The organism is Cupriavidus sp. CuC1, assembly GCF_044627735.1.
GTDB lineage: Bacteria > Pseudomonadota > Gammaproteobacteria > Burkholderiales > Burkholderiaceae > Cupriavidus > Cupriavidus ulmosensis.
The window spans coordinates 1-55881 of sequence record NZ_JBIUHC010000011.1 but is presented as its reverse complement, the minus strand read 5'-3'; the positions used below and the strand labels follow the sequence as shown (position 1 = coordinate 55881).

The window sequence follows — 55881 nt, the reverse complement described above, 5'->3', positions numbered from 1 at the left end:
GATTCGCGTACTGGACAGCCGGCGCGGTCGGTTCCGTCCGGAAAAGCGACACCTCGGGCCCTGCGGATCCGGGTTTTCACTGGTTCGCTATTGCCCTGGGTGTGCAATAGCGATCGTCGCGCTCGCCTGGCGCGCTTGCGGCCGCGCGATTGGCCCTTCTCGCGCGGCCGGACGTGGAAATCCGCTACCATTCCCTGCAGGCAACCGGTCCTGCGTTCCGACGGCAAAAGCGACACTCCATGGCTGTGGCACCTGCTTCCCCTCCCTCTTCCCCTCCAGCGACCCCTTCCGCTTCGCTGCTGCGGGCGCGCCGCGCGGGCATCCTGAAGACCGATGAGCTTGGCCAGCGCGCTGGCCGTTCTCCCGACTACGGGGCGGAATGCGTGGCCTTGCGGCGCCTGGCAAGGGCGCTGGTGTCGTCGGACCTGGCGCTATTGCAATCCCTGGCCAATTCGGCGTTGAAGCTCTGCGGCGCGGGCAGCGCCGGCATCAGCCTGCCGGAGGCCAGCGGCGATGGTGCGAAGACGTTGCACTGGACCGCGACGGCCGGCCTGTGCAATGACCTGGTCGGGCACGCCGTGCCTTGCGACGATAGCCCGTCGGGCATTGCACTGGAACTGGGCAGCCCGCAGTTGCTGGCCTACCCGCAGCGGCATTTCAGCTGCCTGCCGCCGCTCTCGCCCGAGGTGGTCGAGGAACTCGTCGTCCCGATCCCCGGCGATGGCGAGCCCTGGGGCACCATCTGGGTCATGACGCATGAGCAAGAGCGCGTGTTTGACGAAGAAGATGCGCGCCTGCTGGAGAGCCTGGCCAGCTTTGCGGGCGCGGTGCTCAACATGTCGCGCAGCAAGGATGCCGCCATCGCCGAAGCCGCGCAGGCCCGGGCCGCGCGGGAAGCGCTGCAATTGTCGGATACGCGCAAGGACGAATTCCTCGCCATGCTGGGGCATGAGCTGCGCAACCCGATCGCTGCCATCGACAGTGCGATCAAGGTCAGCAAGCGGCTCGCGCAGGTGCAGCAGGCCACCTCCGGCATGCTCGATATCGCCGAGCGGCAGATGCGCCAGCTCAAGCGCCTCACCGACGACCTGCTCGATGCCTCCCGCATCAAGCAAGGGAAGGTGCCGATCGTGCGCACCCACGGCAATATGCAGGACATCGTGGGCGATGCCTTGTCCTCGGTGGCATCGGATATCGAATGGCACGGCAACGTGCTGACCACGGACCTGCCCGAGACGCCCGTGATGGTGTACGCGGATACGGCACGGCTGACGCAGGTGGTCACCAACCTGTTGTCCAATGCGATCAAGTACACGCCGCGCGGGGGCACCATGGACCTGTCGGTCCGCGTAGACCCCTCGCCCCATGGCGATGCGCCGGCCGAACCCAACGCAGGCGACGCTTGCAACGCGTCGGCGGCGGAGGTCGATCTCGATCGCATGGACACGTTGGTGATCACCGTCAAGGACGATGGCATCGGCATCGATCCGGCGTTCCTGCCCAATGTGCTGGACATGTTCAGCCAGTACGCAGGCGAATCGCAGGGCGGCGGCCTTGGCGTGGGGCTGGCCATCGTCAAGCGCATGGTGGAACTGCATAACGGCACGGTGACGGTGCACAGCGATGGCAAGGGCCTGGGCACGATGGTGCAGGCGCGCCTGCCCGTGGTGTGCGCGCATCCGGGGACGTCCAGCGCCGGGCAGTCGGGCAAGCTCGCGGCGATGCGCATCCTGCTGGTGGACGACAACACCGAAGGCCTGCGGGCGCTGGGCATGTTACTGGAGCTTGACGGGCACGAGGTCAAGCTTGCCGTCAGCGGCGAAGACGCGCTGGAGATTGCACAAGGGTTCACGCCCGACGTAGCGCTGATCGATATCGGCCTGCCAGGCATCGACGGCTTCGAGCTGGCGCAACACCTGCGCAAGATGCCCGCGTTCGCTTGCACTCGCCTGGTGGCACTGAGCGGCTATGCTTCCGACGCCGACAAGGCCAGGGGCGCGGCAGCCGGCTTCGATTCGCACCTGGCCAAGCCACTGGCGCTGGAAGCCCTGGCGGAGATCTTGTCGCGGCAGTAGAAAACGGGCGGGACGCAGGGCCCTGCATCCCGCCCGCCCTCCCTGTAGGACATCACCCCACCCAAATCAGAGTCTCCCCTACGGCCGTGTCGTGCCAGCCACTCCATACTGGAGGAACGCCAACACCACCTGCCGTCGAATGCTAGCTTTCCTGCTGCTCACTCTCGCCGGCCTCGGGGTCATCGTGATCGTCATCTACCTGGCCAAATAAGCCGGCTGCGAACCAAACTGCGCTAACTATCCCCCAAACCCCTTGCTCAGCACGAGCTGTCACGCTAAGCTTCGTTCTACATTGTATGCAAAACATGAACACAAAATAAATCTGAATCCAATCAGGAGACAAGCGCGATGGATCTGGCGCAACAGTACATTCCCAATCTGCTCAATGGCCTGGAGTGGTCCGGCTGCGCGCTGGCGATGAGCGGCTCTTTGCTGGTGGCCCTGCACAACAAGGCCTCGCGCTGGGGCTGGATCGCCTACCTGTGCTCCAACATCGTCTGGAGCGTGTTCGCCCTGGTGACCGGCACCTACGGCCTGTTCGTGCAGCAACTGGGCTTTACCGCGACCAGCATCTACGGCCTGTACCGCCACACGCAATTTCATCGGCAGCAAGAGAGCGAGCAGGGCGTCGGGCAAGCGCACGCCTGATGCACGCCTGATCTGGCCTGAGGCACTTTCGTTGGCAACCCCGCTGGCAACCCCACCAGCGGCATCTTGCGCGCGGGCAAAACGCCGCGGCTAGCCCATCGTGCGCGCTGAACTGCTCACCGCCCGTGCGCACTGCAACAGCGGCGGCCCGAGCTTGCGCTCGGCTTCCTCGCGGGTCCAGCGGCCGGTGGGCGCAACCAGGTGTATCGCGCCAAGCGGCCGTCCATTGCCCCCGATCACCGGCGCGGCAATGGTCATGTCGCCAAGGAACAGCTCCTCGCTGTTGACCGCGTACCCGCGCTGCCGGGTCTCACGCAGCTTCTCCATGATGTCCGCCACTTCCGTGCAGGTGTGGACCGTATGTGCGGTCCGCGCCGAGCGCTCGATCATGGCGCGCGCTTCGTCCTCCGGCAGCGCGCTCAGGTAGGCGCGGCCGGAGCCGGTGCAGTACATCGGGATACGGCTGCCGATCGGCATATGCACCGGCACGAAGTGGGCGCTGACAAAGCGCGCGACATAGACCATGTCGAGCAGGTCCGGCTCCGTCAGGCAGGACGTCTCGGTGGTGACCTTGGTCAGCTCGGAGAGAAAAGGGTTGGCCACCTCGATCAGCGGGTTGGCGGCCAGGTAGTTGAAGCCGATCTCCATCACGCGGGGTGTCAGCTGGTAGCGCCGCGTCTGCGGATGCTTGCGCAGGTAGCCGAGCTGCTCCAGCGTGAAGACCATGCGCTGGGCCGAGCTCTTGTTGATGCCGGCCGCGTCCGCAACGTCCGCGATCGTCATGGTGCGGCGCTGCGCGCTGAACGCGCGCAACACGGCCAGTCCCTTCTCCAAAGACTGGTTGAACAGGAGGCTGGCGGAATCGTTGGTTTCAGGTTGCGACATTTTATGTGCTTCAAGAAGCATTTAATCAAGTCATAGAATCGCATATCGATTTCAATAAAGCAATTACTGGTTAACGACAATTATTTTTCGAGTACGTGTAATTGAAAATTGGCATGCTCATTGCATAAGTCGGTGGGTCGCCCCCACCCGGGCGCCTTTTGTTCCCTTCCGCTAGGAGTGTCCGCATGTCTCGATTCACCATGTCCCGCCGCGCCGCACTAATCCTGTGCGCCGCCAGCACCGTTTCGTTCGCCTGGGCCCAGGGACCGGCGCCAACCTACAACGTGGGCGCGACGGCCACCGGCGTGCCGTTTACCTTCCTGGACATCAAGACCAACACCATCCAGGGCATGATGGTCGATACGGTCACGGCCGTCGGCAAGGCGGGAGGCTTCAACGTCAATGTGCAGCAGACCGTTTTCTCCGCGCTGATCCCGTCGCTCACCGCCAGCAAGATCGACATCATCTCGGCCGCCATGCTCAAGACGCCGGCGCGCCAGCAAGTGGTGGACTTCAGCGATCCGGTCTATGCCTACGGCGAAGGCCTGATCGTCAAGGGCGACGACAACAGGGCCTATGCCTCGCTCGATGAGCTCAAGGGCGAGATCGTTGGGGCGCAGGTGGGCACGGTCTTTCTCGACATGCTCAACAAGAAAGGCATCTTCAAGGAAGTGCGCAGCTACGACTCGGTGGCGGACATGACGCGCGACCTGACGCTAGGCCGCATCAAGGCCGGCCTGGGCGACCAGCCCATCATTGCCTACCAGATCCGCCAGAATGCCTTCCCGGGCGTGAAGCTGGCCGCCAGCTACAAGCCGGTCAACGTCGGCGACGTCTGCCTGGTCGTGCGCAAGGGCGACACCGAGACGCTGGCCCGCATCAACAAGGCCATCGCCAAGATCAAGGCCGACGGCACGCTGGCCGGCATCATCCAGAAATGGGGCATGTGAGTTCCCATGGACGCTAACTTCTTCCAGCACGCGCGGGAGTTCCTGCCGATCCTGCTGCAGGGCGCGGTGGTCACCGTCGAGGTGACCGTCCTCGCCTTCGCGCTCAGCAGCTTGCTCGGGCTGGCGCTGGCGCTGATGAAGCTGTCGCCTGCGCGCACGCTGTCGTGGGGGGCGTCCGGCGTGATCAACGCGATCCGCGGCCTGCCGATCATCGTGCAGCTGTTCTACATCTACTTTGTGCTGCCGGATGCGGGCATTCACCTGACGGCCTTCCAGGCCGGCGTGATCGGCCTGGGCATCGCTTACTCGGCCTACCAGGCGGAGAATTTCCGCGCCGGCATCGAGGCCGTCGACCCGGGCCAGCGCGAGGCCGCGCAGGCCATGGGCATGCGCCCGGCGCTGGTGATGCGCCGGGTGATCCTGCCGCAGGCGTTCCGCATCTCGCTGCCGCCGTACGGCAACACGCTGGTGATGATGCTCAAGGACTCGTCGCTGGTGTCCACCATCACCGTGGCGGAGATGACGCGCGCGGGACAGCTGATTGCCTCGTCCACGTTCCAGAACATGACGGTCTACACGCTGGTGGCGCTGCTCTACCTGCTGATGAGCTTGCCGCTGGTGTTCGGGCTGCGCCGGCTTGAGCGCCGCCTTGGCGCGGGGAAGAAAAAACCATGATCCGGATCGACAACCTGCAGAAGTATTTCGATGACCACCACGTGCTGCGCGGCGTGAGCCTGCACGTCGATGCGGGCGAGGTGGTCTGCCTGATCGGCCCGTCCGGTTCCGGCAAGTCCACGGTCCTGCGTTGCATCAACGGGCTGGAGTCCTACGAGGGCGGCGAGATCCGCGCCTTTGGCGAGCGGGTCGACCGCAGCGGCAAGGACATCCACCGGCTGCGCAGCCGCATGGGCATGGTGTTCCAGCGCTTCAACCTGTTCCCGCATCGCAGCGTGCTGGAAAACGTGATGGAAGGCCCCGTGTACGTGAAGGGCGAGAGCCGGGACAAGGCGCGCGGCGAAGCCATGGAACTGCTGGAAAAGGTCGGCCTGGCCGCCAAGGCGCAGGCGTATCCGCCGCAGCTTTCCGGCGGGCAGCAGCAGCGTGTGGCGATCGCCCGCGCGCTGGCGATGCAGCCGGAGGCCATGTTGTTCGACGAGCCCACCTCGGCGCTCGATCCGGAGCTGGTTGGCGACGTGCTGGAAGTCATGCGCAACCTGGCACGCGAGGGCATGACGATGATCGTGGTGACGCACGAGATGGGGTTCGCGCGGGAAGTGGCCGACCGTGTGTGCTTCCTGCACAGCGGCACCATCGTAGAGGAAGGGGCGGCCGCGCAGGTGCTGGGCGCGCCCCGGCACGCGCGCACGCAGGACTTCCTGCGCCGCGTGCTGCAAAAGCCGGTGGAAACGGCGGGAGACCTGGCGCCATGACCTCCAGCCAGTTTGCGCCAGGCCGGCCGGCCCCGGCCGTCCCTTTGCCGTCCTCCCTGTGGGCGGCCACGGCCCCACCCGCGCCGCCCACGCCCGCGCTGGGCGAATCGCTCGCCACCGATGTGCTCGTCATCGGCGGCGGTTTCACCGGCCTCTCGACCGCCCTGCACCTGGCCGAGACCGGCGCGCGCGTGTGCGTGCTGGAAGCCAACGAACCTGGCTGGGGTGCGTCCGGGCGCAACGGCGGCCAGGTCAATCCCACGCTCAAGCACGATCCCGACGAACTGGTGCGCCTGTTCGGCGCCGCGCGCGCCGAGCCATTGATCGATGCGGTATCGCGCTCGGCCGACCTGGTGTTCGACCTGATCGCGCGCCACAACATCGATTGCCAGCCCGTGCGCAGCGGCTGGCTGCAACTCTCGTATTCACCGGGCGCGGTACCCGCGATGCATGCCCGCGCCGGGCAATGGGCGCGCCGCGGGGCACCGGTGGAAGTGCTGGACCGCGCCGCGGTAGCGCGGCGCGTGGGCACGCAGGCCTTCGCCGGCGGCTGGCTGGATGGCCGCGCCGGCGCCATCCAGCCGCTGGCCTTTACGCGCGGGCTGGTCAAGGCCGCGCAGCAGGCGGGCGCCGCCGTGCATGGCGGCACGGCGGTGACGGCGCTGGAGCGCCAGGGCGCGCAGTGGGTGGCAACGACGGCCTTGGGCACCACCGTGACCGCCGCGCAGGTCGTGATCGCCACCAACGGCTACACCGGCCCGCTGTGGCCCGGCCTGGCGCAAACGGTGCTGTCGGCCAACAGCTTCATCGTGGCCACGCAACCGCTTAAGGATGCCGAGGCGCAGGGCATCCTCACGCAAGGCGAGACGGCCTCCACCTCGCAGCGGCTGTTGCTGTATTTCCGCAAGGATGCGCAGGGGCGCCTGCTGATGGGGGGGCGCGGGTTCTTTGCCGATCCGCGCGGGCCGCAGGACTTTGCCCACCTGGAGCGCTCGCTGGAATTGCTGTTTCCGCAACTCGGCCCGCTGTCCTACGAATATCGCTGGGCAGGGCGCATCGCCATCACGCGGGACTTCATGCCCCATGTGCATGAGCCCGCGCCGGGCATCGTCATGGCCTTGGGCTGCAACGGGCGGGGCATCGCGCTGTGCACCAGCCTGGGCCAGCATATCGCGGCGCGGCTGGCGGGCAAGGGCGGGGATTTTCCCTATCCGATCACGCCGGTGACCGGGATTCCGCTGCATGGCCTGCAGCGGTTCTACATTGCCGCGGGCGTGGCCTGGTACAGCTTGCTGGACAAGCTGGGCTGAGGCCGGCAGCGCTCAAAGCAGCAGCGAGGCCAGGGCCGGCACCAGCGCTAGCGGCATCACCAGCGCGCCGATGCGCAGGAACTGCAGCGCGCCGACGTGCTGGCCCTCGCGCCGCAGCGCGGTCAGCCATAGCAGGGTCGCCAGCGAGCCGGTGACGGACAGGTTAGGCCCGAGGTCAATGCCGATCAGCACCGCGTCGGTGACCTGCGTGGAGGCATGGCTGGCCGCCAGCGCCGAGGACGCGAACAACCCGGCCGGCAGGTTGTTGACCACGTTGGACACCAGCGCCACCGTGGCGCCGGTCACCCAGACGCCGGCCGCCGGCGAATGTTGCGACAGCGCCTGCACCAGGTGGGCGAGCTTGCCGATCAGGCCGGTCTGCTCCAGGCCCGCCACCAGCACGAACAGGCCTGCCACCAGCGGCAGCACGCCCCAGGAAATCTCGCGCAGCGCCGGCAGGCACAAGCCGGGGCGGCAGGCGCAGACCAGCAGCAGCGTCGCCACGCCGGCCAGGCAGGTCGGCCAGCCCAGGTCGGCGCCCAGCAGCGATGCCGTCAGCAGCACCAGGCCCATGGTTACGATGCCGGCGGCGGTCAGCTTGGCTTCCAGCGTCAGCGGCGGCACTGGCACGTCGGTTGCGATGCGCTCGCGCAGCGCGTCGCGCTGGGTCCAGTAGAGCGCGGCAAGGGTTGCCACGATGGCCACCAGCGACGGCAGCGTGAAGCGCGCCAGCCATCCCATCAGCGAGGGCATGTGCTCGCCGAAGATGACCAGGTTGGCGGGGTTCGAGATCGGCAGCACGAAGCTGGCGGCGTTGGCGATCAACGCACAGCTGTACAGGTAGGGCAGGGGATGCTTGACCTTGGCGGCGCGGGTGGCAGCCAGCACGGCCGGCGTGAGCACCACGGCGGTGGCATCGTTGGACATGAACACGGTGACCAGGGCGCCGAAGCCATAGACCAGCAGGAACAGCCGCCGTGCCGATCCTCCTGCCTGTCGCACCGCCACGGCCGCCACATGGTCGAACAGCCCGGTCTTGCGCGCCAGTTCCGACACCAGCATCATGCCGCCGAGAAAGAGGTAGACGTCATAGCCGCGCGCCACGGCGGCCATGGCATCCGGCACGGCAAGCAGCCCGGTCACGCACAGCAGCAGCGCGCCAGCTACCGCCCAGAAGGCCTCCGGCAGCCGGAACGGCCGCGTGATGACGCCCGCGGTGGTGGTGGCTGCCACCGCCCAGATCAAGGGGCCGCTGTAGGGAGAGAGATTCATCGGAGCCATTCGGGCAGCAGGCGGGGTCAGGTTGTGGGCTGAGATGCGCGGGGCGGCACCCCGGCCGGGACAGGGCTCAACGCTCTGACGGACTCGGCGGCGCCTGTGGTGCCGGTTGTGCCGATTGCGCTGGTTGCGCTGGTCGCGCCGGTAGTGTCGGTGAGTGCCGGGCCTGCCTCCGGATCGGCGTCCGCCGGCGGGGCCGGGAAGCCAAGCGCGGCAATGCCGTGGCTGCCGTCGGCGTATTCCGGGTAGACCCAGTCATCGCCGTTGCGCACGAGGTCCTTGGGCGCAACGAATTCCGCCTCGGGCTGGCCGGCCAGGCGGCCTTCCATGTAGCTGGCCCAGATCGGCAGGGCCGTGGTGGCGCCGAACTCGTGCCGGCCCAGGCTGCGGTTGTCGTCGAACCCCATCCACGCCACCGTGACGATGCCCGACGCGTAGCCGGCAAACCAGCCATCGACCGAATCGTTGGTGGTACCGGTCTTGCCGGCCACGTCCGCGCGCCGCAGGTAGCGTTGCAGGCCCGCGCCGGTGCCGCTGGTCACCACGCTGTGCAGCAGGCTGTTCATCACATAGGCATTGCGCTCGGGAATCACGCGCTGCGGCTGGGGCTCGCTGTCGGCGGTAAACAGCACGTTGCCCGCGCCGTCGCTGATGCGCTCGATCAGGTAGGGCTCGGTGCGGTAGCCTTCGCTGGCGAAGACGCCATAGGCGGCGGCCAGCCGCAGCGGCGTGGTGGTGCCGGTGCCCAGCGCCATCGGCAGGTAGCGCGGCAGGCGCTGCTCGGAGAAGCCGAACTTGCCGGCGTAGTCCACGGCATAGGGAATACCGATGGCTTGCAAGGTCCGGATGGCAGGCAGGTTGCGCGACTGCGCCAGCGCCTGGCGCACGCTCACGGCGCCCAGGAAGCGGCCATCGTCGTTGCCCGGCTGCCAGCGCGACGACACATCCAGCGGAGCGTCGTTGATCAGCGTGGTGGCCGACACGCCGCGCTCGAGCGCGGCGGAATAGATGAACGGCTTGAAGGTCGAGCCCGGCTGGCGCAGCGCCTGCGTGGCATGGTTGAAGCGGCTGGTGGCAAAGTCCGCGCCGCCGATCATGGCTTCGATGGCGCCAGATTTGCTGTCCAGCGAGACCAGCGCGGCTTGTGGCGCTGCTTGCTGGCCATGGCGCTTGCCGTACTGGTCCAGGCCCGCGTGCACGGCCTCGTAAGCCAGGCTTTGCCTGACCGACGATACCGTGGTGTAGACGTTGAGGCCGCGCGTATAGGCGGCTTCGCCAAAGCGGTCGTAGGCGAGCTGGCGGGCCAGTTCCGCCACGTACTCGGCGTGCCCGTCAAAGCGGCCGTTATGCGAGCCGGCCACCTTGAGCGTTTCCGCGCGGGCCGCCTGGTACTGCTGGTGCGAGATCATGCCGAGCGCCTGCATCCGTCCCAGCACATACTGCTGGCGCAGCTTGGCGCGCGGGAAGTTGACCACGGGATTCATCGTCGACGGCGCCTTGGGCAGGCCCGCCAGCATCGCGCTTTCCGCCAGCGACAGCGCATCCAGCGGCTTGCCGAAGTACGCCTGCGCCGCGCTGCCGAAGCCATAGGCATGCTCGCCCAGGTAGACCTGGTTCATGTACAGCTCGAGGATGCGGTCTTTCGGCAGGGAGCTGTCGATCTTCCAGGCCAGCAGGATTTCATACCATTTGCGCGCGAGCGTTTTCTCGCGCGACAGGTAGAAATTGCGCGCCACCTGCATGGTGATGGTGGACGCACCCTGGGCGTAGCCTTCGCCGATATTGGCGAGCGCGGCGCGGAAGATCCCGGGGATATCCACGCCGGCGTGCTGGTAGAACTGATCGTCTTCCGCCGCCAGCAGGGCGTTGGACATCTGCTTGGGCATGCGCTCCAGCGGGACGAATTCGCGGTGCTCGTTGCCGAACTCGCCAATCAGCACGTTGTCGCTGGTGAATATCCTCAGCGGCAGGTCGGGACGATAGTCCCGCAGCGCATCGACGGCGGGGAGTTGACGAAGGCTCACCACGGCGGCGAACCCGACTAGCAGGGTGGAGGCCGCAGCAAGCGCCAGAGTGACGCTTGCTGCCTTTACTACGACTCTTTTCATGCGCGCATTCTACCTTGGGGCGAACACGGGGAAGCCGGCCACGCCGTCCGGGGCTTCCGCCGCTGCCGATTCCGCGTCATCGGCCCGGGGCACTTCCGTCGCAACCGGCCGCGTGCCGGGCCGGCCCACCCGCTGCGCGAATTCCGCCAGCGCGTGCCAGGTCCCGGGCTGCTCGATGATGGTGAAATGGTTGGTGCCTGGCATCATCTGCCGCGCCACTTGGCCGGGCCAGGCTGCGATCAGGCGCTCCGAGCATTCGTGGGGCACCACCTCGTCGACCTCGGCCAGCAGCACCTTGGTGCTCTGCACCACCTTCTTGCAGTGGGCGATCGAATCGAAGTGATGGCGCATCAGTTGTCGCAGCGGCACCAGCGGGAAGCGCTTGCGCACGATCTCCAGCATGGAGTCGTAAGGCGTGATCAGCTGCAGGCTCTCGAAATCCTGCAAATCCGCCAGCTGGATGGCCACGCCGGTGCCAAGGCTGCGGCCGACCACATGCACGCGCGTGCCGGGGAACATGCGGCGCAGGTGCAGCAGGAACTGGCTGGCGTCCGCTACGGCGGCTGGCTCGGAGGGCTGGCCGTCCGAGTGGCCCAGGCCGCGGTAGTCCATGGTGGCAAAGCCCACGCCCGGCGGCAGCCAGGCCAGGTGTTGCATGGTGTCCAATACATCCTCGCCGCGGCCGGGCAGGTAGAACAGCAGGTCGCGCGCGGTTTGTGCGTCCCGCACGGTTTCCCCGGTTTCCGCGTCCTGGACGCCCTGGGTGCCGTAGACATAGCCGCGCAGGAAACCGCCCGGCACCTCATGCGAGTAAGCGGAAATGCCCGCGGGCAGGTCCCGCGGCGGGCGGCGGCGGGCGTCGAACAACAGCCTGTCCTGGTTCAGCGTGAGGTAGGTCCAGTAGCAGGTAAAGCCGCCTGCGGTCAGCAGGATGGCGGCGAGGGCCTTGCGTGAGTGGGATGGCATGGGTTCGGAGGGTTTGTTCTTCCTGGCTTTACAGCGCAATGCGGGGCGTTTCTCAGCGTCGCCTGGATCATTTCCAAAGGGGCACGGCATTCGACCGGGCAAGGCGCCTGCAAGTTCTTGTACGATACGCCTCACATCAACGGCGGCCGGTGCGGCCGCGCACGGAGCCAAGGGCATGCCCGACCAAAACGACCAGAAAGACCTGCAAAAAGACGAAAAAAACCGCGCCGAAGAAGCCCAGGCAATGGAGCGCGTAGTCAACGCCACCCGCCAGGTGCAGGTGGCCTTTACCGCCTTGCAAGGGCAGTTTGCGCCGCAGGGCAGCGGCAAACCGTCAAAAATGGCGCTGCAGACCTTCGACGCTTCGCTGCAGGCGCTGGAAGATGCGCAAGCGGCATTCGACGACGTGCTGAACGACCTGCTCGACGGCAAGCGCTGAACCCGGCGGGCGGCATGTCCGGCGCTCAGTGTGCCGGATAGGCCGCCACCTCGATCAGGTTCCCGTCCGGGTCGCGGCAATAGACCGAGGTCATCGGGCCGAGCGCGCCGGTGCGGGCCGCCGGCCCGGCCTCGATCGGCACATGGTGCGCAATCCAGTGCGCGATCACGCTTTCCAGCGTGTTGCGGGTGATAAAGCAGAGATCGTCGCTGCCGGCGGTAGGGTGGACGCCGGTGAACCACGCCACGGTGTCCGTGCCGATCGGGCGCAGGTTGATCTTCTGCTGGCCAAAGCGCACCGAGACCCGCTTGCCGGTGCGCGACGCGAAGTCCTCGCGCTGCATGCCCAGCACGCTCTCGTACCACGCCGCGCTGGTCTCCACGTCCTTCACGTTCAGGACGATATGGTCGAAGCGATCTATCACAATGCTCATCATGCGCCTTTCGGGGGAGTGAATCGGGAGGGGCGCGAGCGCGCTCGCGCGTGCCGCAGGCAAGTACTTTACACGCGACTTCCGGGTGGTGCGCGCCGGTCGCGCCGCCGGCATGTGATAAGGTTTGGCGGCAAGGTCGCCACGCCGCCAGACAGGCCGGCACATAGACGGCCCGACCCGGCCACGCTGGGATCCAGAACAGGAGACCTGCCGCTATGAGCAGCACGCTTGCCAGCCACGCCGCCACGCCGGACGCCGATCCGGAGCGCCGCATCCTGATTGCCCGCGCGCATGCGCGCTCGACCAGTTTCGGCCTCGAAGCCACCCATGCGGCGGACTATCAATCGCTGGGCATGCGCGCGCTGCACGAACTGGTCGACGCCAACCAGTTGCTGTACAAGCACGCGCTGCCGGTCATGGAAACCTTGCACGCGCAGATCGCCAATACCGAGAGCATGGTGCTGCTGACCGACAGCGGCGGCGTGATCCTGCACAGCCTGGGCGACGGCGATTTTGCCGACCGGGCCAGGCGCGTGGCATTGGCGCCGGGCGTATCGTGGGCGGAGTCGAGCAAGGGCACCAACGCCATCGGCACCGCGCTGGCCGAGGCCCGGCCGACGGTGATCCATGCCGACGAGCATTTCCTGCGCGCCAACCGTACGCTGACCTGTTCCTGCGTGCCGATCTCCGGGCCGTTTGGCCAGGTGCTGGGCGCACTCGATGTGAGCGGCGATCACCGCGGCTTCCACAAGCACACCATGGCGCTGGTGCGCATGTCGGCGCAGATGATCGAGAATCATCTGTTTGCCACGCATTTCACCGATGCCGCGCTGGTGCGCTTTCACGCGCGGCCGGAGTTCGTCGGTACGTTGTTCGAAGGCATGGCGGCATTCGCGGCCGATGGCACCTTCCTGGCGGCCAACCGCAGCGGGCTGTTCCAGCTCGGCCTGTCGCCCGATACGCTGGACCGCCAGAACTTTGCCGCCTTGTTCGGCATGCCGCTGGGCGCCGCGCTCAAGCAGGGCTTTGATGCGTCTGGCCAGTTGTTGACGCTGACCCTGCCAAGCCGTGTGCTCGTGTTCGCGCGGATGTCGCTGCTCGCGCCGCCGCGCCGCGCGCAGGCGGCGCGTGCATCGACATCGGCAACCGCCACGGCGCTGGCCGCCCTCGATACCGGGGACGCCCGCATGGCCGCCGTGCTGCAGCGGGTCGACAAGGTGCGCGGCCGCGATATTCCCATCCTGGTGCTGGGCCGCACCGGTACCGGCAAGGAATGGCTGGCGCGCGCCATCCATCGCGACTCGCCACGCAGCGCCGCGCCGTTCGTCGCCGTGAATTGCGCGTCGATCCCGGAGTCCCTGATCGAGGCGGAGCTGTTCGGCTACGAGGACGGCGCCTTCACCGGCGCGCGCCGGCGCGGCAGCCCGGGCAAGCTGGTGCAGGCGCACGGCGGTACCTTGTTCCTTGACGAGATTGGCGACATGCCGCTGGCGCAGCAAGTGCGGCTGATGCGCGTGCTGCAGGAGCGCGCCGTGACCCCGCTGGGGGGCGCCCACGCGATTCCCGTGGACCTGCGCATCATCTGCGCCACCCACCGCGACCTGCGCGCGATGATCGCGGCCGGCACCTTCCGCGAGGATCTGTACTACCGCATCAATGCGCTATCGGTGACGCTGCCCGTGCTGCGCGAGCGCACCGACCTGCCGGTGCTGGTGGAGCGCATCTTGGCGCAGCAACTCGCGCAGGCCGAGCATGGCGAGCACGGCGATGGGCATCCAACCCGCGTTGCGGCGGATGTGCTGGCGCATTTCCAGCGCCATCCCTGGCCGGGCAACCTGCGCCAGATGGTCAACGTGCTGCGCACGGCGGCCATCATGGCCGAAGGCGAAGACGAGATCCGCGTGGAGCATTTGCCCGAGGATTTCGCGCAGGAGTTGATGCTCGCGGAGAATGGCGACGCCGAGCCAGACTTCATGCCCATGACACCCATGACACCCATGACGCCCGCCAGTACCCCCGAGCGCCTGCGCGATCGGGAAGCCGCCATGATCCACCAGGCGCTGGCGCGCCACGGCGGCAATGTCAGCCTGGCCGCGCGCGAGCTGGGGCTGTCGCGGAACACGATTTACCGGCGGCTGAAACGCGGCGCTTGAGAGCCGGGCGCGCTGAGGTTTGCGGCGCCGCGTGTTCGCTCCCTCTCCCACGAAGTGGGAGAGGGAGCGACAGCCGTCGTCATTCCCGATGGTTTTGGCGCATCCTGCCAGCTTTGCCCAGCGCTTCAGAGCGCGGGTTCCCGCTCCAACCTCCGCGCTTCCTCATCGCTGAACAACTCCGATCGCGTCAAAAACCGCATCCCGGTGGGCCCCTCCAGCGAAAACATCCCACCCGACCCGGCCACCACATCAATCACCAGCCGCGTGTGCTGCCAGTACTCGAACTGCGCGCGTGTCATGTAGAACTTCGCGCCGCCGATTTCGCCGAGGCAGACATCGGCCTCGCCAATGATCAGCTCGCCGTCCGGGTAGCACATCGGCGCGCTGCCGTCGCAGCAGCCGCCCGACTGATGGAACATCAATGCGCCGTGCTGCGCGCGCAGGCGCTCGATCAACGCCAGCGCGGCAGGCGTGGCGACGACGCGCTGCACGGCGTCAGGTGACTGGGTGTCGGGCATCGGGCGGCTCCTTGCCTTCGGATGGCAACTTCGGACGGCTACTTCGGATAGCTAATGTCAGGCGGCAAAATCCATGACGACGCGGCCTTCGATATCGCCTGCGCGCATGCGCGTGAAGATCTCGTTGATCTTCTCCAGCGGCGCGGTGGACACGGTCGCTTTGACGGCCCCGTGTGCGGCAAAGTCCAGTGACTCCTGCAAGTCGCTGCGCGTGCCGACGATGGAGCCGCGGATGGTGATGCCCTTGAGCACTACGTCGAAGATCGGCGTGGGGAAGTCGCCCGGGGGCAAGCCATTGAGCGCCACCGTGCCGCCACGCCGGACCATGCCGATAGCCTGGCCGAATGCCTTGGGCGAGACTGCCGTCACCAGCGCGCCGTGCGCACCGCCGATTTCCTTCTGGAGGAATGCCACGGGATCCGTAGTCAGTGCATTGACCGTAACCTCGGCACCGAGCTTGCGCGCGAGCTCCAGCTTCTTGTCGTCGATATCCACCGCCGCCACGCGCAACCCCATGGCGCGCGCATACTGCACCGCCACATGGCCAAGCCCGCCGATGCCGGAGATCACCACCCATTGGCCGGGCCGCGTATCGGTGACTTTCAGGCCCTTGTAGACGGTCACGCCCGCACAAAGAATCGGCGCGATTTCCACAAAACCCACGCTGTCGGGCAACAGGCCAACGTAGTTGGGATCGGCCACCACATATTCGCCATAGCCGCCGTTGACCGAGTAGCCGGTGTTCTGTTGCTTCTCGCACAGGGTCTCCCAGCCTTGCAGGCAGTGCTCGCAGTAGCCGCAGGCGCTGTACAGCCAGGGCACGCCGACGCGATCGCCTTCCTTCACGCGGGACACGCCCGCGCCCACCGCCGAGACATAGCCCACCCCTTCGTGGCCGGGAATAAAGGGCAGGGTAGGCTTGACCGGCCAGTCGCCTTCGGCGGCATGGAGGTCGGTGTGGCATACGCCGGAGGCTTCAATCTTGACCTGGATCTGCCCGCGCCCGGGTTGCGGCACGGGCACTTCGTCGATCGTGAGCGGGGCGCCGAATTCGCGCACCACGGCGGCTTTCATCATCGCTGTCATCTCGACTCCTGATGCTGTTGGCAAGGACGCCCGCGCTGCGGACCGGGCGGCCGGCAGCGCGGGCGTCATGCCGATCATGGCATGGGCACAGGCGCCCATTCTTGCGCTATATCAAAAGAAGCCGAGCGCGTTGGGGCTGTAGCTCACCAGCAGGTTCTTGGTCTGCTGGTAGTGGTCCAGCATCATGCGATGGTTCTCGCGCCCGATGCCGGATTGCTTGTAGCCACCAAAGGCCGCGTGCGCCGGATAAGCGTGGTAGCAATTGGTCCACACGCGGCCCGCCTGGATGCCGCGGCCCATGCGGAAGGCACGCGCGCCATCGCGCGTCCATACGCCGGCGCCCAGGCCATAGAGCGTATCGTTGGCGATGGCCAGTGCCTCTTCCTCATCCTTGAAGGTGGTCACCGAGACCACCGGGCCAAAGATCTCCTCCTGGAAGATGCGCATCTTGTTGTGACCCGCGAACACCGTGGGCTTGACGTAGTAGCCGCTGGACAGGTCGCCGCCCAGCGCATTGCGCTCGCCGCCGATCAGGCATTGCGCGCCTTCCTGCTTGCCCAGGTCGATGTACGACAGGATCTTCTCGAGTTGCTCCTGCGAGGCCTGCGCGCCGATCATGGTGGCCTTGTCGAGCGGATGGCCCTGCTTGATCGCCGCCACGCGCTTGAGCGCGCGTTCCATGAAGCGCTCGTAGATCGATTCCTGGATCAGCGCGCGCGATGGGCAGGTGCAGACTTCGCCCTGGTTCAGCGCGAACATGGTGAAGCCTTCCAGTGCCTTGTCGAAGTACGCATCGTCGGCGGACAGCACATCCTCGAAGAAGATGTTGGGCGATTTGCCGCCCAGCTCGAGCGTGACCGGGATCAGGTTCTGCGAGGCGTACTGCATGATCAGCCGGCCGGTGGTGGTCTCGCCCGTGAACGCGATCTTGCTGATGCGCGAGCTGGAAGCCAGCGGCTTGCCGGCTTCCAGGCCAAAGCCGTTGATCACGTTGAGCACGCCCGGCGGCAGCAGGTCGCCGATGATTTCCATCAGCACCAGGATCGAGGCCGGGGTTTGCTCGGCCGGCTTGAGCACCACGCAATTGCCCGCGGCCAGCGCGGGCGCGAGTTTCCACGTGGCCATCAGGATCGGGAAGTTCCATGGGATGATCTGGCCGACCACGCCCAGCGGCTCATGGAAGTGATAGGCCACGGTCTCGTGGTCGATCTCGGAGATGCCGCCTTCCTGCGCGCGGATGCAGCCGGCGAAGTAGCGGAAGTGATCCACCGCCAGCGGCAGGTCGGCCGCCGTGGTTTCGCGGATTGGCTTGCCGTTGTCGATGGTCTCGGCCACCGCCAGCGTGACCAGGTTGGCCTCGATGCGGTCGGCGATGCGGTTCAGGATGCGGGCGCGTTCGGTGGTGGAGGTGCGGCCCCAGGCGTCCTTGGCACGGTGCGCGGCGTCCAGCGCGGCGTCCACGTCCTTCTGGTTGGAGCGCGGCACGCGCGTGAAGGGCTTGCCGGTGATCGGCGAGATCGCTTCAAAGTACTGGCCATCGGCCGGGGCCACCCAGGCGCCGCCGATATAGTTTTCGTACTGTTCCTTGTAGGGATACGCAACGCCCAGCTGGGCGATTTCCGCCATGTTCATGTCTCTCTCCGTGTTGTGATGTCTGTCGTGCCGCTTTTGTTCGCGCACAAGCATCCATCCGCAAAAGCTGTGCCCGGTGGGCACGGCGCCGCGAGAACGGGAAAACCACGTAAAACCTGGCGGGGGAGGGCTATGCCGGCTGCTGCCGGTGTGTCACGGTGCGCCGAGGTGTGCCAATCTGGAGCAGTGCGTGGCGTCCTGGCACAGTGGACACAGTGGATGGGGGCCTAGCTGCCGCTGGCATGGATCAGGAACTCGCGCAGCGCATCGGCGGGTTTGTCCAGCTTGCGCCCGGGTTGCCACAGCAGCCCAAGCTCCATGTCAGGCACGCCTTCGGCGATCGGCCGCGCCTCGATCTGCTTGCCCTCCAGCGACCACGGGCGGTACACCATGTCGGACAGCACGGTCACGCCGAAACTGTGCGCCACCAGCCCGCGCAACCCCTCCATCGAACTGGTGCGAAACGCGATGGACGGCGTCAGCCGCTTGCTGCGCCAGTAGCGCAGCGTGGAGCGCTCGCCTTCGTCCACCGTCAGCAGGATGTAGGGGTGCGCCGCGATGTCCTTCAGCGTCAGCCTGGGCAGCGCCAGCAGCGGGTGCGACGGCGAAGCCCATAGCTGGCGCCGCGAGCGGATCAGCGTGTGGTGGGCAAAGCGTTGCAGCCTCTCGATATTGGACAGCAGCCCGATGCCAAGCTCGATCTCGCCGGCCAGCACCGCGCGCTCGATGCCGGGACGGTCCATGTCGTGCAGGTCGAAATCGATATCCGGGTAATTGGTGCGAAACCGCGCCAGCAGGCCCGGCAGCAGGTAGCCCAGCACGGTGTAAGACGCCGCCAGGCGCACCGTGCCGCTCAGGTTGTGGGCCTGGAAGCGCGGCTCGCGCAGCGTGTCCTGCACGGCGTCCAGGATCTGCCGGGCACGCTGGTGCAGCCGATGGCCCTCCGCCGTCAGCGCCACGCCGTGCGGCAGGCGGTCAAAGAGGCGCACGCCAAGCTGCTGCTCCAGCGTCAACACGGCATTGGTAATGGCCGATTGCGACACATGCTCGGCGGTGGCGGCCATGGAGAACTGGCCGGTTTCCGCCGCCGCGGCGAAGTAGCGGAACTGCCGCAGGGTGATTTCCTTGGCAATGCGCTGCCCGCCGTCTTCCTTCCCGCGCCGTTCTTTCGCCATATGGCACCTCGCTATGCGTTTTTCGGATACCAGCTCTCTGAATTCATGATTTTACGATATCGGCCGGCCTTCCTACACTCAGCTACAGCCCACAAGAGCACACGGAGACAGCATCGATGAATGCCCCCCTATCCCCAGCCCAGCAAGATGCCCTAGCGTCGGTTTCCCTCGACGACAAATACACGCTGGAAAAAGGCCGCGTCTATCTCAGCGGCACCCAGGCGCTGGTGCGCCTGCCCATGCTGCAAAAGGCGCGCGACCTTGCCGCCGGGCTGAATACGGCGGGCTTTATCTCCGGCTATCGCGGCTCCCCGCTGGGCGGTGTGGACCAGGCGCTGTGGAAGGCCAAGAAGCACCTGGCCGCCAGCGACGTGGTGTTCCAGCCCGGCGTGAACGAGGACCTGGCGGCCACCGCCGTATGGGGCACCCAGCAGGTCAACCTGTTCCCGGACGCGAAGCGCGACGGCGTGTTCTCGATGTGGTACGGCAAGGGCCCGGGGGTGGACCGCTCCATCGACGTGCTCAAGCACGCCAACTCGGCCGGATCCGCCAAGCATGGCGGCGTGCTGGTGCTGGCGGGGGATGACCACGCCGCCAAGTCGTCCTCGGTGGCGCACCAGTCCGAGCACGTGTTGCTGGCCTCCGGCATTCCGGTGCTGTACCCGTCCAATGTGCAGGAATACCTCGACTACGGCTTGCACGGCTGGGCCATGAGCCGCTACTCCGGCCTGTGGGTGTCGATGAAATGCGTGACCGACGTGGTGGAATCCACCGCCTCGGTGGAGGTCGATCCGGATCGCGTGATGATCGTGCTGCCCGAGGACTTTGCCATGCCGGAGGGCGGCCTCAATATCCGCTGGCCCGATCCGCCGCTGGCGCAGGAAGCCCGCCTGCTCGACCACAAATGGTATGCGGCGCTGGCCTATATCCGCGCCAACAAGCTCAACCGCGTGGTGCTGGATTCGCCCAACGCGCGCTTCGGCATTCTGACCGCCGGCAAGGCCTACCTCGACGTGCGCCAGGCACTGTCGGACCTCGGCCTGGACGATGACACCTGCCGCCGCATCGGCATCCGCGTGTTCAAGGTAGGCTGCGTGTGGCCGCTGGACGCGCACGACGCGCGCGAGTTCGCCACCGGCCTGGAAGAGATCCTGGTGGTGGAAGAAAAGCGCCAGATCCTCGAATACGCGCTCAAGGAAGAACTCTACAACTGGCGCGACGACGTGCGCCCCAAGGTCTACGGCAAGTTCGACGAACGTGGCAACCACGGCGGCGAATGGTCGCTGCCGCGCGGCAACTGGCTGCTGCCCGCGCACTACGAGCTATCGCCCGCGCTGATCGCCAAGGCCATCGCCACCCGCCTGGAGAAGAGCGACCTGCCGTCCGACGTGCGCGAGCGCATTGCCGCGCGCGTGGCGCTGATCGAGGCCAAGGAGCGCGAAGCCGCGCGCCCGCGCATCTCGGTGGAGCGCAAGCCCTGGTTCTGCTCGGGCTGTCCGCACAACACCTCGACCCGCGTGCCTGAAGGCTCGCGCGCGCTGGCTGGCATCGGCTGCCACTATATGGCGATGTGGATGGACCGCAATACCGATACCTTCAGCCAGATGGGTGGAGAGGGCGTGGCGTGGACCGGGCAGATGCATTTCACCGGCGAGAAGCATGTGTTCGTCAACCTTGGCGACGGCACCTACTTCCACTCTGGCCTGCTGGCAATCCGCGCGGCCATTGCGTCCAAGGCTTGCATCACCTACAAGATCCTGTTCAACGACGCCGTGGCGATGACCGGCGGCCAGCCCGTGGACGGTATCCTGACCGTGCCGCAGATTGCGCACCAGGTGCTGGCTGAAGGCGCCAGCAAGATCGTGGTGGTGACCGACGAGCCGCAGAAGTACGGCGACGGCAGCATGCTGCCCGGCGGCGTCACCGTGCACCACCGCGACCAGCTGGACGAGATCCAGGTCCAGCTGCGCGACACCGCCGGCGTCACCATCCTAATCTACGACCAGACCTGCGCCACCGAAAAGCGCCGCCGCCGCAAGCGCGGCACCATGGCCGATCCGGCCAAGCGGGCCTTTATCAACGACGCGGTGTGCGAAGGCTGCGGCGACTGCTCGGTCAAGTCCAACTGCCTGTCGGTGGAGCCACTGGAAACGCCCCTGGGCACCAAGCGCAAGATCAACCAGTCCTCCTGCAACAAGGATTTCTCCTGCGTGAACGGCTTTTGCCCGAGCTTTGTCACGGCCGAAGGCGCGCAGGTGCGCAAGCCTGTTGCGGTGGGCGGCAAGGGCGCGGGCGCCGATTTCGGCGCGCTGCCGCAGCCGGTGCTGCCCGTGCTGGAGCGGCCCTATGGCGTGCTGGTAACGGGCGTCGGCGGCACCGGCGTGGTCACCATCGGCGGCCTGCTGGGCATGGCTGCCCACCTGGAAAGCAAGGGCGTGACCGTGCTCGACATGGCCGGACTGGCGCAGAAGGGCGGCGCGGTGATCAGCCACGTGCAGATCGCGCCGACTCCCGCCGCGCTGCACGCCACCCGCATCGCCACCGGCGAAGCGCGCCTGGTGATCGGCTGCGACGCCATCGTCTCGGCCTCGCCCGAGGTCTTGTCCAAGACCCGGGTCGACATGACCGCAGCCGCCATCAACAGCGCCAATACGCCGACTGCGGACTTCATCAAGAACCCGAACTGGAAATTCCCGGGCGCCTCGGCCGAGCAGGACCTGCGCGCCAGCGTCGGTGGGGCCTGCGCCTTTATCGACGCCAACGCCTGGGCCGTGAAGTTGCTGGCGGATTCGATCTACTCCAACCCACTGCTGCTGGGCTTTGCGTGGCAGAAGGGCTGGGTCCCGCTGCAGCGCGACAGCCTGGTACGGGCTATCGAACTCAACGGCGTGTCGGTTGAGAAGAACCTGCTGGCTTTCGACTGGGGCCGCTATCTCGCGCACCACGGCGAGGCGGCACTTGCCGCGCAACTGCAGACCACGCCGCGTGCCCAGGTGGTGGCCATGCCGGAAACGCTGGATAGCGTCATCCGCCAGCGCGAGGCCTTGCTCACGGCTTACCAGAACCCGGCGTACGCAGCCCGGTACCGTGCCGTGGTCGACAGCGTACGCGCCGCCGAAAAGCGCGTCGGTGCCAACGGCCGGCTGCCGCTGACCGAAGCCGTTGCGCGCAATCTCGCCAAGCTGATGGCCTACAAGGACGAATACGAGGTGGCCCGCCTGTATGCCGACCCCGCTTTCCTCGACAAGCTGCGCGCGCAGTTCGAGGGCGAGCCTGGCCGTGACTATCAATTGAGCTTCCACCTGGCGCCCCCGCTGCTGGCCAGGCGGGACTCGCATGGCCACCTGGTCAAGCGGCGTTTCGGCCCGGCCATGCTCACGGTCTTCCGCCTGCTGGCGCGCGCCAAGGGCCTGCGTGGCACCGCCTTCGATGTGTTCGGCAAGACCGCCGAGCGGCGCTCGGAACGCAAGCTGATCGAGGACTACTTCGCGATGGTAGAGGAGTTCGGCGCGACGCTGAGCGCGGATCGCCTGGATACGGCGGTGGCACTGGCGAGCCTGCCGGATGACATCTGGGGCTTCGGGCATGTCAAGGAAGCCAATCTGGAGAAGGTGGCTGCGCGGCGGGTGGAGTTGCTGGCGCAGTATCGCGGGGAAGCGGCGCGGGTCGCGGCCTGAGCTGATCGGCGCTGGATTCACGGCGCGGATCAGGATGGCGAACGCCCGCCCTCTCCCCCGGCCCCTCTCCCACAAGTGGGAGAGGGGAGCCAACCCGCGGCAAGATGAACCAATTGTGGTAGCCGTGATTCTCGCCCCACGGGCGGGAATCACCCAAGCGCGATGCGAAGCGAGCCGTCAAGGTTTGAATCTCCCGTTATGCGGCGCCTCGTCGGCAAGCCAAAAGAGCGGAAAAGAGGGACCCATGTCTGAGCATCGCCCTAAGGCGATGTGAGTTTGGGTCCCGGCCGCTCTTTTGGCTTGCCGACGAGGAGGCTTTCGCCGCATCCGGGTCGCCTTCTTTGCCTACTTTCTTGGCGAGACAAGAAAGTAGGTCGCCTCCCCGCAGGGGAGGTGAAACTGCCTTTGACTTTGACGTTAAGCAGTTGGATTTGCAGTGAAGCAGCACGGATGGTGGAACCTGGAGCAATCAATCTGCGATGTCGGTCTCCCCTCTCCCGCGCAGCGGATGAGGGACAGGGGGAGAGGGCGGGCGCTAGCAGTGGCGCAAGCTCTCAATCATGCTCCTCCCCGCTTCAACGCGGCTGAAACACAATTATCGCCATCCCCGCAATCGCCACCGCCACCCCGGCCAGATCCCAGTGGCTAGGCTTCACCCCATCCACCAGCCAAAGCCACACAATCGCCACCGCAATATAAATCCCGCCATAAGCCGCATAGACCCGCCCGGAGGCATCCGGGTGCAGCGACAGCAGCCAGGCGAACAGCGCCAGCGACAGCGCGCCCGGCACCAGCAGCCATGCGCTAGCGCCCTGGCGCAGCCACAGGTAGGGGAAGTAGCAGCCAAGGATCTCCGCGCAAGCCGTGACGAGGTAAAGGGCGAAGGTTTTCATGTTGCGGATGCCGGTGCTTTGACAGCCTGGCTGGCGTTCTCGCCGTCGTCCTTCTTCACCCGCTTGCGCGCAGCCGGCTGCCGCTTGCCGCCACCCAATTCCCCACCCTTGTAAGGCACCCGCCCCGACGGCACTACCGCCGACGCCAGTTCCACATGTCCTTCCTGGTCGTCGAAGAACATATGCGCGCCGAACGCCTGCAGCACCTGGTCCTTGGGCAAGCCGCCGAGGAAGAAGGCCTCGTCGATGCTGACGTTCCAGGCGCGCAGGGTATGCACCACCCGCGTATGCGCCGGGCTGTTGCGTGCCGTGACGATGGCGATGCGCACCGGGCACTCGCCGGGTTGGAAGTGCGACTGGATCTCCGCCAGCCGGAGCAGCAGCTTGGCGAACGGCCCTTCGGCCATGGCCTTGTGGCGGTGCTTCTGCTCATGCCGGACAAAGGCTTCCAGTCCTTTTTGCTTGAAGATCTGCTCGGATTCCGGTGAGAACAGCACGGCATCGCCGTCGAAGGCAATGCGGATCTGGCCGGCGGGGGCGTGATAGTCGGCGGGCGCGGCGTACAGCTGGGCGGCGGCCACGCCGCCGTCGATGGCGGCTTGCACGTCGGTGGCCTCGCGCGAGAGGAACAGGTCCACCTTGAAGGCTTGCAGGTAGCGCGAGATCGGCTCGCCGCCGGTGAACGCCGCGCGGGTGATGTCCAGCCGGTGGGTCTCGATGGCGTTGAAGGCGCGCAGCCCGGTGTCGGGCGAATTGCGCGAGATCACCACCACTTCCACCAGCCGCCGGCCGGGGATCAGGTTATTGAGCCCGAGCAGCGCCTGCACCAGCGGGAACGCGGTGCCCGGCAGCAGGGGCTCGTCCTCATGCTGGCGCTGGTAGGCGGAGTAGGACGCCACCCCCTCGGATTGATAGATGCCGTTCTCGTGCTCGAGGTCGAACAACGCCCGGGACGAGATGCCGATGACGAGTTTGTCTGTGAGATCGTAGGCCATGCCGCAGTATAAAGGCAGACGATTCGACACTGGCGGCGCGCACGGGTCGAGCTGCAGTAGCAACCTGCGGCAGGACAGGGCTTCAGCCCATTGCGAAGCCATCCTTCAGCGTCTCGCGCAGGTAGTCCACGAACACGCGGACGGCGCGCGGCAGGTAGGGGCTGTAAGGGCGGATGGCGAAAAGGTGGTCCCCAAAGGCCCCTGCCGAGCGCCAGTTGGGCAGGACCTTGACCAGCCTGCCGGCGGCCACGTCCGCCTGGGCGGTGAAATCCGGCAGCAGGGCGATGCCCAGCCCGCCCAGCGCCGCCTCGCGCAGGGCTTCGCTGTTGTTGGCGGCAAAGCTGCCATGTATGGCCACGCTGCGCCGGGGGCCCGCGCCGCGCACCGGCTCGAAGCTCCAGGTGGGTGATTCGCCCCGCCGGAAATAGTGCAGGCAAGCATGCCTGGCCAGTTCCTCCGGGTTTTCCGGCGCGCCATGGCGCTTCAGGTAGCTGCGCGTTGCCACCAGGACCGTGCTCGTGCGGCATAGCGTCCAGGCAATATGCGTATCCGGCGCCACCGAGGCATGCCGGATCGCCAGGTCGAAACCCTCCTGCGCCAGCGAGGTGAACTTGTCGGAGAACTCCATCTCGATCCGCACTTCCGGGTAGGTCTTCAGGAAGGCCGGGATGCGCGGGACGATCTGCTGGCGGCCCAGCGCCACCGGCGCCGTTACCCGCAGCAAGCCGCGCGGCTCGCCGGCAAGATCGCGCACGCCGGCAAAACTGCGCTCGATATCCGAGAAGGCGTTGCGCGTGGTGTCCGCGAGTTGCTGGCCGGCTTCCGTCAGCCGGACGCTGCGTGTGGTCCGCTGCACCAGCGGCACCCCGGCGCTGCGCTCCAGCTCCGCGATCCGCTGGCTCATCGCCCCCTTGCTCACGCCCAGGCGCACGGCCGCGGCCGTGTAGCTGCCGAGCTCACCCAGCACGACCAGCGAGTACAGGTGCGCCCAGTTGGGCTCTTTATTTTCGTCTTCCATCGCGACATTGTTTACTTTGCTAAACAATGAGTCAAGCCGCGCGGCATTGCTGGGGATGGATGCCCTGACTACACTCGTCGCATTGGCTAATCCCCCTCTCTTTCCTGGAAGGCAATAACGTGAAGACTCCCATCGCATACACCGAAGGCGGCCAGCTCGGCCACTACATCAACGGCAGCCGGGTTGCCAGCGGCAGCGGCCGTGCGCAGGATGTCTTCAACCCCGCCACCGGCGCCGCCGCGCGCACCGTGGCGCTGGGCTCGGTCGACGAAGTCCGCACCGCGGTTGCCGCTGCCGCCGCGGCCTTCCCGGCCTGGGCGGACACGCCCCCGATCCGCCGCGCGCGGGTCATGCAACGCTTCCTGCAGCTGATGAACCTGAATCGCGACACGCTCGCGGCGATGATCACGGCGGAACACGGCAAGGTCTTCTCCGACGCGCAGGGCGAAGTCTCCCGGGGCATCGACATCATCGAATTTGCGTGCGGCATTCCCCAACTGCTCAAGGGCGATTACACGGACCAGGTCAGCACGGGGATGGATAACTGGACGCTGCGCCAGCCGCTGGGTGTGGTCGTTGGCATCACGCCGTTCAACTTCCCCTGCATGGTCCCTTGCTGGATGTTCCCGATCGCGCTGGCGGCCGGCAACACCTTTGTGCTCAAGCCGAGCGAGCGGGATCCCAGCGCCAGCCTGTTCATGGCGGAACTGCTGACCGAAGCCGGCTTGCCGGCCGGCGTGTTCAATGTGGTGCAGGGCGACAAGGTTGTGGTCGATGCCTTGATCGAACATCCTGAAGTCAAGGCGGTGAGCTTTGTCGGCTCCACCCCGATTGCCCAGTTCATCAGCGAGCGTGCGGCGCACTTCGGCAAGCGCGTGCAGGCACTCGGCGGCGCCAAGAACCACCTGGTGGTCATGCCCGACGCGGACATCGAGCAAGCCGTGGATGCCTTGATCGGCGCCGGCTACGGCTCGGCTGGCGAGCGCTGCATGGCGATCTCGATTGCCGTGCTGGTCGGCGATGTCGCGGACAAGATCCTCCCGCTGCTGGCCGAGCGCGTGAAGGCACTGGTGATCGGCAACGGCATGAACGCCGAAGCCGAGATGGGCCCCATTGTCACGCGCCAGGCGCTGGAGCGGATCGAGGGCTATGTCGGCCTCGGCGTGGAGGAGGGCGCCACGCTGGTGGTGGACGGCCGCGATTGCCGCGTGCCCGGCCATGAAGGCGGCTTCTTCACAGGCGGCACCTTGTTCGACAACGTGACCCCGGCCATGCGCATCTACCAGGAAGAGATCTTCGGCCCGGTGCTGGGCTGCGTGCGCGTAAAGGATTTTGCCGAGGCCGTGCAACTGGTCAACGACCATGAGTTCGGCAACGGCGTGGCCTGCTACACCAGCGACGGCGGCGTGGCGCGTGAGTTCGCTCGGCGCATCCAGGTCGGCATGGTCGGCATCAACGTGCCCATCCCGGTGCCGATGGCCTGGCACGGCTTTGGCGGCTGGAAGCGCAGCCTGTTCGGCGACACCCACGCGTATGGCGAGGAAGGCGTGCGCTTCTACACCAAGCAGAAGTCCGTGATGCAGCGCTGGCCCGACAGCATCGGCAAGGGTGCCGAGTTCGCCATGCCTACGGCGAAGTAAGCTGCAGGCGGCAGCGTGTTGGCGCGCTAACCCTTGGTCATTGCCGATTGAATGCGCCTTGATCTGAGGCGCGTCTTTAGGGCGGGGTTTTGATGCTTCTAGCTGCTGATGCAGAATGGCGTGAGTGGGCGATGTTTTAGCGCTTCTAGCTGCTGTCGCGGCTGTACGGTGTTGGCCGATTTAGAACGTGTGAGATGTCACTTTTCTTTAAAAGTAACCAAAAGAAAGCGATCCTTGCAGGAGGCTGGCTTGTCGGGGTTGCGTAGCCCAATGGTTTCGTCGTTAGGCCCCGGGTTTTAATTAACTCGTGCCGTTACCGGTTTGAATGGCCACGATACTGCGGATGACGCTGGTTTCGTGGTGAGGCTGCTCGGTAGTAGCATCTCAGCCCATTCACACATCTGCCGTTACCGGTGCAAAGCACAACGATATATCACGCCGTGATGGTTTCGTGGTGGGGTGGGCGCGGTGGTAATCTCCTCGGAATTATTTTTTCGGTGCCACCGCGCCCACGACGGAAACGGGACGCCTGCAACTTCGTGGCCGCCCGCGCCGCGAGCGACAGACGGCTTGAAATTCGTGGTGGTGGCTACCGGTGGGGACCACCACGAAACCCTGGGCATGGGCAGGGTCGTGGTGATCTAAACTGGTAACGGCACGAGTCCATTAGCACCCAGGGCCGTACGACGAAACCATTGGGATTCCCAATGACGCCACGCCAGCCTCCTGCAAGGATCGCTTTCTTTTGGTTACTTTTCTTTACGAGTAAAGAAAAGTGACATCTCACACGTTCTAAAACGGCAACACCGCCCAGCCGCGCCAGCAGCTAGAAGCAATAAAACCCCCTAAAGAGACACCCCCGCGTCAGCGGGCCACAAGCCATACACATCGCACACATCCCCCCCCCAGTCTCCACAGCACGTTGCGCTGCCAGCCGCCCAGCCGCAGCACGCTACGCTGCCGACGGCCGGGATCGCCTGCCATTTCGGCAGCTTCTGCCGCGGCCTCCTCCCTACAATGAAATCCTCGATTCGCGGCATCCTTGACGCTGTCGCCGGATACAGAAGAACGAAGAGAAGAACAAAGCCCACGGAGACCGCAATGAGTGCCCTGCCAAAAACAGCCGCCAGCGAGATTGCCTCAGGCGAAGGCCATGACCCCGATCGCGAAGAAACCAGCGAATGGCTCGACGCCCTGGCCGGCGTCTTCCGCACCGGCGGCGCGCCGCGTGCGCGCTTCCTGCTGGAACGCCTCGCCGAGCATGCCAGCCATCTCGGCCTTGGCGAACGGGCGAATCCGTACTCGGCCTACCAGAACAGCATCGGCGTGGGCGAGCAGCCGCGCTATCCCGGCGACCTCGCGCTGGAGCAGCGGCTGACGTCGATCATCCGCTGGAACGCGCTGGCCATGGTGGTGCGCGCCAACAAGGCTTACGGCGAACTTGGCGGCCACCTTGCCAGCTATGCCTCCGCCGCCGAGATCTTCGAGGTGGGCTTCAATCACTTCTTCCGCGCCGACGATGGCGAGCACAAGGGCGACCTGGTCTACTTCCAGCCGCACTCCGCTCCGGGCGTCTATGCACGCGCCTTCCTCGAAGGACGGCTGTCCGAATCCCAACTGGCGAGCTACCGGCAGGAAACCGGCGGCGGTGGCCTCTCCTCCTATCCGCATCCCTGGCTGATGCCGGATTTCTGGCAATTCCCGACCGGCTCCATGGGCATCGGCCCGATCAGCGCCATCTACCAGGCCCGCTTCCTGCGTTATCTCGGCCATCGCGGCATCGCCGACACTGCCGCGCGGCGCGTGTGGGGCGTGTTCGGGGATGGCGAGATGGACGAGCCGGAATCGCTCGCCGCGCTCTCGCTTGCGGCGCGTGAGAAGCTCGACAACCTTACCTTCGTCATCAATTGCAACCTGCAGCGGCTCGATGGGCCGGTGCGCGGCAACGGCCAGGTGATCCACGAACTGGAGGCGCTGTTTGGCGGCGCCGGCTGGCATGTGGTGAAGGTGGTCTGGGGCTCGGAGTGGGATGCGCTGTTTGCCCGCGACACCAACCACGCGCTGCTCCGGCGTTTCGCCGCCATGGTGGACGGCGAGTACCAGAATCTCGGCGCCAAGGATGGCGACTACAACCTGGCTCACTTCTTCAACACGGACCCCGAGCTCAAGGCGCTGGTCGCCAGCATGAGCAGCGCGGATATCGATGCGCTGCGCCGGGGCGGGCATGATTTGCGCAAGCTGTACGCCGCATTCCAGGATGCCCAGGCGCACAAGGGCAAGCCCACCGTGATCCTCGCCAAGACCAAGAAGGGCTACGGCATGGGCGAGGCGGGCGAATCCCGCATGACGGCGCACCAGCAGAAAAAGCTCGATATCGATGCGCTGCGCGCGTTCCGCGACCGCTTTGCGCTGCCGCTGGACGACGAGGCCGTGGCGGAGCTGCGCTTCTACAAGCCGGCCGACGAAAGCCCGGAGATGACCTACCTGCACGCTCGCCGCCAGGCGCTGGGCGGCTACCTGCCGGCGCGCGCGCGCACCGCCCCCGCGCTGCGCATGCCCGAGCTGATGCAGTACGGCCGCTTCGCCATGGAGCCGGACGAGCGCGCCGTCTCCACCACCACCGGCGTGGTGCGCCTGTTTACCAACCTGATCAAGGACAAGGCCATCGGCCCGCGCGTGGTGCCCATCGTGGCCGACGAGGCGCGCACCTTCGGCATGGCCAACCTGTTCCGGCAGATCGGCATCTACTCGCCCGTGGGCCAGCTCTATGAGCCGGAAGATGCCGGCTCGATGCTGTACTACAAGGAGAGCCAGCAAGGGCAGTTGCTGGAAGAAGGCATCACCGAAGCCGGGGCGCTGGCGTCGTGGACGGCCGCGGCAACGTCGTACAGCGTGAGCGGCGTCGCCATGCTGCCGTTCTATATCTATTACTCGATGTTCGGCTTCCAGCGCGTCGGCGACCTGATCTGGGCGGCGGCGGACCAGCGCGCGCGCGGCTTCTTGATCGGCGCCACCGCCGGGCGCACCACGCTTGCCGGCGAAGGCCTGCAGCACCAGGATGGCACCAGCCAGCTGATCGCCGCCACGGTGCCGAACTGCCGCGCCTACGATCCGGCCTTCGCCAGCGAAGCCGCGGTCATCATCCACCACGGCGCGCGCAGCATGCTGGAGGAGCAGCGCGACGAGTTCTACTACCTGACGGTCAACAACGAGAACTACGTGCAGGCGCCGCTGCGGGAGGACGCGCACGAAGACGTGATCAAGGGCATGTACCTTTACGGTACCCGCGGCCCGGAAGGCGCCGCCACCAGCGTCAGGCTGCTCGGCTCCGGCGCCATCCTGCGCGAAGTCATCGCCGCCGCGGACCTGCTGGCGAGCGACTGGAATATCAAGTCCGAGATCTGGAGCGTGACCAGCTTCTCCGAGCTGGCCAGGGACGCCCGCGAATGCGAGCGCGCCAGCCTGTTCGCCAGCGGCGGCGAGACGGAAAGCCATTTGCAGCGCTGCCTGCCGGGCGCCACCCCGGTCATTGCCGCCACCGACTACGTGCGGGCGTATGCGCAGCTCGTCGCTTCCTACCTGAGCGCGCCGTTCACCGCGCTCGGCACGGACGGCTTCGGCCGCAGCGACACACGCGCCGCGCTGCGCCGCTTCTTCGAGGTCGACCGCTACCACGTGGCGATTGCCGCGCTGCGGTCGATTTCTCCGGAGCTGCACGCCAAGGGGCTGGAGCGCTACGGCGTTAGCACGGAGCCGGATGCGCCTTGGGTGCGTTAAGCCAGCGCCTGCGCAATCTCCGCCAGCAAGTCCGTCGCATCCTCAATGCCGGCGCTCAGGCGGACCAGCCCGTCGGTCACGCCGTTGCGCAGACGGATTTCCTTGGCTACCGCGCTGTGCGTGGTGGAGGCGGGATGGCAGGCGAGCGAGTCGACATCGCCCACGGAGACCGCCTGCTGATAAGCGTCAGCCGGTCGAGGAAACCGTTAATCCCGGCTCACATCCACTGAGCGTTCATCCAGGAAGTGCCCGAACTCATCCAGCTCCTTTTGGATTCCCACCATACTCGCGTCAATAGCCTGCGGCGTAACTTCACCGTCGACGAACTCAACCGAGACGCGGGTAACACGCGGATCTTTGTCAACAATGCCCTGGAGCACCTTGTCAAAAAGCTTTTCCCGGCACGCAAGCCGAGCGGACGGGGGACCAGCACCTTGATCAACAGGATCTTCGCCTCGCTCTCAGTGTCCGCCGCATCGGCAACAGCAGTCCGGAGATACGATTTGAGTTTCAAGACACTCAAGTTGCCAGGAACAGCAATATGCGACACCCGCACCTTTGCCTCAGCCATGCTATCTCTCCGCGAAATTGAACGCGAGGACTATACCGCAGGCGGCATTGGTCCAACAAAGCGCGGCCCTGTCGCAAGCCAGAACGCCTCATTGATTGCACTAGCGGGCGCAACCAGGTCATCCAGTCCGGATACACCATCAGATACGCCAGCACCGGCTGCACAGCGTCATGCATCGACGGGCACTATGCCCAAGTACCCCAGGCGGGGGCGCCTGCAGTTCATACCTTGGCGTGGGTGGCGGCCCATTGCGACGGGTTGACGTCGATGCTCAGCGGGCCGAAGCCGGAGCCGATCACGCCGACGTTGTTGAGCGTGTTCACGTTGATGCTCTGCAACTGGGCGATGTTCTGGTTGACGTTGACATTGACGTTGGCCACCGGGCCCAGTCCTTGCAACCAGGAATTGCCGCCGCGCACCGCGGCCAGGGACTTGCTGTCGAGGTCTTGGTTCAGGGCGAGGTCGCGCACGATGAGGGATGACATGATGGTTCTCCTACACTTCACTTGATCACTGGAACTGGTTGGAAATGGCTGGAACCGGCTGGCAGCGGAGGCGGCGGAGGCGGCGGGGCCGCCTCGCGCGGGTGCCGGGACCGTTCAATAAATGTTGTTGTGGGCGTTCTGGGTCGAGTCGACACGGGACTTGATGTCGGTCACGAAGGCGGCGTTGTTGCCGTTCATGTTCACGACGTTCTGCGTCTGGCCGATCAACTGCGAGGCGTTGAAGGACGAGTCGATCTTGGTCAGGCTGAAGACGGGCATGAAAGGCACGAAGCCGCCGCGCACCGCGCGCATGGCGCGGGTGTCGAGTTCTTCGGTGACGGACAGGTCCTTGATGGCGAGGGTGGTAGTCATGGCAGTTCTCCTTGGGAGCGATTGGGACTTTGGTTCGTTTGGGTTGAGCATCTGTGCTGCGCTCGGGAGGTACAAACGCATGGAGCGTGCCAAGGCGGGCCACGCCATCGTGAATCGCCTGCAAACCTAGGCGGGGCTTTGGAGAGAGATTTTTGGAGCGCGAAGCGTGGCGTCAAAGCCCAGCGCGCGTCGGCCCGGATCTGGCGGGTGCGAACCAACACAACAACACCGGGTGTTTGCTACTGCGCGACAGCCTGGGCCCGTCCACCGGGGGAGCTTTGGATGCCCAGCGGCGTTTCGTGGCCGACGCGGGGCAAGCAACGGGTCAGGCAGCATGCCTGAGCGTCGGCAGGCGCCGCCGGTTGGCGTCCAGCGCCGCGTCGTACTCCATGATGCGGGCTGTCTCGTAGCCCACCTCGGAGCCGAGGTGCCGCTCAAGGAGGTAGAGCGTCAGATCAATGCCGAGCGTCACGCCGCCGCCGGTAATGACATCGCCCTCGTCGACCACCAGCGCCTGGACGGCTTGCGTCTCCGGATACAGTCTGGCAAGGGTGGTGACCGGGCATTCCTCGGGTCCGGTGACGGGAAACTTTGTCGTGGCGGTCTTGCCTTCGAGCAAGCCGGAGGCCCCGAGGATCATGGCGCCCGTACAGACGCTCGCCACGGGCTCGCCGCTGGCGTGACGCCGGCGGATAAACGAAAGCATGGCATCGTTATCTACCTGCTCGCGCCAGCCCGGGCCGCCGGTCACGATCACGACATCCGCCGCCGGCGCATCGGCGAACGCGTAGTCGGTTTCAACGCGCAGGCCGTTCTGCAACCGGACCATGCCGCCGTGCTCTGAGACGGTGAAATATGAGAGCTTGTCCGTCACTCGCTTCGCCATCGATAGCGTCCCGATGACAGCGAGTTCGATGGGTTCAATGTGTTCATACAAAACGACCGCGACGTGCATGGTGTTGTCTCCGAGTGGGTTGTTTCCCAATCTTATGACAATGTTTCCTTGCGGGCAACTTATTTCCTTCGCGCGCGTGGATGGTGTTTTACCGCGTATCACTTGGGGTCAGGCTCGGCGGGCTCCATCACAACCACCACAGCCTGTGCATCGCCCTCCAGGGCGCGGCCCCGATGCGGCGTGCTGGACTCGAAGTAAAGGCTGTCGCCAGCTTCCAGGATGCAGCGTTGAAGCTTGCCTTTGACCTTGAACTCGAATTCGACTTTCCCCGACAGGAGAAAGACGAATTCCTCTCCCGCGTGCTCGAAGAAGAAGTCGAGATTGATCTCGGAGGGGAAGGTAAACATGAAGGGATCCATGTGCTTGCGCTGCTTCTTGTGCGCCAGGCTCACATAGTCGTACCCGTAGGCGCTGCCGCCGCGAAACACGGGTTTGCGCTCCCAATGATGCACCACGGAGACGGGCGCGTCGGCACCTTCGGGCGAGACCGCGTCCGCGGCATCCGCGTCGACAAAGAAATAGCTCAGCTCCATGCCCATGGCGCGTGCGATGCGTGCAAGCGAACCAATCGGCGGCGCCTTTTTTCCGTTCTCGATCTTGGATAGATAGCCTTTTGTGAATCCGGATAGCTCCGCAAGGGCTTCAAGCGTAAGGCCGTGTTCGATGCGTGCTGTGCGCAGACGCAGGCATACGGCTTCTTCATCATCTATCGGCGCCGCGCTCACATCCTGGGCGGCTTGCTTCTGCCGTGATGCGAGACGTGTTCTATCGAGGGTTTTTGCCGTCATGGCTTGCAAGTTCCGTTCGCCCGTCTGGTAGGGGAATGGGAAACTTGGGCAAGTTTCCCGGTTGGAATTGTAAGCCTTGTTGCGCGGCGTCTGTTGCCCAGGCGGTTTTGGCACTGCTTGCGCCGCCCTTGTGCCAGGAAGGCGACGGCACCGCAAGCAGTCATCCGTCAGGATTCGTACAGGTTGTCCCGATAGGTTTCAGTGCTGGCCGCAGTAGCGATCAGCGTAACGAGACCGAGCACGGCAATCATGATGGCCACGCCGACGAAATGTCCTTGCCTGGCCAGCAGGGCGGTCGCCAGCATGGGCGCAAGGCCGCCCCCGATGCCTGCCGCCACCTGGCACCCCAGCGATGCTCCGCTGTAGCGTACCTTGGTGCCGAACAGTTCGGGAAGCAGGGCGGCTTGCGGACCATACATGGAGCCGTGGCCCAGGTTCATGCAGATTGCCACGGCCAGCGCGATGATCACGGGATTGCCGGTCTGGATGCACATGAACAGCGGATAGGCCGCCGCGATGGTGAAAATGGATCCCAGGAAATACAGCGGGCGCCTGCCCCAGCGGTCCGACAGATGGCCGAACAACGGGATCGTCAGCAGTTCAAGCGCGGCACCGAGCAGCACGCCGTCCAAAATGACCGTCTTGGGAATCTTCAGTACTGTGGTCCCGTACACGACGACGAACACCGTGAGGATATAAACCCAGGCAACTTCGCAGACTTTCAATCCAATGCTGATGATGAGGTTGCGGCGGTGCTTGGTCAGTACCTCGAACAGCGGGATCTTCGGCGGCTCCTTCTCTTGCGCCGCCGCGGCAAAGACCGGGGACTCCGAGACCTTCAGGCGGATATAAAAACCCAGGAAGACAAGGATGGCGCTCAGCAGGAACGGGACGCGCCAGCCCCACGACAGGAAGTCGGTGTCGGCCATCCTGCTCAGGTAGGCAAAGATGCCGGTAGAGGCAAGCATGCCCAGCGGGAATCCCATCTGCACCAGGCTCCCATAGAAACCGCGCTTGTCTCGCGGCGCATGCTCGATCACCATCAGCGCCGCGCCGCCCCACTCCCCGCCGATGCCGATGCCCTGGATCACGCGCAGCAAGATCAGCAGCACCGGCGCCCAGATGCCAATCTGGCCGTAGGTGGGGAGCAAGCCGATGGCGAACGTGCCGCCGCCCATGAGGAACATCGTCGTCATCAGCATGGTCTTGCGGCCGACCTTGTCGCCGAAGTGTCCGAATACGACACCGCCCAGGGGGCGCGCGATAAAGCCAACGGCAAACGATCCCAGCGCGGCCATGGTCCCCATCAACGGGTCTAGCGACGGAAAGAACAGCTTGTTGAACACCAGCGCGGCGGCTGTGCCATAGAGCAAGAAGTCGTACCACTCGACCATGGTGCCGATGACGCTGGCCGTCACCACCTTGCTCATGCTGTCCCTGCTGCTGGATCGGTGCGCTGTGTCGGCCAAGCCCGCAGCGCCCTCCATGTTCGTGTATGCATCCATCGGTGTCTCCTGTCTCTTGTTTCCTGCTTGTCATGGCTTCGGGGGCGCAGTCTCACGAGGACTGCGTGTTCATGGTAGCCGTTCGGGAAACATTTTCAAGCAAAGTAGGGTAAACAAGGAAACTAATGAGACTTTAAGTGCACACATTATCGGCAAAACTGAAGAAAGGTTGACCAATGGGAAACTGTGGGATAAATTAGTTTCCGTGCGGCGCATCGTGTTTACGCGCTTGCACTTACCTTAATTGTCCAGAGGAGACTGCCGTGATTGAGAATCAACACTTCAGCGAACGATTGAAGGGCAAACTGGAGCCGACCCCCGGCGGCTCGGTCTATGTCGATCCAGACACCCTCGAATGGGAGCCCTCCCAGTTCGAGAAGATCTCGATGAAAGTCCTGTATCGCAACGACGCCGCCGGCGAAATGACGGTGCTCCTCAAGTGGGAGCCGGGCGCGGTGCTGCCGTTCCACAAGCATCCGGAGATCGAACAAAGCTATGTGCTCGAGGGATCGTTCTACGATCACGACGGGATCTGCCGCGCCGGCCAGTTCGTCTGGCGCCAGCCCGGTTCTTTGCACGAAACCCGCTCCGACGAGGGCTGCCTGCTGTTCGCGGTCTATCGCAAGCCGAACGTCTTCTTTGGTACGGCCGGCTTCCGCAAGACTTCCTGAAATTGCCGGCGTCCTATCCCCGGGGCCCGGTGCTCCGGGATTTGTCATTGGAGTAGCCATGGCTTGCGTCGTTACTGAAGCTTGCATCAACTGCCGCTATGGAGATTGCGCGGAAGTCTGCCCCGTGCATGCGTTCCATCAGGGCCCGAACTTTATGGTGATCGACCCGTCGGTCTGCCTGAATTGCACGATCTGCACCCTGGTGTGCCCGGTCAATGCCATCAAGAATGACTATGACCTGACAGAGGAAGAGCTCGGCTTCGTCGAACTCAATGACAAGTTGGCGCAGAAGTGGCCGGTGGTGAAGATTGGGGACGGACCGCTGCCGGATGCCGACGATTGGGCGTTTCTGGAAAACAAGCGGTCGTTGCTGGTTTAGCGAGCAGGCGAGGGGCTATCGCTACGGAGAGCCGCCTTCCATGCGCTCGGCCGAGTAGGGGTCCTGGCAGCGCCTGGCAGCCTCGGGATCTCGGCACACCAGCCAGTCGTCCCAGCTCTCTGATGGCAACACGACGGTCCCCATCGAGCTGGGCTGGCTGGCGCATGGATGTCATTCGCGACCCCGCGGTCGCTGCCGTCAAGCAGGCCGCCATCGATACGTTTTCCACGATGGAGTGGGTCGAATAGGGGCGCCGGGAGCCGGGCACCGGCACAACCGCGCCGGCGCTCTGCCTCAATGCCCCTTGCCCGCTTCCGCGCGTAGCGCCTTCACCTTGTCCGCGCTCACGTCGCCGGGCTGTCCGCCATAGCTCGCGCGCAGGTAGTTGGCCAAGGCGGCCAGTTCCGTGTCGCTCAGGCGGGAGGCAAAGCCGGGCATGTCCTGCATGCTTTCCAGCCCGGGGAATTTCTGCGCCTCGATGCCGTCGAGCAGCGACACGATCAGGTTGTGCGGATCGGCATTGCGCACGGTGGCGTTGCCCAGCATCGCCACCGCCACATGCGGCTTGCCCTCGCCCTCGCGGCCGTGGCAGCCGGCGCACACGGCCAGGTAGTGCTGGCGCCCCGGCTTGAGCTGGGCTGCGTCCGCGCTGGCCGGCTTGAGCGGCTGGGGCTGCGGCGGCTGGTCGCCCAGCAGGTAGGTCGACATCGCGGCGAGGTCGGCCTTGTTCAGGTACTGGCTGCTGAGATGGACCACGGGGAACATCTCGCCGTAAGCCGAGCCCTGCGGCGCCACGCCGGTGGCGAAGAAGTTCTGCAGGTCGGCGCCCGTCCAGCCGCGCGCGGCCAGGCCGGCGGGCGTGATGTCCGGCGCGGCCACGCGGCCGAGCGCGGCGCCGGCCAGTGGCTTGGCCGCGTCCAGGCGGCCGAACATGGCGCGCGGCGTGTGGCATTCGGCGCAGTGGCCCAGCGCGTTGGACAGGTAGCGGCCGCGCTGCCAGGCCGGCGTCTGGCCGGCTGAGGCATCGGGCAGCTTGTCTTTCAGGAACAGCAGGTTCCAGCCGATCAGGGTCACGCGCATGTTGTACGGGAAGCTGAGGTCGTGCGGTCGGTTGGCCACGGCCACCGGCTTGACCTGCATCAGGTAGGCGTACATCGCATCGGAGTCGCCGCGCGACAGGCCGCGATACGAGGTGTAGGGCATGGCCGGGTAGAGGTGCTTGTCCGGCGTGGCCCCATCGTGCAGCGCCTTGTAGAAATCGTCGGCGCTCCATTTGCCGATGCCGTGGTCCTTGTCCGGGGTGATGTTGGTGCCGTAGAAGGTGCCGAACGGCGAGGCCAGGGCGACCCCGCCGGCAAACGGCGCGCCCTGGGCGCTGGTATGGCAGGCGGCGCAATCGGCGGCGCGCACCAGGTAGCGCCCGCGCGCGATCTGGTCGGCGGGCGAGAGCTTGGTGGCGGGCTGCTGGTCGGCGGCGGTATCGATCGGGGCGGCGTGGTCGCCGCAGCCGGCCAGCAGGGCTGCGCCCAGCGCGGCCATGGCCGCCAGCGTGGTGCGCGCGTGTCGAAGGAAGTCGGGCTGGCTCATCATCACTTGTCTTCCTTTACCAGGCCCGGGGTGTTGACCACCACGTCCTTGACGGCTTCGAAGTAGCGCACATAGCCAGTGCAGCGGCAGATATGGTCGTTGAGCGCCGCGGTAATGGTCTCATCCACCTTGCCTCTGGCCACCGGCTGGCGCTTCAGGCGCTCCACCAGGATGGTCGCGCCGTTGACGAAGCCGGGCGTGCAGTAGCCGCACTGGAAGCTGAAGTGCTCCAGGAACTTCTGCTGCACCGGCGACAGCTCCACCACCTCGCCCTTGTCGTTGCGCTTGGCGTGGCCTTCCACCGTGCGCACCTTCTTGCCCTGGAAGTAATGCGCGCCGGTGATGCAGGCGCGCACTTCCTCACTGCTGCCGTCGGCCTTGTCGTGGATCACCACACAGGCGTGGCAGATGCCCTGGCCGCAGCCCAGGCGCGAGCCGGTGAGCGCCAGGTACTCGTGCAGGAAGTCGATCATCATCAGGCCTTCCGGCACATCGATGGGGCCTACGTCCTTGCCGTTGATGTTGAGGGAAAGCGGTTGGGTGGCGATGCTCATGCCAGGATCTCCTGAATCTTTTCGGCGCTGACCGGCAGGGCGGTGAAGCGGTGGCCGATGGCATGCGCGATGCCGTTGACGATGGCGCCCACCACCGGAATCATCACCACTTCGGCGATGCCCTTGGGCGGATCGGTTTCGGATACGGGCGGCAATACCATCCCGGTTTGCGACCACACGGCCACGTCGCTGGCGCGCGGCAGCGGATAGCGGTTGAAGTTCCAGGTGCCGTTGCCGGGCCCGTCCTCGTAGAGCGGCAGGAACTCATGCAGCGCATGGCCGATGCCCATGGCGATGCCGCCCTGCAACTGCCCGGAGACCAGTTCCGGCGACAACTGCGAGCCGCATTCCATGATGGAGTGATGGCTGAGGATTTCCACCTTGCCGCTAGCCTCATGTACGGACAGCTCCACCAGCGTGCCCACCGCGCTGTAGTAGGTCACGGTGGCGTTGTTGCGCTGGGTCGGGGCGATGTAGACCTTCTTGCGGTCCAGCACCTGGTAGCCGCCGCTGGTGGTCATGCTGGCCTTGCGCGCGGCGTCGGCGCCATCGCCGTAGCGTACCGACAGCCCGTCGACGGGCAGCCGGGTAGCCGTGCCGTTGACCTCGAAGTCGGCCTCTGTCCATTGCCAGCGATTGAACACGTGCACCGTGGCGCCCGTGACCAGGCCAAGCTCGTGCGCCTTCTTTGCCAAAAGCTCGTAGGGCAGGGCCTGCAGGCCGCCGGCGGTGAGCTTGCCTTCGACCCAACGCGCGTCTTCCACGCGCACCACCAGCGAAGCCGCCTGGCCGCCGCCGAAGCCCTGGCTCCAGATCGCCATGGCCGCCGGCCACAGTCCGTGCATGAAGACCACGCGGGCCGCTTCACGGGTGCTATGGGTGAAGTAGTAGGCCGAGTTGGTCGCGCTCGATGGCGAGGCATACGCGGGCGACCAGCGCGGGTTGGCCGACAGCTTGTCCTGGTCGGCCTGGCTCATCAGGTAAGGGTCGCCGGTGGCGGTGACGGGCAGGTCGGGCCAGTCGGTGACCGCCACGCGCACCTCGGTGGCTGGCTTGCCCAGCCAGCGGGTCACGGCGACCGCTTGCGAAGTGGACATGCCGGTGCCGATCTCCGCGCCGCAGTGATTGAGCGCGATGGTGCCGTCCGCACGCATCTCCACCTTGGCGAACGATGCCTCGGCGCCGGTGCCGAAGTCCTTCTGCACGCAGGCAAAGCCCACGCCGTAGCGCCGGCCCGGATGGCTGGCTTCAAAATCGGCCTTCTGCTTTGCGCGGCTGGTCCACAGCGGATGGACCTTGGCCGCCTCCAGCACCTCATCCACCCGAATCGCGCCGGCAGGGATCGCGCCCTGCGTGTTCTTCATGCCCGAGCGCAGCGCGTTTTTCAGGCGGAATTCGATCGGGTCGAGCTTCAATTGCTCGGCGAACTCGTCGACCATCATCTCGGTAGCCGCCATGCTCTGCAGCGTGCCGTAGCCGCGCGCCGAGCCGGCATCGATGGCGCGCGAGGCGATGGCCACGGCGGTCAGGTCGTTCTTCGGGAAGTAATAGATCGACTGCGCGGCGGTGGCGCCCACCATCGCCACCGATGGCGAGAAATTGGCGCGCCCGCCGCCGTTGGCCTCGAAATCGCCCTGGAACGACTGGAACAGCCCGGTGGTCTTGTCCACCGCGATGCGGTAGCGCATCTTGAAGGCGTGGCGCTTGATCGAGGTCTGGAACTGCTCAAAGCGGTCGTTGGCCAGGCGCACCGGCTTGCCGTCGGCGTAGAGCGCCGTCACCAGCCCGTAGAAGGGGAAGTTGTAGTGGTCCTTGGAGCCGTAGCCCACGGTGTAGCAGGGATGGACGAACACCTGCTTGACGGGGAACGCGCCCTTGGCCTTGGCCATCATCTCCGCCGTGCTTTCGCCGACTTCGATGGGCGACTGGGTCGGCACCACCATGTGCAGCGCCTGGGCCTCGGCGTCGTACCAGCAGTTGGCGTTATCCGGCTCCAGCGCGGCGGTGTCGATGGACTGCGTGTTGTACTCGCGCTCCAGCACCAGCCAGTCGGCCGGCGGCTGGTCAAGTTGCTGGCGGATCTGGCCGGCGTAGTACATGCCCTGCTCGCCAAGCTGGCCGTGATCCTTGCCATCGGGCCAGACCGGCTCGTGCTTGCGCATCATGCTGGGGAACAGCGGCGCGTTCTTCAGGCTGGAGAACACATCGTCGTCGAACGGCGTCTCGCCGCCCACCCGCACAAAGCGGAAGGTGCCCCACGGATCGCGCTCCAGCGGGCCGGTCTCGGCGCCGTAACGGATGATCTCGTCGTGGAACTTGAGCTTGTCCTTGGCAAAGCGGAAGCGGGCGAAGTCGTGATAGATCAGGATCGCCACGGCATGGCCGAGATAGGCAGGTGTCTTGCCTTCCGGCAGCAGCATGTCCTCGCCGTAGAAGGCGGGAAAGGCCACGCCATCGCGCGCCAAGTCGGCGGCGGTGACCACGCGGTCGGGCTTGAGGTCATCTCCCAGCAGCGCCAGGTCGAAGCCCGCATAGCTGCGGTCCGCCTTGGTGGTGCGCAGGATGAAGGCGTGCGATTGTTCCTTGGGCCAGTGCGGCATGTCGCGCGAGCGGATATCGCGCGCAAAGACCTTGTCGCCGGTGACCTTGGCCATGCCGTCGATGCGGAATTTAGGCGCGCCGGTCTTGGGGTTCCACTGGACCGGGGCCAGGATTTTTTCCTCGAACAGGGCCGCGAAGGCCTTGCCGCCGATCGGTGCGATATACACCGACACCCCGGCCACGACGCTGGCCTTCAGGAAAGTGCGGCGCGTTGGGCTGAAGTTAGCCATGGAATTTCCTTGAAATTACGCTGATGCCGCTGCTGTGGCGCAGCCCGGTGCGGGTTTGATTGCGATTGCGATTGCGAAAGACGGCCTGTTGCGCCCGGCCAGAACGGCCGGACGGAAGGCGGGGAGAACCGGAATACGACGGGCAGCGGCAATCGAGGTCTCCGTGCAAGAGGGCGCGGGCACGATGTGCGGCACCGGCGCGGATTACGACGCAAGACTGGGCTGGTGAACGGTGGGGCAACGCAAGCTTTTATTCTAGGCGCAGAAGTGCACGCCGGTGCACCGATTCTGCATCCGGCCGCTGCGTGCCAGCAACGGGGTACCTCTAATACTGCTTATCACGGCCGGGGCATGCCACTTGCCGAGCCATTGTGCGTGGCACAAACGCCGGGAGGCCGGCTCCCATGGCCGATCTCCCGGCGCCCCCTGTTCTGGCGCATTGCCAAAGCGGCCTCCTGCCCGCTCCAATCGTTGTAGCATCGCTCCCATGGACAACCTGCTCAGAAAACTTGACCTGACCTCGCTGCGCCTGTTCGTCGCGGTCTGCCAGGAACAAAACATCGCGCGCGCGGCCGAGCGCGAATTCATTGCGCCGTCGGCTGTCAGCCGCCGCATTGCGGAGATCGAGACGCTGATTGGCCTGCCGGTGATCGAGCGGCATCCGCGCGGCATCACGGTGACTCCGGTGGGCGAGACGGTGCTGCGGCATGCGCAGGCCATCATCGGCAATATCGAGGCGCTAAGCGCGGAGCTGTCGCGCTTTTCCTCCGGCGCGCGCGGCAATGTGCGGATGGTGTGCAACCTTGGCGCCATCGTGCAGTTCCTGCCGGAAGACCTGGCGGCCTTTGGGCGCGTGTATCCCGATATCGGCATCGAGCTGGAGGAGCAGCACAGCCCCGAGGTGCTGCGCATGGTGGGCGAGCGCAGCGCGGACTTTGGCATCTGCAATGCGATCCAGGGCGTGGAGCAATTCGTCTCGCTGCCATACCGGGAGGACCAGCTTTGCGTGCTGGTGCCGCGCGGGCATGCACTGGCGTCGGCGCAGCAGGTTGGCTTTGCGGACTTGCTAGGCGAGACCTTCGTGGCGTTGCGCGATGAGAGTGCGTTGAGCCGCCTGTTGGCGGAGCAGGCGACGCGCTTGAGTGGGGCGCTCAAGATCAAGATCCGGGTGGCGAGCCTGGATGCCTTGTGCCGTATGGTGCATGTCGGGCTGGGGATTGCCGTCGTGCCGCGGCAGGTGGGCGAGCTCTACCTGAATACGCTCGACGTGGTGGCACGGCCGCTATCGGACCCCTGGGCGACGCGGCAATTGGTGGTGGTGTTTCACTCCCGGGAGCATCTCTCGGCGAGCGCCTCGGCCCTGGTGGGCTTTCTTTGCCGGGATGCATAGAGCGGGAACAAGGCCGGCTAAGTGGGGCAAAGCGAAGCGAAAGTGAGCAAATGGCCAGCCGTCGCAAACCGAGACGCCTGCCATGCCGACTGCGCACTTTGCCCCGGCCGCGCCAAACCATATAGTGGGATCATCAAAACGAGACCCCCCGCAATGGAAGCCACCATCCGCTTTGACGGCCGCGTGCTGTACCTGTCGCAAGATCCCGCCTGCGTGCGCGCCCAACTCGACGGCAAGCCGATGACCCTTGCCGAGGCCGGCCCGCTGCGCGACAACATCTCCACCGACGAGATCACGCCGGTTACCATCATGCTCACCTACGATGAGCGACTGGGGCAATTCCCTTACGTGGGGTTCCAGGCGGGGGGCGAGCAGCCGATCGGCCGCGATGCCATCCGCAACGGCGGCTTCGCCGTCACGGTGGCCGGCAAGCGCTACGGCAAGGGTTCCTCGCGCGAGTCCAGCCCGCTGGCGGAGCTGTCGGCCGGCATCCGCCTGATCGTGGCGGAGAGCTTCGAGCGCATCTACCAGCAGAACTGCGACAACATCGGCATCCTGACCACCACGGATTTCACCGTGCTGGACCGCGTGCTGGCGGGCGAGGCGATCCCCATCGAGGCGTTCCTGACCGGGCGCGACGCGCTGACCCAGCAGGTGATCCGCGCCGGCGGCTTGCTGGCGTATAGTCGCGCCGCGACGTGGCCGGCGGCAGGCGAGGGGGCGCTGGGCGCGGCGGGCGCCGGCGACGCCGCGCCTCGCACGCTGGTGGAAAAAATCATCGCCCGCCATCTGCTTCCCGGCACGGCATCCGCCGAGCGCGGCCAGGGCGTGTTCGTGGCGGCCGACTGGCGCTTCTCCCATGACTATTTCACCGGCATGTGCGCGCACCTGATGCACCGCGCCTTCGGCAAGCCGGCGAAGTTGCACGAGCCTGACCACATCATTGCCTTCCAGGACCACCTGGTGCTGGCGGCACAGAGCTACCCGCACGTGCGCGACGGCTTGCTGCGAGGCGTGGCCAACCTGATGCAGGGCCATGGCAGCTTTGCGCATGACTACCCCGTGCGCTCGCACAACGCGCTGCCCGGCGACGTGCCGGGCTCGGAAGGCATCTGCCACGCGCTGATGGCTGAGCAGTACGCGCTGCCGGGGCAGGTAGTGGCGGGCACCGATTCCCACACCCCGCATTCGGGCGCGCTGGGTTGCCTGGCGTTCGGCGCGGGCGCCACCGATGTTGCCAATAGCTGGGTCACGGGCTACGTGCGCTGCAAGGTGCCGGAAACCCTGCGCGTGGAGGTGGAGGGCGAACTCGCGCCGGGCGTGACCGCCAAGGACATCGTGCTCTACCTGCTGCAGATGGATGCGATCCGCTCCGGCGGGGCCATCGGCGTGGTGTTCGAGTATGCCGGCAGCACGGTGCGCGCCTTGTCGATCGACGAGCGCGCCACGCTGACCAATATGGTCGCCGAGCTGGGCGGCTTCACCGGCATCGTCGAGCCGGATGACAAGACCGTGGCCTTCCTGAAGGCGCGGCGCGGGGTGGATTTCATCGTCGAGGACTGGATGCGCAGCGATGCAGGCGCAACCTACCGCGACGTGATCCGCATCGACGCCGCCGCCATCGCGCCCATGGTGGCGCGTCCCGGCGACCCCGGCAACGGCATCGCGGCCAACACGCTGGCGCAGCCGGTGCCGGTGGACATTGCCTACGGCGGGTCCTGTACGGCCGGCAAGCGCGAGGATTTCGACTACTACCACGAGGTGCTGCGCTGGGGCCTGGATCATGGCCTCAAGGTGTCGCCCCGCACCCAGCTCTTCCTGCAGTTCGGCACGCTGGGCGTGAAGGACTACTGCGAAGCGCGCGGCTATATGGACACCTTCGCCGCCGCCGGCGCCACGCTGGTCATGCCGGGCTGCGGCTCGTGCGCCAACTGCGGGCCGGGCGCCTCCACCGCCAGCGAGCAGGTGACCATCAGCGCCATCAACCGCAATTTCCCCGGCCGCTCGGGGCCGGGCCAGGTCTGGCTGGCCAGCCCCTACACCGTGGCTGCGAGCGCGCTGGCCGGACAGATCAGCACCTTCGGGCAACTGCGCGAGACCACCGCCCTGGCTGCGCCGTAGCCGTTCACCCAAGCCCCCGCATGCGCGGGGGCAATCGCGGCATCCAAAGCCGGGCGACAGATCCCGGCGGCCATCCACAGGAGACAGACATGTTCCCCATCCCCTTGCGCGCCATGCGCGCGGCGGGGCGGCTTTTTGCCGCCGCCGCCCTTGCCATACCGGCCATCGGCGCCGCTGCGGCGCACGCAGCCGACAAGTATCCGGCCAAGACCGTGCGCCTGATCGTGCCGAATTCCCCGGGCTCCACCGCCGATGTGGTGGCCCGCGTGGTGGCCGAGGGCATGGGCCAGGATCTCGGGCAGCCGTTCTACGTGGAGAACCTTCCCGGCGCGGCGGGCATCCCCGGCACGCGGCAACTCGTGTCCGCGGCCGCCGATGGCTACACGCTTGGCGTGGTCTCGTCCAACCACGCCATCAATCCCGGCCTGTACCCCAATATTCCCTACGACAGCGTGAAGGACATCACGCCGGTGGCGCTGATCGGCACTACGCCGCTGGTGCTGGTGGTCGGCGCGGGGTCGCCCTACAAGACCGTAGCGGCGCTGATCGCCGCCGCGCGGGCCCATCCGGGCAGCCTTTCTTATGGCTCTTCCGGCAAAGGCAGCGTCTTGCACCTGGCTGGCGAATTGCTCAAGTCGAAGGCTGGCATCGATATGCTGCACGTGCCCTATAAGGGCGTGAACACGCTGATGACGGATGTGCTTGGCGGGCAGATCGACACGGCTTTCCTGGCCACGCCATCCGCGTTGCCGCAGATCAAGGCCGGCAAGCTGCGCGCGTTGGCGGTCAGCACGCCGGCGCGGCTGGACAGCCTGCCGGCGGTGCCGACCCTGGCGGAGTCCGGCGTCAAGGCATATGCCTACGACGCGTGGATCGCGCTGATCGGGCCAGCCGGCTTGCCCAAGGACGTCACCGCGCGGCTGCAACAGGCAATGGCCAAGGCCCTGGCCGCGCCGAAGGCCAAGGACCTCTTCACCGCGCAAGGCTTCGTCGTCAAGGGCGGCAGCGGCGAGGAAACGGCCCGCACCATCCGCGACGAGCTGGGCCGCAGCCAGGCGCTGATCAAGAGCGCGTCGATCGCGGTGGAGTGAGGCGCGCTGGCGGGACGGCTCGTGCCATGACGCCAGTTTCCAGTCCCTCATGCCGGTCATGGCCATTTTAGGGTTCAGGTTGCCAGCTTGCTAAGCCGGCGCACCGGCATCCAGCACCTGCGCCGCGCCATACACCGCGTGGCTCGCCGTGCGTAGCGCTTGCGCCATCAGCATGGCCGCGGGCGAGAGCAATCGATCCGTGCGGGTGATGATGCCGAAGTCGTCCATATGACAGGGCAGCGGCAGCGGCACGATCGCGAGCAGGCCATGTTGCGCGTAGTACTGCGCGACGTCGTCGGTGAGCACGGCCAGCATGTCGCTCTGTTCCAGCATGCGTGTCAGGAACAGCAGCGCGGCGGTTTCCACGACGTTGGTCGGCGGCATCAGGCTGGCGCGCTGGAACATCAGGTCGAAGCGGTGACGCAGCACGCTGCCTGCCGGCGGCACGATCCACGCCGCATCTTCCACATCCCGCAGTGTCAGCGCGGACTGCGCCAGCAGCGGATGGCCCAGGCGCGCCGCCGCGCACACGGGCTCGCCCGCCAGCGGCTCATAGCGCAGGTGCAGCTTGTCGTGCTCGGCAAACAGGCGTGCCACCACCAGGTCCAGCTTGTCCTGGGCCAGGCGTTCCAGCAGCACGTTGCTGTTCTCGATCTCCAGCGACACGCGCAGCCCGGGCTGCTCCCGCTTGACCTGCGCAACGGCCGGCGGCAGCAGCTTCACGCCGGGCGAAGTGATCGCGCCCACGGCCACATGGCCCAGCCGCCCGGCCTTGAGCGCCATCACTTCCTCCTGCGCCTGGTCCAGGCTGCCCAGCACCGCGCGCGCGTGCCGGATCATCGCTTCCCCATACCAGGTCGGGCGCATGCCGCGCGGCAGCCGCTCGAACAGCGGGACTTCCAGCATCTCCTCCAGCTCGCGCAGCAGCTTGGACGCGGCCGGCTGCGTCATGTTGAGAACGGCGGCGGCGCGGTGGATGTTGCCCTCGTCGGCAAGGGCCACCAGCAGCAGGAGCTGGCGGGTCTTGAGCCGGGCGCGGATATACCAGGGGCTGGGCGTTGACATAGGGTTTACGTTGATATCCGAAGTGATATGGGTAAGGCCTGAATCTTCATTGGAAGGATATCAAACCGGGCCGTACACTCCGGCCATATTCAAAAAACAAATTCAAGCAAGATGAGAGACAGCCTCCCCCAGACGCGTCCTGCTTTGGCGCCGGTCCCACGGTAGCCAAGGCGCCCTTCATGGGCCGCCGCTATCATCGCGTCCCAGTCCAGTCCCATCGTCCCCGTATTCAGGAAGTCTCCCAATGCCGGAATCCAAGTCCAAGCTGCGCTCCGCCCAATGGTTCGGCTCCGCCGACAAGAATGGCTTCATGTACCGAAGCTGGATGAAGAACCAGGGCATCCCCGATCATGAGTTCGATGGCCGTCCCATCATCGGCATCTGCAACACGTGGTCGGAGCTCACGCCCTGCAACGCGCATTTCCGCAAGCTGGCCGAGCATGTCAAGCGGGGTGTCTACGAGGCCGGCGGCTTCCCGGTGGAATTCCCGGTGTTCTCCAATGGCGAGTCCAACCTGCGGCCCACCGCCATGCTCACGCGCAACCTGGCGGCCATGGACGTCGAGGAGGCCATCCGCGGCAACCCGATCGATGCCGTGGTGCTGCTCACCGGCTGCGACAAGACCACGCCCGCGCTGCTGATGGGCGCGGCGAGCTGCGACGTGCCGGCCATCGTGGTGACGGGCGGGCCGATGCTCAACGGCAAGCTGGACGGCAAGAACATTGGCTCCGGCACGGCCGTCTGGCAGCTGCATGAATCGCTCAAGGCTGGCGAGATCGATGTGCATCAGTTCCTCTCGGCCGAAGCCGGCATGTCGCGCTCGGCCGGCACCTGCAACACGATGGGCACGGCCTCCACCATGGCTTGCATGGCGGAAGCGCTGGGCACTTCGCTGCCGCATAACGCCGCCATTCCCGCCGTGGATTCGCGCCGCTACGTGCTGGCGCATATGTCCGGCATCCGCATTGTCGAGATGGCCAAGGAAGGGCTGACCCTGTCGAAGATCCTGACGCGCGCGGCGTTCGAGAATGCGATTCGCGCCAATGCGGCGATCGGTGGCTCCACCAACGCGGTCATCCATCTGAAGGCCATCGCCGGGCGCATCGGCGTGCCGCTGGAGCTCGAGGACTGGACGCGCATTGGCCGCGACACGCCCACCATCGTCGACCTGATGCCCTCGGGCCGCTTCCTGATGGAGGAGTTCTACTACGCCGGCGGGCTGCCCGCGGTGCTGCGCCGGCTGGGCGAGGCAAACCTGCTGCCGCACCCGGACGCGCTGACCGTCAACGGCCGCACGCTGTGGCAGAACGTGAAGGACGCGCCCAATACCAACGACGAGGTCATCCGTCCACTGGACAACCCATTGATAGCGGATGGCGGCATCCGCGTGCTGCGCGGCAACCTGGCACCGCGCGGCGCGGTGCTCAAGCCCTCCGCCGCCACGCCCGGGTTGCTCAAGCACCGCGGCCGCGCCGTGGTGTTCGAAAACCTTGAGCACTACAAGGAGCGGATCGTCGATGAAACGCTGGACGTCGACGCATCGTCCGTGATGGTGCTGAAGAACTGCGGCCCGAAGGGATATCCGGGCATGGCGGAGGTCGGCAACATGGGTTTGCCGCCCAAGCTGCTGCGCCAGGGCGTCAAGGACATGGTGCGCATCTCGGATGCGCGGATGAGCGGCACGGCATACGGCACCGTGGTGCTGCACGTGGCGCCCGAGGCCGCGGCCGGCGGCCCGCTGGCCGCCGTGCGGGACGGCGACTGGATCGAGCTCGATTGCGAGGCCGGCACGCTGCACCTGGACATCGATGAGCGGGAACTGGCACGGCGCATGGCCGAGCGTGTCGACACGCGCGCCGCAGGGGAGGGCGGCTACCGGCGGCTGTATGTGGACCACGTGCTGCAGGCGGACGAGGGCTGCGACCTGGACTTCCTGGTGGGCTGCCGCGGCGCCGCGGTGCCTCGCCACTCGCACTGATTGCGCCGCTGCCGGCGATGCCGGCAGCGGCCGCCGACAAGAACATGCAAGAACAAGCAAGAACATGCAGGAACATTCGAGGAGACATAGATGAACACCACCCCCACGGCCGGCCTGGACCGGCCAGTCCCGCTTCCTGGCGCTCCGGGTCTGCCTGGCGATGCGCCAGTCAGCGCCGCCAGCGAGGAGAGCCGCATCATCAGCATGCTGACCCGCAAGCTGATTCCCTTCCTGGCCCTGATCTACGTGGTGGCTTATATCGACCGCTCGGTGGTTGGCTTTGCCAAGCTCCACATGAATGCGGCGGTAGGCATCAGCGACGCGTCCTACGGGCTGGGCGCGGGTTTGTTCTTCATCGGCTACTTCCTGTGCGAGGTGCCCAGCAACCTGGCGCTGGAGCGCTTCGGCGCGCGCCGCTGGTTCGCGCGCATCCTGTTCACATGGGGCGTCATTACCATGGCGATGGCCCTGATCAACAGCGCCGGCACCTTCTACGTGCTGCGCTTCCTGCTGGGCGCAGCCGAGGCCGGCCTCTATCCCGGCATCCTGTACTTCCTGACCAAGTGGTTCCCGATGCGCCATCGCGCCCGCATCATCGGCCTGTTGGTGCTCGCGCAGCCCATCGCCCTGATCGTCACCGGGCCGATTGCCGGCTGGGTGCTGTCCACCAGCGGGCTGTTTGGCCTGACCAACTGGCAGACGTTGTTCGTGCTCAGCGGGTTGCCCGCGGTGCTGCTCTGCCTGCCCACGCTGCGCATCCTGCCCGAGTCTCCATCGCAGGCACGCTGGCTGGCGCCGGCGGACCGCGCCTGGATCGAGCGCGAGCTGGCGGCGGACCAGTCCACGTTTGCGCTCAAGTCGCACGGTAACCCGCTTGGCGCGCTCAAGGACAAGCGCGTGCTGCTGCTGGCCTTGCTGTTCCTGCCGTTCCCGCTCAGCATCTACGGCTTGTCGCTGTGGCTGCCCACCATCATCAAGCAGTTTGGCGTGACGGATGCCACCACGGGCCTGCTGTCGGCGGTACCGTACCTGTTCGCGGTAGCCGGGCTGTACCTGGTGCCGCGCCATTCCGATCGCAAGGGCGAGCGCTACTGGCACATCATCGTGGTGTCGGCCATGGGCGCGATCACGATGGCGGCCAGCGCCTGGGTCCAGACGCCCGCGCTGCAGTTCCTCTTCATTTGCCTGACCGCGTTCTCGATCTATTCGATCCAGGCGGTGGTGTGGGCGCTGCCGGGCCAGTTCCTGACCGGCGCCAGCGCCGCCGTGGGCATCGCGACGATCAACTCGCTGGCCAACCTGGGCGGCTACCTTGGCCCCTACGGGATCGGGCTGATCAAGGATGCGACGGGCAAGCTGGCCTCGGGGCTCTACTTCCTGGCCGCCATGCTGGTGTTCGCGGTGATCATGACGTTTGTTGTGCGCTCCGCGCTGGAGACGCCGGCAAGGTCCTGATGCAGGCGTTGGGTTTCTTGCGCCGGAGTGCCTGGTGTGGCTCTCCGGCGTCGTCGTGCCTACAGCGCCACGAACACCTCTCCGTTCTCCACCTTCACGCTGTACGCCCGGATGTCGCTGGTCAGCGGCTCGCACATCGCGCGTCCGGTGCGTACGTCGAACTTGCCCTGGTGCAGCGGGCACTCGATCTCGTGCCCGTCCAGGAAGCCGTCGCACAGCCGCGCGTTGCCATGGCTGCAAGCGTTGTCCGTGGCATAGATCTCGTCGCCCACGCTATACAGCGCGATCTCCTTGCCGAGCGCGCTGACCGCCACGACATCGTCCTTGGGGATTGCCACCAGCGGGATCACCTGGGTCCATTGCTTTGACATGGTCTGCCTCAAATCTCAAATCTCAAAACGCAACATTCAAATCGGGTAGATGATCGAGTTGGGGATCATCTCGCTGTCGAACACGCATAGCCGGGACTCGAACTTCAGCCCGTCCTCCGTGCGCCGGATCACGTCGATGTAGCGGCCGACGTTGTACACGGTGGATTGCCCATCCGGCTTGGTGCGGAAGACGGCGTAGCTGGCTTCGGCGTCGATGCGCTCGGGATCGGCCTTCAGGATGCGCGGGATGCCAACCACGTGCCGCTGGTAGTACGGATCATGGAAGATGGTTTCCGTGGCGCCGTAGATGCGGTCCTTGAGCATGCCGCGGCTCTCGAAGGACAACGTGGCAAGCGGGAAGCCGCCTTCGTGGTTCTCGCGCGGCTGGAGCTTGTAGACGCAGGTCTCGGTGAAGAAGCCAGGCCATTTGTCCCATTCGTTGTTGTCGAGCGCGGCGGCGTAGTCCGTGTACAGCGCCAGCACCTGGGTGTAGGTTTCAAAGTCGAGCATGTCTCAGGCCTCCATCACGCGGCGCCAGTAGTTGTACATTCCGCGGATCAGCGTCTCGGTCACCATGTGGTCCGTGTTGCCGATCTCGCGCCCGCCGAGTTCCGCCACCGTGCGGTGGAACGGCTTTTGCTCGAAGCCCTGCTGGGAGAATTCGATCACCTCGCCGTCGTCGGCCGAGACAAAGCCGGCCGGGCCGAACAGGTTGGCCTGGCGCAGGCGGCGCCGGGTCATGTCGGCGTCGTCGTCCTCGAAGCCGAAGTGCGTCCACACGAAGTTGAACGAGCCATGGCCGGTTGGCTGGATATGCCGCGTGGAAACCGAGTTGACCTGCTGCTGGATGATGACGCTGGGGAACAGCGTCATCATCACCGCCGTGGGCGCGCCCCACCAGGCTTCGGGCACGACATCCAGGAAGCGGTCGTCGTGCAGGCTCATCTGTTCCTTGAAGCTGGACACGCCGCTGGTCACCTCGCCCTTGCCGCCCTGGCCGCGCGTGGAGATCATCGCTGCGTGGCGGAAGTGCTCGTCCATCTTGAGCTCCGACTTGTTGTCGGCGCGCCAGAGCCCGAAGGTCACGAACCACGTGTGCAGCAGCCCCGGGTGATACGGGTCCTTGATGTTCTCCTGCATCAGCTTCCAGTTGCCGGGAATGTGCTGGCGGCTGTAGCCGAGGATGGTCAGCTTGCGGCCGTCGAAGACCCGGTCGAAGTAGGCCAGGATGGTCGGGCCGAGATAGTCCTCCAGCTCGGGCACCTCATGGTCGAACGAGGCGAAGATCACGCCGTTGCGGCGCGCCACCTTGAGCTTGGTCAGCCCATGCGCCTTCGGATCGAAATCGGCGGGCATGCCGCCGTTGACCTTGCCGTCCAGCTTCACACCGCGCCGGAACGGTACGCCGACCAGGTTGCCCTTGAGGTCGTAGTTCCACTGGTGATAGGGGCAGGTGAAGTCCCGGCGGTTGCCGGAACGCTCGCGGCAGAACTGTACGCCGCGATGCGCGCAGACGTTCTCCACCACGTAGATCTCGCCATCCGCCGCGCGGCTGGCAATGACGGAGCGCTCGCCGATGGCGGTGCGCTTGAAGTCGCCGGCGTTCGGGATCTCTGCTTCCAGCCCGATGTAGCACCAGTGGCCGGAGTAGAAGAAACGCTCCAGCTCCTGCCGGTAGATGTCGTCGTCGGTATAGGCCCAGAACGGTATCCGGCTGGAGCCTTCGTCCTTCCATTCCTTCTGCTTGAATACGATGGCTTGCTCGCGCATGGTTTGTCTCCGCGATGTTTGTGATGTGGGGCTCAATGTGTCAGACGCCGCTGGCGTGGAAGGCGTCAGCATGGATGTGGTCGGGGTCCATGCCTCTTTGCCTGAGCAGGATGGAGGCGGCGTCGACCATGACCGGCGCGCCCGCCAGATAGGCGCGCCAGCCCTGCATATGCGCCCAGTCGTCGGCGACCGCCTTGGTCACCACGCCGCCCCGGTAGCCGTTGCCGTCGCCGGCCGATGCCACCACCACGTGCACATGCATTGCCGCATGGCGCGCCTGCAGCTCGCGCAGCCATTCAAGGCCATAGAGGTCGGCATGCGTGCGAACGCCAAAGTAGACGTGCACCTCGTTGCGCATGCCGCCGTCCAGCATGCCGCGCAGGATCGACAGGATCGGGGCCAGCCCGGTGCCGCCCGCGATGCAGACCACCGGCCCTTCGAACTTGCGCCGCAGGTACGCCGTGCCCAGCGGGCCGCTGACGCGAATGGCATCGCCAACCTTGAGTTCCGACGCCACATAGGACGTGACGCGGCCCTCGGGCACCAGCCGGATGTGGAACTCGAGCTCCTCGGTACCATGCGCGACCGCCATCGAGTAGGGGCGGATATGGCGCGGCGTGAACTGCAGCGTAGCGTATTGCCCCGGCGAGAAGTCGAGCGGCTTGGGAATCGCTACACGGACCCGCTTGATGTCATGGGTCAGGTCTTCCAGGGCGGTCACGGTGCCCTTGAGGATCTTGGCGGGATGCACCACGACTTCGTCGAGTTCCGGGATTTCGATCGCGCAGCTCTCTACCAGCGTGGTCTGGCACGCCAGCACCGACTGGCCGGCGGCCATGGGCGCGCGCGAATCCTCCGGGCCGCTCGCCTGGGTGCGGCCGGCCAGGACCTTGCAGCGGCAGGTGCCACAGCGCCCCGCCATGCAGCTATACGAGATGGGCACCTGGTTGGCCCGCAGCACGTCCAGCAGGTTGTCGCCGGCCTGCGCGTGCAGCGTCCTGTCCAGTGGGTGGATGGATACTTCCATGGGGGTGTCTCCAACGTGTTCTTCTTGGCATCCGTCTGCCGATGGGCGTATGTTGGCGTGGCAGGTAGAATTAATAAATAGAAGGAAGGTGATACGTCATATCACTGTGAGTGATAAAGGGGGGCAACATGGAGTTGCGGGAGATCGACCTGAACCTGCTGGTCGTGTTCAATGAATTGCTGCGGCTGCGCCGGGTGTCCGCCGTGGCCGAGGCGCTCGGTACGTCACAGCCGGCCATCAGCAACGCGCTCAATCGCCTGCGCAAGCTGCTTGGCGACGAGCTCTTCCTGCGCACCTCCAAGGGCATGGTGCCCACGCCGTTCGCTGAGAACCTGGCGGAGCCGATCGGCTACGCGCTTGGCGCCATCCACAACACGCTCAATGCGCAGTCCGTGTTCGAGCCGGTCACCAGCACGCGCGCCTTCACCATCGCCATGACCGATATCGGGGAGATCTACTTCCTGCCCGACCTGATGAAGCGGCTATCCACGGTGGCGCCCGGCGTGACCATCAGCACGGTGCGCAACCATACTGTGAACTTGCGCGAGGAAATGGAAAGCGGCCGCGTCGACCTGGCGATCGGGTTCATGCCGGACCTCAAGGCCGGCTTCTTCCAGCGGCGGCTGTTCCGCCAGCGCTACGTCTGCCTGTTCCGCCAGGGCCATCCGCTGGCGCGCGAGGGCATGAGCATCAAGGCGTTCAGCAGCGCCGAGCACGTGGCCATCGTGGCGGCCGGGACCGGGCACAGCATGGTGGATGAAGTGATCCAGCGCGCCGGCGTGCCGCGCCAGGTCCGCCTGCACGTGCCGCACTTCGTGGCGGTGGGCCATATCCTGCAGACGACCGACCTGATCGCAGTGGTGCCCGAGGCCTATGCCGCGCGCACGCTCAAGCCCTTCGGGCTGGAGACCGCGCCGTGCCCGGTGAAGATCCCCGATATCGTGATCAACGTGCTCTGGCACGCCAGGAACAATCGGGAGCCGGCCAACCAGTGGCTGCGGCAGGTGGTGTTTGAGGAGTTTTCGAGGTAGTGACGCCTCAGACGGGCGAAGTCTGCAAACTGCCTTGCGTGATGTTTCTGGCTCATGCGAGAACCGTCGCCCAAGAGAAACTTATATTCTTCTCTAAAAACTTATAATTCGCTTATAATATGTGCTCATGAACTCGATTAACTGGACCCTGAAAGCAGCCAGGCAACTCCGCAAGCTGGATCGTCAGCATCAACGGACTGTCGTGGACGCGGTAGGCGATCTGGCCGCGATGCCGGATTGCCAGAACGTGAAGGCCCTGACGAAGCACGACTACGGCTACAGGCTCCGTGTCGGCAATTTTCGGGTTCTATTCGATTGGGATGGCGGCATCAAGATTGTCGAAATTCAGGAAGTGAGGAAACGCGATGAACGCACCTACTAATGTCCAAGTGATCAATGGGCCGGACGGGAAGCCCGCCTTTGTGGTGATCCCGTATGGTGAGTATGTAGCCAGCCACGCGAACGAGATTGGACTAGTGCCGCACGACGTTGTCACCCGCACTGTCGACGGTGCGACGCCTGCCCGTGCCTGGCGCGAGCATCTGGGGCTGACGCAAGCCGAGGTGGCCCGCCGTCTTGGCATTTCGCAATCGGCCTACGCACAGCAAGAGAGCAGTGACAAGCTGCGAAAGGCGTCGCGCGGAAAGATCGCCGCTGCGCTTGGCGTCGCCGCAGAACAGTTGGACTTCTAGTGTCCCGTTCCGTTGTTAACGGATCTGTATTTTGTAGGATGTTGGTATCGACGAACGGGAGATGCCAACATGCCAATGGGACGACCGAAGCTGGATCTGGTGTTGA

At 65.7% G+C, this 55881-nt stretch carries 48 protein-coding genes and 1 pseudogene; 22 read left to right on the top strand and 27 right to left on the bottom strand.

Translation table 11 applies throughout. The features are described from left to right. Window positions 1–239: 239 nt before the first annotated feature. Complete coding sequence (locus ACGLHR_RS07115; RefSeq protein ID WP_400092902.1) at window positions 240–2075, top strand: ATP-binding protein; 1836 nt, start codon at window positions 240–242, stop codon at window positions 2073–2075. Between the two features lie 348 nt (window positions 2076–2423). Continuing rightward, window positions 2424–2723 (top strand): nicotinamide mononucleotide transporter, encoded by a 300-nt coding sequence (locus tag ACGLHR_RS07110; protein WP_318234471.1) that lies wholly within the window; start codon window positions 2424–2426, stop codon window positions 2721–2723. Between the two features lie 90 nt (window positions 2724–2813). Here the strand turns inward: ACGLHR_RS07110 and ACGLHR_RS07105 are convergent, their stop codons facing one another. After that, window positions 2814–3608, bottom strand: a complete 795-nt coding sequence (locus ACGLHR_RS07105; RefSeq protein WP_318234472.1) for an IclR family transcriptional regulator — start codon at window positions 3606–3608, stop codon at window positions 2814–2816. A gap of 185 nt (window positions 3609–3793) precedes the next feature. On the opposite strand from ACGLHR_RS07105, the gene ACGLHR_RS07100 reads away from it, so the two are divergent. The 4 genes from ACGLHR_RS07100 to ACGLHR_RS07085 are packed head-to-tail and all read left to right on the top strand — an operon-like array spanning window position 3794 to window position 7298. Next, complete coding sequence (locus tag ACGLHR_RS07100) at window positions 3794–4558, top strand: ABC transporter substrate-binding protein (protein WP_400092899.1); 765 nt, start codon at window positions 3794–3796, stop codon at window positions 4556–4558. Window positions 4559–4564: 6 nt separating this feature from the next. Then, the gene (gene ehuD / locus ACGLHR_RS07095) at window positions 4565–5233 is read left to right on the top strand and encodes an ectoine/hydroxyectoine ABC transporter permease subunit EhuD (RefSeq protein ID WP_400092897.1); all 669 of its coding nucleotides are present in this window, start codon (window positions 4565–4567) and stop codon (window positions 5231–5233) included. Then, window positions 5230–5988, top strand: a complete 759-nt coding sequence (locus tag ACGLHR_RS07090) for an amino acid ABC transporter ATP-binding protein (RefSeq protein ID WP_400092895.1) — start codon at window positions 5230–5232, stop codon at window positions 5986–5988. The genes ehuD and ACGLHR_RS07090 overlap by 4 nt, the downstream gene beginning before the upstream one ends. After that, the gene (locus tag ACGLHR_RS07085; RefSeq protein ID WP_400092893.1) at window positions 5985–7298 is read left to right on the top strand and encodes an NAD(P)/FAD-dependent oxidoreductase; all 1314 of its coding nucleotides are present in this window, start codon (window positions 5985–5987) and stop codon (window positions 7296–7298) included. The genes ACGLHR_RS07090 and ACGLHR_RS07085 overlap by 4 nt, the downstream gene beginning before the upstream one ends. A 12-nt stretch (window positions 7299–7310) precedes the next feature. Here ACGLHR_RS07085 and ACGLHR_RS07080 read toward each other — a convergent pair whose 3' ends face one another. From ACGLHR_RS07080 to ACGLHR_RS07070, 3 genes are read right to left on the bottom strand one after another with little or no spacing between them, the layout of a single operon-like run. After that, window positions 7311–8570 carry an arsenic transporter gene (locus ACGLHR_RS07080; protein WP_400092892.1) on the bottom strand — a complete coding sequence of 420 codons (1260 nt, stop codon included), beginning with the start codon at window positions 8568–8570 and terminating at the stop codon, window positions 7311–7313. 26 nt (window positions 8571–8596) lie between these two features. Continuing rightward, window positions 8597–10684, bottom strand: a complete 2088-nt coding sequence (locus ACGLHR_RS07075; protein WP_400092890.1) for a penicillin-binding protein 1A — start codon at window positions 10682–10684, stop codon at window positions 8597–8599. A 9-nt stretch (window positions 10685–10693) separates the two neighbouring features. Beyond that, window positions 10694–11650 (bottom strand): alpha/beta hydrolase, encoded by a 957-nt coding sequence (locus tag ACGLHR_RS07070; protein ID WP_400092888.1) that lies wholly within the window; start codon window positions 11648–11650, stop codon window positions 10694–10696. A 175-nt stretch (window positions 11651–11825) separates the two neighbouring features. Between ACGLHR_RS07070 and ACGLHR_RS07065 the strand changes: the two genes are divergently transcribed. Further along, a complete protein-coding gene (locus ACGLHR_RS07065) occupies window positions 11826–12089 on the top strand; it encodes a hypothetical protein (RefSeq protein WP_400092965.1) in 264 nt (87 codons plus the stop codon). Between the two features lie 25 nt (window positions 12090–12114). On the opposite strand, the gene ACGLHR_RS07060 is transcribed toward ACGLHR_RS07065, so the two are convergent. Continuing rightward, complete coding sequence (locus ACGLHR_RS07060) at window positions 12115–12522, bottom strand: VOC family protein (RefSeq protein ID WP_400092964.1); 408 nt, start codon at window positions 12520–12522, stop codon at window positions 12115–12117. Between the two features lie 215 nt (window positions 12523–12737). On the opposite strand from ACGLHR_RS07060, the gene ACGLHR_RS07055 reads away from it, so the two are divergent. After that, window positions 12738–14675, top strand: a complete 1938-nt coding sequence (locus ACGLHR_RS07055) for a sigma-54-dependent Fis family transcriptional regulator (protein WP_400092886.1) — start codon at window positions 12738–12740, stop codon at window positions 14673–14675. Window positions 14676–14800: 125 nt separating this feature from the next. Here ACGLHR_RS07055 and ACGLHR_RS07050 read toward each other — a convergent pair whose 3' ends face one another. From ACGLHR_RS07050 to ACGLHR_RS07035, 4 genes are all read right to left on the bottom strand, one after another. Further along, window positions 14801–15193, bottom strand: coding sequence for a DUF779 domain-containing protein (locus tag ACGLHR_RS07050; RefSeq protein ID WP_400092884.1), 393 nt, complete (start codon window positions 15191–15193; stop codon window positions 14801–14803). A 57-nt stretch (window positions 15194–15250) separates the two neighbouring features. Further along, on the bottom strand, window positions 15251–16279 hold the full coding sequence (adhP, locus tag ACGLHR_RS07045) for an alcohol dehydrogenase AdhP (protein ID WP_400092882.1): 1029 nt from the start codon (window positions 16277–16279) through the stop codon (window positions 15251–15253). Window positions 16280–16390: 111 nt separating this feature from the next. Further along, a complete protein-coding gene (gene adh / locus ACGLHR_RS07040) occupies window positions 16391–17911 on the bottom strand; it encodes an aldehyde dehydrogenase (RefSeq protein ID WP_318234483.1) in 1521 nt (506 codons plus the stop codon). Between the two features lie 227 nt (window positions 17912–18138). Further along, the gene (locus ACGLHR_RS07035; protein WP_318234484.1) at window positions 18139–19086 is read right to left on the bottom strand and encodes a LysR family transcriptional regulator; all 948 of its coding nucleotides are present in this window, start codon (window positions 19084–19086) and stop codon (window positions 18139–18141) included. A 116-nt stretch (window positions 19087–19202) separates the two neighbouring features. Here ACGLHR_RS07035 and ACGLHR_RS07030 point away from each other — a divergent pair, with 116 nt between their 5' ends. Then, entirely contained in the window at window positions 19203–22763 is a 3561-nt protein-coding gene (locus tag ACGLHR_RS07030) for an indolepyruvate ferredoxin oxidoreductase family protein (RefSeq protein ID WP_400092881.1), read from the top strand. A 575-nt stretch (window positions 22764–23338) separates the two neighbouring features. Here the strand turns inward: ACGLHR_RS07030 and ACGLHR_RS07025 are convergent. From ACGLHR_RS07025 to ACGLHR_RS07015, 3 genes are all read right to left on the bottom strand, one after another. Beyond that, window positions 23339–23656, bottom strand: coding sequence for a YnfA family protein (locus ACGLHR_RS07025; protein WP_318234486.1), 318 nt, complete (start codon window positions 23654–23656; stop codon window positions 23339–23341). Beyond that, on the bottom strand, window positions 23653–24651 hold the full coding sequence (locus ACGLHR_RS07020) for a 5'-nucleotidase (RefSeq protein WP_318234487.1): 999 nt from the start codon (window positions 24649–24651) through the stop codon (window positions 23653–23655). Before ACGLHR_RS07020 ends, ACGLHR_RS07025 begins: the two co-directional genes overlap by 4 nt. 82 nt (window positions 24652–24733) lie before the next feature. After that, window positions 24734–25669, bottom strand: coding sequence for a LysR family transcriptional regulator (locus ACGLHR_RS07015; protein ID WP_400092880.1), 936 nt, complete (start codon window positions 25667–25669; stop codon window positions 24734–24736). 119 nt (window positions 25670–25788) lie between these two features. On the opposite strand from ACGLHR_RS07015, the gene ACGLHR_RS07010 reads away from it, so the two are divergent. Then, window positions 25789–27309 carry a CoA-acylating methylmalonate-semialdehyde dehydrogenase gene (locus ACGLHR_RS07010; RefSeq protein ID WP_400092878.1) on the top strand — a complete coding sequence of 507 codons (1521 nt, stop codon included), beginning with the start codon at window positions 25789–25791 and terminating at the stop codon, window positions 27307–27309. Window positions 27310–28410: 1101 nt separating this feature from the next. After that, the gene (mdeB, locus tag ACGLHR_RS07005; protein ID WP_400092876.1) at window positions 28411–31086 is read left to right on the top strand and encodes an alpha-ketoglutarate dehydrogenase; all 2676 of its coding nucleotides are present in this window, start codon (window positions 28411–28413) and stop codon (window positions 31084–31086) included. Here mdeB and ACGLHR_RS07000 read toward each other — a convergent pair. The 7 genes and pseudogenes from ACGLHR_RS07000 to ACGLHR_RS06970 all read right to left on the bottom strand — a co-directional run. Continuing rightward, window positions 31083–31253 (bottom strand): annotated as a pseudogene (locus tag ACGLHR_RS07000) (PLP-dependent transferase); the annotation flags it as partial. The gene mdeB and the pseudogene ACGLHR_RS07000 overlap by 4 nt on opposite strands. Window positions 31254–31303: 50 nt before the next feature. After that, window positions 31304–31657, bottom strand: a complete 354-nt coding sequence (locus tag ACGLHR_RS06995; protein ID WP_400092874.1) for a hypothetical protein — start codon at window positions 31655–31657, stop codon at window positions 31304–31306. Between the two features lie 221 nt (window positions 31658–31878). Next, window positions 31879–32142, bottom strand: coding sequence for a hypothetical protein (locus ACGLHR_RS06990; RefSeq protein ID WP_318234491.1), 264 nt, complete (start codon window positions 32140–32142; stop codon window positions 31879–31881). A 114-nt stretch (window positions 32143–32256) separates the two neighbouring features. Then, window positions 32257–32514: a hypothetical protein gene (locus tag ACGLHR_RS06985; protein WP_400092872.1), complete on the bottom strand. Its 258-nt coding sequence runs from the start codon at window positions 32512–32514 to the stop codon at window positions 32257–32259. A gap of 325 nt (window positions 32515–32839) precedes the next feature. After that, window positions 32840–33469, bottom strand: coding sequence for a DJ-1/PfpI family protein (locus ACGLHR_RS06980; RefSeq protein ID WP_400092871.1), 630 nt, complete (start codon window positions 33467–33469; stop codon window positions 32840–32842). A gap of 98 nt (window positions 33470–33567) precedes the next feature. Continuing rightward, window positions 33568–34257, bottom strand: coding sequence for a helix-turn-helix domain-containing protein (locus ACGLHR_RS06975; protein WP_400092962.1), 690 nt, complete (start codon window positions 34255–34257; stop codon window positions 33568–33570). 167 nt (window positions 34258–34424) lie between these two features. Then, window positions 34425–35762: an MFS transporter gene (locus ACGLHR_RS06970; RefSeq protein ID WP_400092869.1), complete on the bottom strand. Its 1338-nt coding sequence runs from the start codon at window positions 35760–35762 to the stop codon at window positions 34425–34427. A gap of 263 nt (window positions 35763–36025) precedes the next feature. Here ACGLHR_RS06970 and ACGLHR_RS06965 point away from each other — a divergent pair, with 263 nt between their 5' ends. The 3 genes from ACGLHR_RS06965 (at window position 36026) to ACGLHR_RS06955 (ending at window position 37060) form a co-directional block, all read left to right on the top strand. Then, window positions 36026–36433 carry a cupin domain-containing protein gene (locus tag ACGLHR_RS06965; protein ID WP_400092867.1) on the top strand — a complete coding sequence of 136 codons (408 nt, stop codon included), beginning with the start codon at window positions 36026–36028 and terminating at the stop codon, window positions 36431–36433. A 58-nt stretch (window positions 36434–36491) separates the two neighbouring features. After that, a complete protein-coding gene (locus ACGLHR_RS06960; protein ID WP_400092866.1) occupies window positions 36492–36812 on the top strand; it encodes a DUF3470 domain-containing protein in 321 nt (106 codons plus the stop codon). Between the two features lie 122 nt (window positions 36813–36934). Further along, a complete protein-coding gene (locus tag ACGLHR_RS06955; protein WP_400092864.1) occupies window positions 36935–37060 on the top strand; it encodes a hypothetical protein in 126 nt (41 codons plus the stop codon). 46 nt (window positions 37061–37106) lie between these two features. On the opposite strand, the gene ACGLHR_RS06950 is transcribed toward ACGLHR_RS06955, so the two are convergent. The 3 genes from ACGLHR_RS06950 to ACGLHR_RS06940 are packed head-to-tail and all read right to left on the bottom strand — an operon-like array spanning window position 37107 to window position 41784. Next, window positions 37107–38402 (bottom strand): c-type cytochrome, encoded by a 1296-nt coding sequence (locus ACGLHR_RS06950; protein ID WP_400092863.1) that lies wholly within the window; start codon window positions 38400–38402, stop codon window positions 37107–37109. Then, window positions 38402–38953, bottom strand: a complete 552-nt coding sequence (locus ACGLHR_RS06945; RefSeq protein ID WP_400092862.1) for a (2Fe-2S)-binding protein — start codon at window positions 38951–38953, stop codon at window positions 38402–38404. Before ACGLHR_RS06945 ends, ACGLHR_RS06950 begins: the two co-directional genes overlap by 1 nt. Continuing rightward, window positions 38950–41784, bottom strand: coding sequence for a xanthine dehydrogenase family protein molybdopterin-binding subunit (locus ACGLHR_RS06940; RefSeq protein WP_400092861.1), 2835 nt, complete (start codon window positions 41782–41784; stop codon window positions 38950–38952). Before ACGLHR_RS06940 ends, ACGLHR_RS06945 begins: the two co-directional genes overlap by 4 nt. A gap of 487 nt (window positions 41785–42271) precedes the next feature. Between ACGLHR_RS06940 and ACGLHR_RS06935 the strand changes: the two genes are divergently transcribed. The 3 genes from ACGLHR_RS06935 (at window position 42272) to ACGLHR_RS06925 (ending at window position 46386) form a co-directional block, all read left to right on the top strand. After that, entirely contained in the window at window positions 42272–43174 is a 903-nt protein-coding gene (locus tag ACGLHR_RS06935) for a LysR family transcriptional regulator (RefSeq protein WP_400092859.1), read from the top strand. Between the two features lie 153 nt (window positions 43175–43327). Continuing rightward, window positions 43328–45295 (top strand): aconitase family protein, encoded by a 1968-nt coding sequence (locus ACGLHR_RS06930; RefSeq protein ID WP_400092858.1) that lies wholly within the window; start codon window positions 43328–43330, stop codon window positions 45293–45295. Window positions 45296–45384: 89 nt separating this feature from the next. Further along, window positions 45385–46386 carry a tripartite tricarboxylate transporter substrate binding protein gene (locus ACGLHR_RS06925; RefSeq protein ID WP_400092857.1) on the top strand — a complete coding sequence of 334 codons (1002 nt, stop codon included), beginning with the start codon at window positions 45385–45387 and terminating at the stop codon, window positions 46384–46386. A gap of 90 nt (window positions 46387–46476) precedes the next feature. Here the strand turns inward: ACGLHR_RS06925 and ACGLHR_RS06920 are convergent, their stop codons facing one another. Next, a complete protein-coding gene (locus tag ACGLHR_RS06920; RefSeq protein ID WP_400092855.1) occupies window positions 46477–47451 on the bottom strand; it encodes a LysR family transcriptional regulator in 975 nt (324 codons plus the stop codon). Window positions 47452–47695: 244 nt separating this feature from the next. On the opposite strand from ACGLHR_RS06920, the gene ACGLHR_RS06915 reads away from it, so the two are divergent. Together ACGLHR_RS06915 and ACGLHR_RS06910 are read left to right on the top strand one after the other, a co-directional pair. Continuing rightward, window positions 47696–49429 (top strand): IlvD/Edd family dehydratase, encoded by a 1734-nt coding sequence (locus ACGLHR_RS06915; RefSeq protein WP_400092854.1) that lies wholly within the window; start codon window positions 47696–47698, stop codon window positions 49427–49429. A 90-nt stretch (window positions 49430–49519) separates the two neighbouring features. Further along, window positions 49520–50884, top strand: coding sequence for an MFS transporter (locus ACGLHR_RS06910; protein ID WP_318234501.1), 1365 nt, complete (start codon window positions 49520–49522; stop codon window positions 50882–50884). A 59-nt stretch (window positions 50885–50943) separates the two neighbouring features. On the opposite strand, the gene ACGLHR_RS06905 is transcribed toward ACGLHR_RS06910, so the two are convergent. Genes ACGLHR_RS06905 through ACGLHR_RS06890 form a run of 4 tightly spaced genes read right to left on the bottom strand, consistent with a single transcriptional unit; the run spans window position 50944 to window position 54052 of the window. Continuing rightward, window positions 50944–51255, bottom strand: coding sequence for a non-heme iron oxygenase ferredoxin subunit (locus ACGLHR_RS06905; RefSeq protein ID WP_400092852.1), 312 nt, complete (start codon window positions 51253–51255; stop codon window positions 50944–50946). 36 nt (window positions 51256–51291) lie between these two features. After that, window positions 51292–51765 carry an aromatic-ring-hydroxylating dioxygenase subunit beta gene (locus ACGLHR_RS06900; RefSeq protein WP_400092850.1) on the bottom strand — a complete coding sequence of 158 codons (474 nt, stop codon included), beginning with the start codon at window positions 51763–51765 and terminating at the stop codon, window positions 51292–51294. A 3-nt stretch (window positions 51766–51768) separates the two neighbouring features. Further along, complete coding sequence (locus ACGLHR_RS06895; RefSeq protein ID WP_400092849.1) at window positions 51769–53025, bottom strand: aromatic ring-hydroxylating dioxygenase subunit alpha; 1257 nt, start codon at window positions 53023–53025, stop codon at window positions 51769–51771. 40 nt (window positions 53026–53065) lie between these two features. Next, window positions 53066–54052 carry a 2Fe-2S iron-sulfur cluster-binding protein gene (locus ACGLHR_RS06890; protein ID WP_400092847.1) on the bottom strand — a complete coding sequence of 329 codons (987 nt, stop codon included), beginning with the start codon at window positions 54050–54052 and terminating at the stop codon, window positions 53066–53068. A gap of 128 nt (window positions 54053–54180) precedes the next feature. On the opposite strand from ACGLHR_RS06890, the gene ACGLHR_RS06885 reads away from it, so the two are divergent. The 3 genes from ACGLHR_RS06885 to ACGLHR_RS06875 all read left to right on the top strand — a co-directional run bounded on the left by ACGLHR_RS06885 (window position 54181) and on the right by ACGLHR_RS06875 (window position 55775). Next, window positions 54181–55083, top strand: coding sequence for a LysR family transcriptional regulator (locus ACGLHR_RS06885; protein WP_400092845.1), 903 nt, complete (start codon window positions 54181–54183; stop codon window positions 55081–55083). A gap of 127 nt (window positions 55084–55210) precedes the next feature. Further along, window positions 55211–55465 (top strand): type II toxin-antitoxin system RelE/ParE family toxin, encoded by a 255-nt coding sequence (locus ACGLHR_RS06880; protein WP_318234507.1) that lies wholly within the window; start codon window positions 55211–55213, stop codon window positions 55463–55465. Continuing rightward, window positions 55449–55775, top strand: coding sequence for a helix-turn-helix transcriptional regulator (locus ACGLHR_RS06875; RefSeq protein WP_318234508.1), 327 nt, complete (start codon window positions 55449–55451; stop codon window positions 55773–55775). Before ACGLHR_RS06880 ends, ACGLHR_RS06875 begins: the two co-directional genes overlap by 17 nt. Window positions 55776–55881: the final 106 nt, after the last annotated feature.

Bases quoted from the DNA above. Each gene is read 5' to 3' on its own strand.
- ACGLHR_RS06995 (WP_400092874.1), bottom strand. From the start codon at position 31,657: ATGGCTGAGGCAAAGGTGCGGGTGTCGCATATTGCTGTTCCTGGCAAC.
- ACGLHR_RS07110 (WP_318234471.1), top strand. From the start codon at position 2,424: ATGGATCTGGCGCAACAGTACATTCCCAATCTGCTCAATGGCCTGGAG.
- ACGLHR_RS07085 (WP_400092893.1), top strand. From the start codon at position 5,985: ATGACCTCCAGCCAGTTTGCGCCAGGCCGGCCGGCCCCGGCCGTCCCT.
- ACGLHR_RS06900 (WP_400092850.1), bottom strand. From the start codon at position 51,765: ATGCTCGACTTTGAAACCTACACCCAGGTGCTGGCGCTGTACACGGAC.
- ACGLHR_RS06920 (WP_400092855.1), bottom strand. From the start codon at position 47,451: ATGTCAACGCCCAGCCCCTGGTATATCCGCGCCCGGCTCAAGACCCGC.
- ACGLHR_RS06950 (WP_400092863.1), bottom strand. From the start codon at position 38,402: ATGATGAGCCAGCCCGACTTCCTTCGACACGCGCGCACCACGCTGGCG.
- ACGLHR_RS07020 (WP_318234487.1), bottom strand. From the start codon at position 24,651: ATGGCCTACGATCTCACAGACAAACTCGTCATCGGCATCTCGTCCCGG.
- ACGLHR_RS07070 (WP_400092888.1), bottom strand. From the start codon at position 11,650: ATGCCATCCCACTCACGCAAGGCCCTCGCCGCCATCCTGCTGACCGCA.
- ACGLHR_RS07115 (WP_400092902.1), top strand. From the start codon at position 240: ATGGCTGTGGCACCTGCTTCCCCTCCCTCTTCCCCTCCAGCGACCCCT.
- ACGLHR_RS06885 (WP_400092845.1), top strand. From the start codon at position 54,181: ATGGAGTTGCGGGAGATCGACCTGAACCTGCTGGTCGTGTTCAATGAA.
- ACGLHR_RS07100 (WP_400092899.1), top strand. From the start codon at position 3,794: ATGTCTCGATTCACCATGTCCCGCCGCGCCGCACTAATCCTGTGCGCC.
- ACGLHR_RS06935 (WP_400092859.1), top strand. From the start codon at position 42,272: ATGGACAACCTGCTCAGAAAACTTGACCTGACCTCGCTGCGCCTGTTC.
- ACGLHR_RS06895 (WP_400092849.1), bottom strand. From the start codon at position 53,025: ATGCGCGAGCAAGCCATCGTATTCAAGCAGAAGGAATGGAAGGACGAA.
- ACGLHR_RS06940 (WP_400092861.1), bottom strand. From the start codon at position 41,784: ATGGCTAACTTCAGCCCAACGCGCCGCACTTTCCTGAAGGCCAGCGTC.
- ACGLHR_RS06945 (WP_400092862.1), bottom strand. From the start codon at position 38,953: ATGAGCATCGCCACCCAACCGCTTTCCCTCAACATCAACGGCAAGGAC.
- ACGLHR_RS06910 (WP_318234501.1), top strand. From the start codon at position 49,520: ATGAACACCACCCCCACGGCCGGCCTGGACCGGCCAGTCCCGCTTCCT.
- ACGLHR_RS06985 (WP_400092872.1), bottom strand. From the start codon at position 32,514: ATGACTACCACCCTCGCCATCAAGGACCTGTCCGTCACCGAAGAACTC.
- ACGLHR_RS07015 (WP_400092880.1), bottom strand. From the start codon at position 25,669: ATGGAAGACGAAAATAAAGAGCCCAACTGGGCGCACCTGTACTCGCTG.
- ACGLHR_RS07050 (WP_400092884.1), bottom strand. From the start codon at position 15,193: ATGCCCGACACCCAGTCACCTGACGCCGTGCAGCGCGTCGTCGCCACG.
- ACGLHR_RS06980 (WP_400092871.1), bottom strand. From the start codon at position 33,469: ATGCACGTCGCGGTCGTTTTGTATGAACACATTGAACCCATCGAACTC.
- ACGLHR_RS06875 (WP_318234508.1), top strand. From the start codon at position 55,449: ATGAACGCACCTACTAATGTCCAAGTGATCAATGGGCCGGACGGGAAG.
- ACGLHR_RS06880 (WP_318234507.1), top strand. From the start codon at position 55,211: ATGAACTCGATTAACTGGACCCTGAAAGCAGCCAGGCAACTCCGCAAG.
- ACGLHR_RS07030 (WP_400092881.1), top strand. From the start codon at position 19,203: ATGAATGCCCCCCTATCCCCAGCCCAGCAAGATGCCCTAGCGTCGGTT.
- ACGLHR_RS06905 (WP_400092852.1), bottom strand. From the start codon at position 51,255: ATGTCAAAGCAATGGACCCAGGTGATCCCGCTGGTGGCAATCCCCAAG.
- ACGLHR_RS07060 (WP_400092964.1), bottom strand. From the start codon at position 12,522: ATGAGCATTGTGATAGATCGCTTCGACCATATCGTCCTGAACGTGAAG.
- ACGLHR_RS07080 (WP_400092892.1), bottom strand. From the start codon at position 8,570: ATGAATCTCTCTCCCTACAGCGGCCCCTTGATCTGGGCGGTGGCAGCC.
- ACGLHR_RS07090 (WP_400092895.1), top strand. From the start codon at position 5,230: ATGATCCGGATCGACAACCTGCAGAAGTATTTCGATGACCACCACGTG.
- adhP (WP_400092882.1), bottom strand. From the start codon at position 16,279: ATGACAGCGATGATGAAAGCCGCCGTGGTGCGCGAATTCGGCGCCCCG.
- ACGLHR_RS06930 (WP_400092858.1), top strand. From the start codon at position 43,328: ATGGAAGCCACCATCCGCTTTGACGGCCGCGTGCTGTACCTGTCGCAA.
- ACGLHR_RS07025 (WP_318234486.1), bottom strand. From the start codon at position 23,656: ATGAAAACCTTCGCCCTTTACCTCGTCACGGCTTGCGCGGAGATCCTT.
- ACGLHR_RS06915 (WP_400092854.1), top strand. From the start codon at position 47,696: ATGCCGGAATCCAAGTCCAAGCTGCGCTCCGCCCAATGGTTCGGCTCC.
- ACGLHR_RS07065 (WP_400092965.1), top strand. From the start codon at position 11,826: ATGCCCGACCAAAACGACCAGAAAGACCTGCAAAAAGACGAAAAAAAC.
- ACGLHR_RS06990 (WP_318234491.1), bottom strand. From the start codon at position 32,142: ATGTCATCCCTCATCGTGCGCGACCTCGCCCTGAACCAAGACCTCGAC.
- ACGLHR_RS07075 (WP_400092890.1), bottom strand. From the start codon at position 10,684: ATGAAAAGAGTCGTAGTAAAGGCAGCAAGCGTCACTCTGGCGCTTGCT.
- adh (WP_318234483.1), bottom strand. From the start codon at position 17,911: ATGAACATGGCGGAAATCGCCCAGCTGGGCGTTGCGTATCCCTACAAG.
- ACGLHR_RS06975 (WP_400092962.1), bottom strand. From the start codon at position 34,257: ATGACGGCAAAAACCCTCGATAGAACACGTCTCGCATCACGGCAGAAG.
- ACGLHR_RS07035 (WP_318234484.1), bottom strand. From the start codon at position 19,086: ATGGCGAAAGAACGGCGCGGGAAGGAAGACGGCGGGCAGCGCATTGCC.
- ACGLHR_RS07105 (WP_318234472.1), bottom strand. From the start codon at position 3,608: ATGTCGCAACCTGAAACCAACGATTCCGCCAGCCTCCTGTTCAACCAG.
- ACGLHR_RS06960 (WP_400092866.1), top strand. From the start codon at position 36,492: ATGGCTTGCGTCGTTACTGAAGCTTGCATCAACTGCCGCTATGGAGAT.
- ACGLHR_RS06970 (WP_400092869.1), bottom strand. From the start codon at position 35,762: ATGGATGCATACACGAACATGGAGGGCGCTGCGGGCTTGGCCGACACA.
- ACGLHR_RS07055 (WP_400092886.1), top strand. From the start codon at position 12,738: ATGAGCAGCACGCTTGCCAGCCACGCCGCCACGCCGGACGCCGATCCG.
- ACGLHR_RS06890 (WP_400092847.1), bottom strand. From the start codon at position 54,052: ATGGAAGTATCCATCCACCCACTGGACAGGACGCTGCACGCGCAGGCC.
- ACGLHR_RS06955 (WP_400092864.1), top strand. From the start codon at position 36,935: ATGGCAACACGACGGTCCCCATCGAGCTGGGCTGGCTGGCGCATGGAT.
- ACGLHR_RS06925 (WP_400092857.1), top strand. From the start codon at position 45,385: ATGTTCCCCATCCCCTTGCGCGCCATGCGCGCGGCGGGGCGGCTTTTT.
- mdeB (WP_400092876.1), top strand. From the start codon at position 28,411: ATGAGTGCCCTGCCAAAAACAGCCGCCAGCGAGATTGCCTCAGGCGAA.
- ehuD (WP_400092897.1), top strand. From the start codon at position 4,565: ATGGACGCTAACTTCTTCCAGCACGCGCGGGAGTTCCTGCCGATCCTG.